The sequence below is a fragment of the Enterobacter cloacae complex sp. HYC074_NIDB genome (assembly GCF_056673345.1).
On sequence record NZ_CP114214.1, the window covers coordinates 1,148,543 to 1,203,355 of the forward strand.

Consider the following 54,813-nt stretch of genomic DNA (forward strand, 5'->3'; position numbering starts at 1 on the left):
GCGCATTGCTCAGGAAGACTGCCGCAATGGTTTCCTGCTGGACGGCTTCCCGCGCACCATTCCTCAGGCTGACGCCATGAAAGAAGCGGGCATCAACGTGGATTACGTGCTGGAGTTCGACGTACCGGACGAGCTGATCGTTGACCGTATCGTTGGCCGTCGCGTACACGCTGCTTCTGGCCGCGTTTACCACATTAAATTCAACCCACCTAAGGTTGAAGGCAAAGACGACGTGACCGGCGAAGAGCTGACCACCCGTAAAGACGATCAGGAAGAAACCGTGCGTAAACGCCTGGTGGAATACCATCAGATGACCGCACCGCTGATCGGCTACTACACCAAAGAAGCGCAGGCGGGTAACACCAAATACGCGAAAGTGGACGGCACCAAAGCCGTGGCTGACGTACGTGCAGAGCTGGAAAAAATTCTCGGCTAAGCGCACCTCTCTCACCCGGAGCCCCGGGTGAGAAAAATTCTCATCTTACCTATTGCAGCAATGGGTTTCGTTTAAACGCATTTCCGCTACAATTGACAGCCTATCAAATGGTTAAGAGGCGTGAATGAGTCAGGCGAAAACCGGCATCCTGCTTGCCAATCTGGGCACCCCAGAAGCACCTACTCCAGCGGCGGTAAAACGCTACCTGCGACAATTTTTAAGCGACACGCGCGTCGTGGATACCCCAAGACTGCTGTGGTGGCCACTGCTGCGTGGCGTCATTCTGCCGATTCGTTCCCCGCGTGTGGCAAAGCTCTATCAGTCCGTGTGGATGGAAGAGGGCTCGCCGCTGATGGTGTACAGCCGTCGTCAGGAGAAGGCGCTGGCCGCCCGCCTGCCGGACATGCCCGTTGCGCTCGGCATGAGCTACGGTAAGCCGTCCCTGGAAAGCGCCGTTGACTCTCTGCTGGCGCAGGGCGTTGAACACATTGTGGTGCTGGCTCTATATCCGCAGTATTCGTGCTCCACGGTAGCTGCCGTCTGGGACGAACTGGGGCGCATTCTGGCGACCCGCCGCCGTATACCGGGTATCACCTTTATCCGCGACTACGCCGATAACGAGCTGTACATTCAGGCGCTTGCCAGCAGCGTGCGCGCGTCGTTTGAAAAACACGGCGAGCCGGATCTGCTGCTGCTCTCCTATCACGGTATTCCGCAGCGTTTCGCGAACGAAGGGGACGATTACCCCCAGCGTTGCCGCGATACCACCCGCGAGCTGGTCTCCGCCCTCGGCCTGCCGCCTGAGAAGGTGATGATGACCTTCCAGTCGCGCTTCGGCCGTGAACCTTGGCTGACCCCGTATACTGATGAAACGCTAAAAATGCTGGGCGAGAAGGGCGTGAAGCACATTCAGGTGATGTCGCCGGGCTTCTCGGCGGACTGTCTGGAAACGCTGGAAGAAATTGCCGTCCAGAACAAAGAGTTCTTTATGGAGGCGGGCGGAACGAAATACGAATATATTCCTGCGCTTAACGACTCCCCTGAACACATCGACATGATGGTGTCACTGGTCACCACCCGCCGCTGATCGCGTTACGGGCCGGGTTTGTGCTACCATTCCCGGCCCGTATTCTTTGCACAGTTCAGACCATGAAATTTCCCGGTAAACGTAAGTCCAAACACTATTTCCCCGTCGATGCCCGCGATCCGCTGTTACAGCAAATTCAGCAGGAAAGCGAAACCAGCGCTGCCTGGGTGGTCGGTATCGATCAGACGCTGGTGGACATTGAAGCCAAAGTGGATGATGCGTTTGTCGCACGTTACGGTCTGAGCGCCGGGCACTCGCTGGTGATTGAGGATGACGTTGCTGAAGCGCTGTATCAGGAGCTGGTGCGCGAAAATCTTATCACCCACCAGTTTGCCGGCGGCACTATCGGCAACACCATGCACAACTACTCCGTACTGGCAGACGACCGCTCGGTGCTGCTTGGCGTGATGTGCAGCAATATCGAAATCGGTGGCTACGCCTACCGCTACCTGTGCAATACCTCCAGCCGCACCGATCTGAACTATTTACAGGGCGTTGACGGGCCGATTGGCCGCTGCTTTACGCTGATAAGCGATTCCGGCGAGCGTACCTTTGCCATCAGCCCCGGCCATATGAATAAGCTGCGCGCTGAAAGTATCCCGGAAGAGGTGATCGCGGGCGCGTCTGCGCTGGTACTGACCTCCTATCTGGTGCGCTGCAAGCCGGGCGAACCAATGCCGGACGCAACCATGAAGGCAATTGAGTACGCGAAGAAATACAACGTGCCTGTGGTTCTGACGCTGGGCACCAAATTCGTCATTGCCGACAACCCGGAGTGGTGGCAGGCCTTCCTGAAAGAACACGTCTCGATTCTGGCGATGAATGAAGAAGAAGCCGAAGCGCTGACCGGTGAAAGCGATCCGCTGCTGGCGTCTGATAAGGCGCTGGACTGGGTGGACCTGGTGCTCTGCACCGCCGGGCCGGTCGGGCTGTACATGGCGGGCTTCACGGAAGAAGAGAGCAAGCGTAAAACCCAGCACCCGCTGCTGCCGGGCTCAATCGCCGAATTTAACCAGTACGAGTTCAGCCGCGCTATGCGTCATAAAGACTGCATCAACCCGCTGCGTATCTTCTCTCACATCGCACCGTATATGGGTGGCCCTGAGAAGATCATGAACACCAACGGCGCGGGCGACGGCGCGCTGGCCGCGCTGCTGCACGACATTACCGCCAACGCCTACCACAAAACCAACGTGCCGAATTCCAGCAAACATACCTTCGACTGGCTGACCTATTCCTCGCTGGCGCAGGTGTGTAAGTACGCGAACCGCGTGAGTTATCAGGTGCTGAACCAGCATTCTCCGCGCTTAACGCGGGGGCTGCCGGAACGGGAAGACAGCCTCGAAGAGGCGTACTGGGACAGGTAAAAGTAAAACGGCAACCTGTGGTTGCCGTTTTTAGTGTTTGTTCCCTCTCCCTGCGAGAGAGGGTCAGGGTGAGGGCATCAGGCAGCACAAAACTTACCCCGTTACTGCCTCTTCAACCGGCGGTTTCGTCAGCATTGTCAGCATCGTATTCGCAATCTCACGCTCACCCATCACCACCTGATTCGCGCCGCGCTCGGTGATGTACTCCACTTCGTCATCATAATGGGCGCGGGCAATGATTTCGATATGCGGGCATTTTTCACGGGCTGTGGCGACAATTTCACCAGCCTCGTAACCGTTCGGGATAGTGAGCAGCAGCCAGCGAGCGCAGTCCAGATGCGCCAGATTCATAATCTCTTCGTTAGCCGCGTTGCCCAGCACCGCGCGGATGCCACGCTCGCGAAGTTCGTCGACGCGGGTGCGTGACGTTTCAATCACTACAAGTGGAATGCCCTGAGCCATCAGTTTTTCACCCAGCAGGCTGCCGACGCGGCCAAAACCGACCAGCAGCGCGTGGTTGCAGATATCCACCGGGATCTGTTTCTCTTCTTCTGTCGCCTCTTCCAGCGTCAGCTCTTCGAGGGTTTCGGTCTTCTCGAGATATTTCTCCAGCAGGGCAAACAATACCGGGTTCAACATGATGGAGAGGATCGCCCCCGCCAGCACCAGATTTTGCCCAGCCTGTGGCAGCAGGTTCAGGGCCATCCCCAGACCGGCAAGAATAAAGGCGAACTCGCCAATCTGCGCCAGGCTGGCGGCGATGGTCAGCGCCGTGCGCGGCGAGTGACCGAACATCCGCACCAGGAAGAAGGCGGCAACGGACTTACCAAAGATGATGATTGCCAGCGTACCCAGCACGGCCAGCGGCTGCTGAATGAGGATCAGCGGGTCGAACAGCATCCCGACGGAGACGAAGAACAGCACCGCGAATGCATCACGTAGCGGCAGGGTATCGTGCGCGGCGCGATGGCTCAGCTCGGACTCGTTCAGCACCATCCCGGCAAAGAACGCGCCCAGCGCAAAGGAGACGTCAAACAGCTCGACGGCGCCAAAGGCAATGCCCAGCGCCAGCGCAAGGACTGAAAGCGTGAACAGTTCACGCGAGCCCGTGGCGGCGCTGCGGGACATGATCCACGGCACCAGACGTCGGCCCACCAGCATCATGATGGCGATAAACGCCACAACCTTACCGATGGTAATGCTCATATCCAGTGCCAGCGAGGCGAAGCCGATATTCTCTTTTTCCATCATCCCGGCGACGGCAGGCAGCAGTACCAGCGTCAACACCATTACCAGATCTTCAACAATCAGCCAGCCTATCGCGATTTGCCCGCGCTGGCTGTCTATCAGCTGCCTCTCTTCAAGCGCGCGCAGCAGCACCACGGTACTGGCGGTTGAAAGACACAGCCCAAATACGATACCGGTCATGATTGACCAGCCCAGCACCGCCGAAAGCGCCATGCCCAGCAGCGTCGCCACCCCTATCTGGGCGATCGCTCCCGGTATGGCGATCGACTTTACCGCCATCAGATCCTTCAGGGAAAAATGCAGCCCGACGCCAAACATCAGCAGGATCACGCCTAATTCCGCCAGCTCAGGCGCCAGTTTGGTATCTGCGACAAAACCCGGCGTAAAGGGCCCTGCCAGCACGCCCGCCAGCAAATAGCCTACCAGGGGCGAAATACGCAGTTTATTGGCAATCATGCCGAGAATAAAAGCGAGCACAAGTCCACCAACAATGGTGGTGATAAGCGGTGTGGCGTGGTGCATTCCGTCTCCTTTTGCGATGGGTGATCCATTTTTGGTGCAAATACCAAAAAGCCGATTAATAGTTTATGACAATTTTTACGCTTATGTTTATGAATAATTGTTGAAAACACAATAAAAAGGCAATAAGCATGAAAAAAGGCAGATTTTGATAAATTTGCTGAGGGGAGGGAGAGGAAAGCCTTATGGCAACAGGTTATCCGGCTGCCAAAGTTTAACTTTGGCAGCCGTGAAGTTACGCTTTATGACGGTTTTCAGGCAGGAATATGGTCAACATCCCCAGAAGTGGCAGGAAAGCGCAGATTTTATAGACCAGGAAGATGCTGGTGTGGTCGGCAACCATCCCTAACACGGCGGCGCCAAGGCCGCCCATGCCAAAGGCAAAACCGAAAAAGAGGCCGGAAACCATACCGATACGTCCCGGCAGCAGTTCCTGCGCATAGACCAGAATGGCTGAAAACGCCGACGCGAGAATAAAACCAATAATCACCGTCAATATTCCGGTCCATTCCAGCGTTGCGTACGGTAAAACAAGCGTAAACGGCGCAACGCCGAGGATAGAGCCCCAAATCACATATTTACGTCCGATTTTATCCCCCACAGGGCCGCCAATCACCGTGCCTGCCGCCACCGCAAACAGGAAGGCAAAGAGGTGGAACTGGGCGTTTTGTACCGATAATCCGAATTTTTGCATCAGATAGAAGGTGTAATAGCTGCTTATGCTCGCCATATAAAAATATTTCGAGAAAATCAGCACCAGCAGCACGCTGACGGCAAGGATCACCTTATTGCGCGGAAGGGGGTTGGTTATCTTCGCGGCAGGTTTTCCCTTATTTACGCGATGCTGCGCGGCATACCAGCGGCTGATTTGCGCCAGGACGACAATCGCCAGCAGCGCGGCCAGCACAAACCACGCCACGTTGCCTTTACCGTAGGGCGCGATAATCACCGCCGCCAGCAGAGGACCGAGGGAGCTACCAAAGTTCCCCCCCACCTGGAACAGAGATTGCGCCAGCCCGTGGCGTCCGCCGGAGGCCATACGCGCCACGCGGGACGATTCCGGATGGAACACCGATGAACCGGTTCCCACCAGCGCCGCGGCAACCAGTACCGCCTCAAAGCTGCCCGCCATGGCCAGCAGCACTAGCCCGCTCAGGGTGAAGCACATCCCAATGGGCAGCGACCATGGCATCGGGTATTTGTCCGTCCAGTAGCCCACCACCGGCTGTAGCAGCGAAGAGGCCAGCTGGAAGGTCAGGGTGATCATCCCGATCTGCACGAAGGTTAATGAGAACTCAGACTGCAACAGCGGGTAGATCGCCAGAATCAGCGACTGGATCATGTCGTTGAGCAGATGAGAGAGACTGATTGCGCCTAATACTTTAAAGGAAGTGCGCGATTTCGGCGGCGACGCCGGAGCGCCCTGGACGGGCTGGGTTGATTCACTGATTGCCATAAATACCACGTCGATTTGTTATTAGAAATGCAGGGAGTAATTATTATCCGACTAACATACCCGTCCGTGACATTTGAAGAAAGTCGCAATTCTGAAAACTTATTTGTCTATTCTTGTGAGTCACTGTAATTTTTGCGTTTGTCTATGGGTCAGGGAGAGAGAAGATGAAGTTAATGAAGCGTGGCGTCGCGCTGGCGCTCATCGCCGCATGGGGGCTAACAAGCCTGCCCGCGCAGGCGTATGAAAAAGATAAAACCTATAAAATTACCATTCTGCATACTAACGATCATCACGGCCATTTCTGGCGCAGCGAATACGGTGAATATGGCCTGGCGGCGCAAAAAACGCTGGTGGACGGCATTCGTAAAGAGGTCGCGGCCCAGGGCGGCAGCGTGCTGTTGCTGTCGGGCGGGGATATTAATACCGGCGTACCGGAATCTGATTTGCAGGATGCCGAGCCTGATTTCCGCGGCATGAATTTAATTGGTTACGACGCGATGGCGGTCGGAAACCACGAGTTCGATAATCCGCTGAGCGTGTTGCGCCAGCAGGAGAAGTGGTCCAAATTCCCGTTCCTTTCCGCCAATATTTATCAGAAAAGCACCGGCGAGCGCTTGTTTAAACCGTGGGCGCTGTTCAAGCGTCAGGAACTGAAGATCGCGGTCATCGGCTTAACCACCGACGATACGGCCAAAATTGGCAACCCTGAATTTTTCACCGACATCGAATTCCGTAAACCGGCGGACGAAGCGAAGCTGGTGATCCAGGAGTTGCAGCAGAATGAAAAACCGGATGTGATTATCGCGACCACCCACATGGGGCATTACGACAACGGTCAGCACGGCTCTAACGCGCCGGGCGACGTGGAGATGGCGCGCAGCCTTCCTGCGGGCTCGCTGGCGATGATTGTGGGCGGTCACTCACAGGATCCGGTCTGCATGGCTTCTGAGAATAAAAAGCAGGCAGATTATGTGCCCGGCACGCCGTGCGCGCCTGATCGTCAGAACGGGATCTAAATTGTACAGGCCCACGAGTGGGGTAAATACGTTGGCCGCGCGGATTTCGAATTCCGTAACGGCGAGATGAAGCTGGTGCACTATCAGCTCATCCCGGTCAACCTGAAGAAGAAAGTGACCTACCCGGACGGCAAAAGCGAGCGGGTACTCTACACGCCAGAGATCGCTGAAAACCAGCAGATGCTCTCTCTGCTGACGCCGTTCCAGAGCAAAGGGAAAGCGCAGCTGGACGTGAAGATTGGCACGCTTAACGGACGACTGGAAGGGGACCGCAGCAAAGTCCGCTTTGTACAGACCAACATGGGGCGTCTGGTGCTGGCCGCGCAGATGGCGCGCACGAATGCGGATTTCGCCGTGATGAGCGGCGGCGGTATTCGTGACTCCATCGAAGGCGGAGACATCACCTATAAAGACGTGCTCAAAGTGCAGCCGTTTGGCAACGTGGTGGTCTATGCGGACATGAGCGGGAAGGAGGTGATTGACTACCTGACCGCCGTGGCGCAGATGAAGCCAGATTCCGGGGCGTATCCGCAGTTTGCTAACGTCAGCTTCGTCGCGAAGGACGGTAAGCTCAACGATCTCAAAATCAAAGGCGAACCGGTTGATACGGCGAAAACCTACCGCCTGGCAACGTTAAGCTTTAACGCCACCGGCGGCGACGGCTATCCGCATATCGATAACAAACCGGGCTATGTAAATACCGGGTTTATTGATGCGGAAGTGTTGAAGCAGTTTATCCAGCAAAATTCACCGATTGACGTGAACGCGTATGAGCCGAAAGGTGAGGTGAGCTGGCAGTAGTGTTGTGCGGCCTGATGCCCTCACCCCAACCCTCTCCCACCGGGAGAGGGCGCGAACACAAAAAACGGTAACGCCTGTTACCGTTTTGCTTTTACCTCGCAGCGCCACCGGGCAATTTTCTCAATCCCGGCGCGCAATATCCGCAAATTTCGCGTCCAGCATTTTCGCCAGATCGCCTGCGGACAGTTCGATATCCAGCCCGCGTTTGCCGCCAGAAATATAGATCGTTTCAAATTCTTGCGAAGGCGCATCGATCAGCGTGGGCAGACGCTTTTTCTGGCCGAGCGGGCTGATCCCGCCGACCAGATAACCCGTTGTGCGTTGCGCAACCATCGGGTCTGCCATATCGACCTTTTTCGCTCCCAGCGCTTTGGCCACTTTCTTCAGATCAAGCTGTCCGGCGACGGGCGTTACTGCTACGGCGAGGTGCTTCATATCGCCGTTCACCGCGACCAGCAGCGTTTTGTAGACCTGGTCCGCGTTCAGCCCCAGCTTGCGCACCACTTCATCACCAAAGTTGGTTTCGTTCGGATCGTGATCGTAGGTGTGGATCCGGAAAGAAATTTTGTTTTTTTCGAGTAATTTAACGGCGGGAGTCATGGCTATCCTTCTTACGACAGACGATTCATGCCAGCAGCATACGCCTGACGTTTGTCTAAAAAATAGCACCATCTTGCGCAATAGTATTGGCAGTGATGGTCACTTTGAGCGACAATCGGCGTAGCCGAAGGTCACTTCGGTATAATAAAAACGATGAAATTCCTCTTTGACGGGCCAATAGAAATATTGGCCATTTTTTTATTTCAGCAGCGACGGCAAATTCCCTTCTCCGTACAAATGCAACGCGCCAACCGCGACAACATAACGACCGGCAGGCAGGGCATATAGCGTCTCCCGCCACGCCTGGTTGCGCGCGTTCATCAGCACATCATACAACGATTCACTGAACGTCGACGGTAACGCCAGTTTACCGTCCGCGGGCGGCGCATCCAGCCACCAGCCAATCATCGTTTGCAGCAGACGCGCGTTGGTGTGCCAGTGGGTCAGGGTATCATCCAGCAGTATCAGGCCGTCATCGGGAAGCTGGCGAAGGAGCGCAATCTGGCTGTCCGTGCCTTCCAGTTCAATGATGGACAGGTTGCGCGCCCTTGCCGCATTCAGCAGTTGATAATCGATACCGTAATCGCCGCGCAGCCCCAGGCGCTGCGCCTGGGTTGCCTGTAGCACCATGGCAATTTGCCACAGGGGCAGGGTGTCTAGCATAGAGAGCGAAACGCCGGTCTCATCCGCAAGACGGGTAAGCTCAGCCAGCTGCGTCTCGTTAAGACGTTCCGCCAGGGGGCGGTCGCTTTCCAGCCCGGCAAACGGCGATTCATGGCCGGAGATGTCGGCTTCGACGATCAGCGCGTCGGCGCGCTTCAGCAGTTTAATCAGGCCGGAGGGCAGGGGGGACATATCCTGCGTGCCCATATGAATGCTTCCCACCAGGTGCAGATGCTGCCCGCCCGGAAGCGAAATATCCATACCGGGCCAGGCATAACGGCGGGGAAAAAGGGCGCGAAACGATGTTTTTATACGATTAAACAGACCCATACGCGCTCCATAAACGGAAAGGCTCATGCTAGCGCGTACGGGTACAAGGTTCAATCCTTCGGTTTAAACCGCAGCAGACGGTTAGCGTTGCTCACCACGGTAATTGACGAGAGCGCCATCGCCGCACCCGCAACAACCGGGTTCAGCAGGGTACCGGTCAGCGGCCACAAAATCCCGGCGGCAATCGGAATGCCGAGCGAGTTATAGACGAACGCCCCCAGCAGGTTCTGCTTCATGTTGCGCAACGTGGCTTTCGAAATCGCCAGCGCGTCCGCCACGCCCATCAGGCTGTGGCGCATCAGGGTGATCGCCGCGGTTTCAATGGCGACATCGCTCCCGCCGCCCATCGCAATTCCTACGTCAGCCTGCGCCAGCGCCGGGGCGTCGTTGATGCCGTCGCCCACCATCGCCACCTGGCGACCCTGACTTTGCAGGTTCTTGATGGCGTCCGCTTTGCCGTCCGGCAGCACGCCCGCGATCACCTCATCAATACCGGCTTCTTTGGCGATGGCGTTGGCGGTGGTCGGGTTGTCCCCGGTCAGCATCACCAGACGATAGCCCGCGCGGTGCAGGCGCTGAAAGGCATCTACGCTGTCCTGGCGTAACGGATCGCGCACGGCCAGTAGCGCCGCCACCTGACCATCCCTCGCCAGCAGAACCGGCGTCGCGCCCTGAGAGGCCTGCGCGTTCAGCTCTGCGTCCAGCGCGGACGTATCAACGCCGTGTTCAGTCAGCAGTGCCTGGTTTCCCAGCAGCAGCGTATGGCCTTCGGCTTCACCGCTGACCCCTAAACCGCGCAGGGTGCGGAAGTTACTTACCTGCGGCAGACGGGCATCACCGGCTTTCTCCAGGATGGCGCGCGCCAGCGGGTGGCTGGAGCCTTGTTCCAGCGCGGCGGCCAGGCGCAGGGCATCCGTCTCCGTACAGCCAACGGTACTGACGGCTACCACCTGCGGTTTGCCCTCGGTGAGCGTGCCGGTTTTATCAAAAACAAGGGTGTCCAGCGTGCTTGCCCGTTGCAGGGCGTCAGCATCACGGACCAGTACGCCAAATTCGGCGGCGCGTCCGACGCCAGAGATAATAGACATCGGCGTGGCCAGGCCAAGGGCACAAGGGCAGGCGATGATCAGCACCGTGGTGGCGATCACCAGGGTGTAGACAATCTGCGGCGCCGGGCCGAAGAAATACCAGATTGCCGCGCTCAGCAGGGCAATACCGACGACTACCGGCACAAAAATGGCGGAGATTTTATCGGCAAGCTGACCAATCTCCGGCTTACTGCTCTGCGCCTGGCGGACCATGCGAATGATGCGTGACAGCGTGGTATGGCTCCCGACCGCGCTGGCGCGGAACAGCACGCTGCCGTCCTGCACGACCGTACCGGCATGCACGGCGTCGCCCTGAGATTTCTGCTGAGGAATCGGCTCGCCGGTCAGCATCGCTTCATCCAGCCAGGCATCGCCCTGGGTGATTTCACCGTCGACGGGCACGCGGTCGCCGGTGGTCAGGCGCAGCGTCATTCCCGGCTGTACCTCTGAGAGCGGAACGCTTTTTTCCCCGTCGTCCGTGACCACGCGGGCCGTCGGCGGGGTTAAATCAAGCAATCTTTCCAGCGCTTTCGAGGAACGCTGACGGGCGCGGGCTTCCAGCATATGGCCTAAGTTGATCAGACCGATAATCATCGCACTCGCTTCATAATAGAGATGGCGCGCCTCCATCGGGAACCACTGCGGCCAGACGTTAACGCTCATCGAATACAGCCACGCCGCGCCGGTACCGAGCGCGACCAGCGTGTCCATCGTCGCGGTGCGGTTTTTCAGGCTCTTCCAGGCGCTGGTATAGAAATGCCCGCCTGCAAACACCATCACCGCAAGGGTAATCAGACCAATCACCAGCCACGGGGTGCGGTTGTCAGCGGTGACCATCATGTTGTCACCCATCATGCCCCACAACATCACCGGAATACCGACCAGCAGGGCGACAATCGCCTGCCAGCGGAAGCGCTTCATGGTGGCGACAGCCGTTTCCTGCTGGCGCTCGCGGCGCTCGGCATCATCTTCGATGGCCTCCGCCCCGTAGCCCGCTTTCTCCACGGCCTGCACTAACTCTGCGGCGGAGGCGCTGCCCATCACCAGCGCAGTACGCTCCGCCAGGTTTACCCGTGCCTGTGCTACACCCGGTACCGCCTGTAAGGCGTTTTGTACCCGGGAAACGCAGCTGGCGCAGCTCATGCCGTTGATCAGCAGCTGTTGGCTGTCATCAATGTCATCAGCTGCCGGAAGCTCAGGAGTGGCCGCTGTCAGTGCTTCCGACGGGGATGATGACTCTGCCAGCGGTTTAGCCTTTGGGTGGCTTAACTCCGCCCCGTAACCGGCCTGTTTAATGGTATCAATCAGCGCGTCGGCGCTGGCGCTGCCGGTCACGGCGGCATGATCGATAGTCACCTCAGCGCTTTCCACGTCAGGACGCTGCTCCAGGCTTTCTTTAACGCGTTTGACACAGTGGCCGCAGGAGAGGCCGTCCAGCGTCAGGTCGATAGTGTGAGACATAACAAAACTCCCGTATAATGTTCTTGTCAATTGTTGACCTTCACTCTGCTTTTCGCTAACTGTTATGAAGGTTAAACCTTCCATCAAGGGGAAGGTCAAGGGGGAAATGTGAATATCAGCGATGTTGCGAAAAAAACCGGCTTAACCAGCAAAGCGATTCGCTTTTATGAGGAAAAAGGGCTGGTGACGCCACCGTTGCGCAGTGAGAACGGCTACCGCAGCTATACGCAGCTGCATCTTGATGAACTGACGTTACTGCGCCAGGCAAGACAGGTAGGATTTAACCTTGAGGAGTGCGGCGAGCTGGTTAACCTGTTTAACGATCCGAAACGCCACAGTGCCGACGTGAAAAAACGTACGCTGGAAAAAGTGGCGGAGATCGAACGCCATATCATCGAATTACAGGCGATGCGTGAGCAACTGTTACAGCTGGCAGAATCCTGCCCGGGAGATGACAGCGCCGAGTGCCCGATTATCGACAATCTTTCCGGCTGCTGCCACCGTAAAACCCACGCCTAACAGGCTTTAACCCGCAGGGTAATACCTTCCACCGCGATGACCTCAACCCGCGTGCCGGCGCTGAGGTCATCATCGGCCACCACCGGCCACGAACTGTCCCCCACGCGCATATGACCGCGTCCGTTTATTAGCGTGTTATCAAGCGTAAAGCGTTTACCCACGATCTGCTGCCCACGCTGGTTGAGATGCGCGTCGACCGGCTTCTGCGCCTTCACCCGTTTGTTCAGCCAGCGCCACCACAGCCAGGCGGCCAGCAGCGTCAGCACGGCAAACAGCGCGCCCTGCCACTCCCAGCCGACAGGCAGCAGCCAGACGACCAGCCCGGTAATCACCGCGGCAACCCCGCTCCACAGCAGATAACCGTTGCCGCCAAGCATCTCGGCGGCCAGCAGCAGTCCGCCAAGGCTTAGCCAGAACGCATGAGGATGTGCAACGATGAGCTCAATCATTTTTTACGCTCGTTTCCGCCGTCTTTGATCAGTTCGGCAATTCCGGCGATAGACCCCATCAGGCTGCTGGCATCCAGCGGCATCATCACCACTTTGCTGTTGTTCGCGGAGCCGATCTCCTTCAGCGCATCGGTATATTTTTGTGCGACGAAGTAGTTCACGGCCTGGATATCCCCGGCGGCAATCGCCTCGGAGACCATTTGCGTCGCGCGGGCTTCCGCTTCTGCCGAACGTTCACGCGCTTCCGCCTGGAGGAAGGCAGACTGACGGTCGCCCTCGGCTTTCAGGATCTGCGACTGTTTTTCCCCTTCCGCTTTCAGGATTTCAGCCTGACGCACCCCTTCGGCTTCAAGAATATAGGCACGCTTGGTACGCTCGGCCTTCATCTGCGCGTTCATGGAAGCAATCAGCTCTGCCGGTGGGCGCACGTCGCGGATCTCAATGCGTGTCACTTTGATCCCCCACGGATTGGTGGCTTCATCCACAATGTGCAGCAGGCGGGTATTAATGCTGTCGCGCTGGGAGAGCATTTCATCCAGCTCCATCGAGCCAAGCACGGTACGGATGTTGGTCATGGTCAGGTTGACGATCGCCAGCTCCAGGTTGCTCACCTCATAGGCCGCTTTTGGCGCATCAATCACCTGAATAAAGCACACCGCATCGATGGTGACGTTGGCGTTATCCTTGGAGATGACTTCCTGAGAAGGGATATCCAGCACCTGCTCCATCATGTTGATCTTGCGCCCAATTCTGTCCATGAACGGGACGATCAGGCTTAAACCCGGCTGAAGGGTATTGGTGTAGCGACCGAAGCGTTCGACGGTCCACTGGTAACCCTGCGGGACAATTTTGACGCCTGCGCCCACGATAACCAGCGCAACGAAAATAAGGACGGGAACAACGATGAGCATAAAAACCTCCTGTTTTGCATGCCGTAACGAGAAAAACTGCGTATTTGTTGAACGTAAGTATATCGGCTAACGAACAGGATTTCGCCCCTGTAAAGAGGTGGGAACCGGACTGGCAGAAATAAAACGCCCCGTTCGGGATGCGGGGCGCAAAGCGTTACTTTTCAGACAAGGTATAGCTGAAGTCAGTGATAAACCCATCCCCGGCGTCAGCGATGGCTTTTGATAATCCCTGATAGTATTTTTCCAGGCCGATGGCCTCTATCTGCTGGATCTGCTCGCGAACGGGAGCGCAGAACAGCACCGCATTGCCCGCTCCGACACGTTTGTTGTTCGGCGGCAGATCGCCAGTAATCGCTTTAAACCAGGTTCTGATCCCTTGCTTTAAGTTGTGCGGCGCTTTTGTAAGATCCTCCTGGCCGGTCAGCACCTGTAGGGTAGGGAATTCATTAGCATTGACGGCGGTTTTCATACGCGCAAAGAACGCGGTAAAAAGCTCAAAAGAGCCGAGATCCGTAACGCGAGGCTTGGTAGTTTTTCCGTTTTTATTGCCCATTTTTCCGGCAGGGGCTGTAGGTGCCGGAACCACATTGACCTTATGCAGATCCAGACCAAACAGCAGATTGCAGTGCGCCCGGCGCTCTTTAAGCGGGTAGGACATCAGCACGTCAATAAACGCCGTCGCCTTCACATCGGCCAGGTCATGGTTAATCAGCCATTGCGAGCGGGCAAATTCCGCAGGGGAAACGAACCAGTCAGGCACCTCAGTAAAGCGTCTGGATTTACCCTTGCCGTCAAACTCGAGAAAGTAAGCCCCATCATCAAAAGCAAAATAGCAGTTTTTAAAGCTACCGATTGTGGTGTTAACGATGAGCGCCTTCTTAACAAAATCGACCACCTCTGCACCCATGACAAAACGCGTGAGTTCAGAAGAATTGATGACTTCCATTAATGTTTCCACATCAGGAACACCAGGCTTCAGGGAGGAGAACTCATAAAAGATATGTGTCATGTTGCTGACTTCCTGTAGTTATAGAGGTGACAATAAACAGGCAAAAAGTTTAACACTTGCTATAGGTTAAGGCTATTCGCGCTGCGTAGCGGAAAGGATTATGCTAAAGGCTCTTCTTATCACAGCGGTTAATGGAATCGGAATGAATAATAAAAAAAATCTTCTGGATATCAGGGATGTTGGCTTTCGTGTGGGTGATAACACCATCCTTCAGCACGTCGATTTTTGTCTCTCTCCGGGCGAATTTAAACTGATAACCGGTCCCTCCGGCTGCGGCAAAAGCACCCTCCTGAAAATCGTGGCTTCGCTACTGAGCCCAACGGAGGGAACCATCCTGTTTGCAGGAAAAGATATCGCCACGCTTTCACCGGAAAGCTATCGCCAGCAGGTGTCATACTGCGTGCAAACGCCGTCCCTGTTTGGCGACACGGTGTACGACAATCTGGTTTTCCCCTGGCACATCCGCAACCAAACGCCTGATCCGAAAAAGTTTACCGACGATCTGACCCGGTTCGGGCTTTCGCCGGAGACGCTGACCAAATCGATCGCCGAACTGTCGGGAGGGGAAAAGCAGCGCGTCTCGCTGATCCGTAACCTGCAATTCTTGCCGAAGGCGCTGTTGCTGGACGAAATCACCAGCGCGCTGGATGACGCTAACAAGCGCAACGTCAATGACATTATCCATCGCTACGCCCGGGAGCAGAATATTGCCGTGCTGTGGGTGACGCATGATTCAAATGAAATTACCCATGCGGATGATGTCATCACGCTCAGGCCGCAGGGCGGGAAAATGGAGGAGGCTCACCGTGGGTGAACATAACATAACTAACGAATCGCTGGCGCTGTCGATGGTCCTGGTGCTGGTGGCGATTGTGGTCAGCTACCGGGAAAAGCTGGGGCTGGAAAAAGATATTCTTTGGAGTATCGCCCGCGCGGTCATTCAGCTCATCATCGTCGGCTATGTGCTGAAATACATCTTCAACGTCAATCATGCCGTGCTGACCCTGTTGATGGTGCTGTTTATCTGCTTTAACGCGGCATGGAACGCGCAGAAACGCAGTAAATACATCGATAAAGCGTTCATTTCGTCGTTGATCGCCATCACTACCGGGACCGCGTTAACGCTGGCTGTGCTGGTGCTTTCCGGCTCGATAGAATTTACGCCGATGCAGGTGATCCCCATTTCCGGGATGATTGCGGGCAATGCGATGGTGGCGGTCGGGTTGTGCTACAACAATCTGGGGCAACGGTTCAGCAGTGAACAGCAGCAGCTTCAGGAGAAGCTAAGCCTTGGCGCGACGCCGAAGGTGGCCTCGGCGAGGTTGATCCGCGACAGCATTCGCTCTTCGCTAATCCCAACGGTGGATTCCGCCAAAACGGTGGGTCTGGTGAGCCTGCCGGGCATGATGTCGGGGCTGATTTTTGCCGGTATCGATCCGGTAAAAGCCATTAAATACCAGATTATGGTGACGTTTATGCTGCTCTCTACGGCGAGCCTGTCCACCATCATTGCCTGCTACCTGACCTATCGGAAGTTTTACAACGCTCGCCACCAGCTGGTGGTGACGCAGTTGAAAAAGACGGGGTAATATCTGCTTTTGTAGGCCCGGTAAGCGTTAGCGCCACCGGGCATTTTTTTGCTAGTAGAGCAACGCGTACAGCTGACGACGATATTTCGACGCCAGCGCGTCACCGGTACCCAGCGCGGCCAGGATCTCCTGGAACATCTTCCGAGCCTGTCCGTCTGCGGCGCCCAGGTCCTTCTGAAGATGGCTAAACAGCAGCTCCAGCGCCTCTTCGTTACGCCCCACCTGATGAAGCTGAAGCGCCAGCTGGCTTGCCAGCGCGGCATCCTGCGGGTTGTCCGCAACCTGCTGCTGAAGCTGTTGAATTTCAGGGGTATCCGCCGCCTGTTTCAGCAGGTCAATCTGCGCCACCAGACCCTGATAACGGGTATCCTGATCCTGCATCGGCACCGTTTTCAGCACGGCTTCCGCGTCTTCAGGGCGGTGCAGTGCAATCTGGGTCTCTGCCAGCAGCAGACCAATCTGGCTATTCTGGTTCGACAGCTGCCAGGCGTCTTTTAACAGCGGCAGCGCCTCGTCGTACTTGCCTTCCTGCATTAGCGCCATGGCTTCCTGCGCTTTCAGCTCTTCTTCGCGCGGCAGGACTTTATCCAGCAGGGCGCGGATCGCCTCTTCGGGCTGCGGCCCCTGGAAGCCATCCACCGGCTGACCGTTCTGGAACAGGTAGACGGTTGGGATCGCACGCAGGCCAAACTGGGAAGCCACCATCGGTTCGGCGTCACAATCCAGCTTCGCCAGAATGAACTGACCATTGTACTGCGCGGCAAGGCTTTCCAGGACCGGCGTCAGTTGCAGGCAGTGTTGGCTGCGTTCAGACCAGAAGTAGAACAGCACCGGTTTAGTCATTGACTGTTCGAGCGTCTGTTGCAGGTTAGCTTCAGTTATGTTGACGATATTCTGTACGGACATGCGGCATTCTCTTTTATCGGTTTACTCTTTACATGGGGGTAAGCGTGGTCGCTTCAACTCAACCCTGCAAAATTTTGTCCATCATCCGCCCCGGCAGCAGGCGTTTCAACCAGCCGACGGCATGGGTCACCAGCGTGACCGGATAGCGCATTTTAGGGGTATCGCTCTCAAACGCGTGGCGCACTTTGGCAACGACGGCTTCTGGCCCAAGCGTAAAACGCGCCGCGATGCCGGGATTTTCGACCGGTTTGTCCGCCTGCGTCTGGTTAACGTTTTCCGTAAAGCGGGTGCGGATCGGGCCGGGTTCAATCAGGCTGACCTTAATACCGCTGTGGCGCAGCTCCATGCGCAACGCATCGGACCAGGCTTCAAGCGCATATTTACTGGCAGCGTAAGCCCCGCGGCCCGGCGTGGAGATCAGGCCCATCACCGAGGAGGTCATGACAATCCGCCCTTCGCCGTGCGGCAGCATGGCCGGGAGAAGGCGCATGGTAAGCTGATGCGCCCCGAAAAAGTTTGCGGAGAACTGCTGCTCCAGCTGTTCCCGTGAGAGAGTCTGTAGCGGGCCGTACACGCCGTAGCCCGCATTGTTGAACAGACCGTAAAGACGGTTGTTGGTCAGGGCGATAACCTCATCGGCGGCCTGCTCTACGCTCTCTGGCGAATCGAGATCCAGCAGAATGCCGGTAAATCCCAGCCCTAGCATGCGTTCGACATCCTCGGGTTTGCGGCAGGCTGCCAGCACCCAAAACCCCTGACGTTTCAGTTCAAGGGCGCTTTCAAGGCCAATTCCGCTGGAACATCCTGTTATTAAGACCGATTTTTGCATAACTTTACCTGTCAGGTTCTCAGCTGTTTGACGAGTCATGTTTTACTAAAGGAGCCAGCCGGGTTGCCATCCAGTCGGCAATAAACGGCTGGGCATCGCGATTGGGGTGAATGCCATCATCCTGCATCCACTGGGGTTTCAGATAGACCTCTTCCATGAAAAATGGCAGCAGCGGAATATCAAACTCTTTGGCAAGCTTAGGATAGATCGCGCTAAACGCCTCATTATACCGACGGCCGTAGTTAGCGGGCAGGCGAATTTGCATCAGCAGCGGCTGGGCATTGGCGGCCTTAATGGTCTGCAAAATGGTCCGCAGCGTTTGCTCCGTTTGCTGAGGCTGGAAGCCGCGCAAACCATCATTACCGCCCAGTTCGACCAGCACCCAACGCGGTTGATGCTGCTTAAGCAGGGCAGGCAGGCGCGATAAGCCTTGCTGCGACGTATCGCCGCTGATGCTGCCGTTCACGACAGAGGCCCGGGACTGCCATTTATCATTGAGCAGGGCGGGCCAGGCCGCACTGGCGGCCATACGATAGCCCGCGCTCAGGCTGTCGCCCAGAATCAATAACGTGTCCGCAGCCGCCGCGCGGAAGGTCATCAGCATCAAAAACAGGAAGGGCAAATGCCAGCGGAAAACATTGTTGAAGTTCATCGTCTTAAGAAGTCCGTCGGTCAGGGGGAACACGAGCTTTCCATCCTCACCGGAGTTGAACTCGTTGTCAAACGTGCCGAAACCATCGCCCTGATTGGTGAATCCGGTTCCGGTAAGTCCACGCTGCTGGCCATTCTCGCCGGTCTGGACGATGGCAGCAGTGGGGAAGTGAACCTGGTCGGCCAGCCCCTCCACGCGCTTGATGAAGAGGCCCGCGCCGCGCTGCGAGCCCGGCATATCGGGTTTGTCTTTCAGTCATTCATGCTGATCCCGACGCTGAACGCGCTGGAAAACGTTGAGCTACCTGGCCTGCTGCGCGGTGAAAATACCCGTGAAAGCCGCGATCACGCGAAGGCGTTGCTGGAACAGCTGGGGCTGGGAAAACGTCTCGACCACCTTCCGGCACAGCTTTCCGGCGGTGAGCAGCAGCGCGTGGCGCTGGCCAGGGCGTTTAACGGGCGCCCGGAAGTGCTGTTTGCCGATGAGCCAACGGGGAATCTCGACCGTAAAACCGGGGACAAAATTGCCGATCTGCTGTTTTCCCTCAACCGCGAGCACGGCACCACGCTGATTCTGGTTACCCACGACCCGCAGCTGGCCGCCCGCTGCGACCGCCGCCTGCGGCTGGTGAACGGTATTCTTCAGGAGGAAGCATGATTGCCCGCTGGTTCTGGCGCGAGTGGCGCTCGCCCTCGCTGCTGATTGTCTGGCTGGCGTTGAGCCTGGCGGTGGCCTGCGTGCTGGCGCTCGGTAGCGTCAGCGATCGTATGGAGAAAGGGCTTAGCCAGCAGAGTCGGGAATTTATGGCCGGGGACCGGGCTCTGCAAAGTTCTCGCCCCGTGCCGCCGGGCTGGATTGAGGAAGCGCGCACAGAGGGGCTGAAAGTAGGGGAGCAGATCACCTTTCAGACCATGACCTTTGCGGGCGACACGCCGCAGCTTGCCAGCGTAAAAGCCGTGGATGACATCTACCCGATGTACGGTGACTTACAAACCAGCCCGCCGGGGCTAAAACCGACGGCCGGTACGGTCCTGCTGGCATCGCGACTGATGGCGCTGTTGAACCTGAAACCCGGCGACAGTATCGATGTCGGCGACGCGACACTCAAAATTGCCGGGGAAGTGGTGCAGGAGCCCGACTCCGGATTTAATCCGTTACAGCTTGCGCCGCGCCTGCTGATGAACACCGCGGATGTGGCGAAAACCCACGCCGTCCAGCCGGGAAGCCGTGTCACCTGGCGGTATAAGTTTGGCGGAACGCCAGCTCAGCTGGAGGCGTACGAAAAATGGCTCCTGCCGCAGCTCAAGCCGGAACACCGCTGGTACGGACTGGAGCAGGATGACGGGGCGCTCGGCAAATCTCTTGAGCGTTCTCAGCAGTTCCTGCTGCTGTCGGCGCTGTTAACCCTGCTGCTTGCCATTGCGGCGGTTGCCGTGGCGATGGGGCACTACTGCCGCAGCCGTTACGATCTGGTGGCGATCCTCAAAACCCTAGGCGCGGGCCGCGCGCAACTGCGCAAGCTGATTGTCGGCCAGTGGCTGATGGTGCTGGCGCTGTCGGCTCTGACCGGCGGGGCGATAGGGCTGCTGTTTGAAAAGCTTCTGATGGTGCTGCTCAAACCGGTACTGCCCGCCGCATTACCGCCTGCCAGCCTCTGGCCGTGGCTGTGGGCAATCGGCGCGATGACGACGATCTCCCTGCTGGTGGGGTTACGCCCGTACCGGCTGCTACTCGCCACCCAGCCGCTGCGCGTGCTGCGCCGCGATGTGGTGGCCAGCGTTTGGCCGCTGAAGTTCTACCTGCCGGTGATTATTGCGGTGGCGGTCGGGCTGCTGGCCTGGCTGATGGGCGGCAGTACGCTGCTGTGGGCGGTGCTGGCGGGCGCGGTGGTGCTGGCGCTGCTGTGCGGCGTAGTGGGCTGGATACTGCTTAATGTGCTGAGAAAGCTGACAGTTAAATCACTTTCCATACGGTTAGCGGTTAACCGACTGCTGCACCAGCCGTGGTCTACCCTCAGCCAGCTCTCGGCATTTTCGCTGTCGTTTATGCTGCTGGCGCTTCTGCTGGTGCTGCGCGGGGATCTGCTGGATCGCTGGCAGCAGCAGCTTCCGCCAGAAAGCCCGAACTATTTCCTGATCAACATCGCGCCCGAGCAGGTGACGCAGCTGAAGGGCTTCCTGTCCGAGCATCACATTATTCCCGAGTCGTTCTATCCGATCGTGCGCGCCCGACTGACGCAGATCAACGGCCAGTCGACGGAGGGAAATAAGGATGAATCGCTCAACCGCGAACTCAACCTGACCTGGCAGGCGAAACGTCCGGACCATAACCCGATCGTTGCTGGCACCTGGCCGCCGAAAGCGGGGGAAGTGTCGATGGAGGAGGGGCTGGCGACACGCCTGAACGTGAACCTCGGCGACAGCGTGACCTTCACCGGTGATACCCAGGATTTCACCGCCAAAGTTACCAGCCTGCGTAAAGTGGACTGGGAAAGCCTGCGGCCAAACTTCTTCTTCATCTTCCCGCCGGGTGCGCTGGACGGACAGCCCCAGAGCTGGCTCACCAGCTTCCGCTGGGAAAACGGCAACGGCATGCTGACGCAGCTTAACCGGGAATTTCCGACGGTGAGCCTGCTGGATATCGGCGCGATCCTTAAACAGGTCGGGCAGGTGCTGGAGCAGGTAAGCCGCGCGCTGGAGGTGATGGTGGTGCTGGTGACGATCTGTGGCATATTGCTGCTGCTGGCGCAGGTGCAGGTCGGCATGCGTCAGCGTCATCAGGAGCTGGTTGTCTACCGCACGCTGGGGGCCAGTAAACGGCTGCTGCGCGCCACGCTGTGGAGCGAATTTGCCCTGCTCGGGCTGGTGGCGGGCCTGGTGGCGGCCATCGGGGCGGAAACGGCGCTGGCGGTACTCCAGAGCAAAGTCTTCGACTTCCCGTGGGAGCCCGACTGGCGGCTGTGGCTCACGCTGCCCGTCTGCGGCGCCGTGCTGCTGTCCCTGTGCGGCGGCTGGCTCGGATCCCGGCTGTTGAAAGGTAAAGCGCTATTCCGCCAGTTTGTCAGCTAGTTTACTGACGTGATGATGACGCACCGGCATTTCTGCTGGTGCGTCATTGCTTAACGGCACAAATCGTTAATGTCCCTGCATTTAGTAGCACAAAACATTAAAAACCCGCCCACACAGCCCGAATTTTTCCGGTTAATATTCACCAGCTAAATATTTAGTAGCGTGTCTATCAAGGAAAAAGAATGACTATAAGAAAAACAGCGCTGGCGACAACGATCGGCGCAGCAGTGGCATTGGCTTCTTTCGCATCCCAGGCGGAAATCACTCTTCTGAAACAGGATCCGCAGGCGGGTAACCCGCTGAGCCGCCTGAACTTCACCGTTGGCGGTAGTATTCGTCCTCAGTTCCAGAACATGACCGGCGATGACGGCAAAAACGGCTACAAGCGCAACGGCTTTGACGGCGGTACCCGCTTCCGTTTCGCGGCAGACTACTACCTGTTCGATGACATCAGCTGGATCACTTACTACGAGCTGGGTGTGAACATTCCGGCGCAGTTTAACTGGGATAACCACTACGCCGACGGCGCGCACGATACTTCACGCCGTATGCTCTACACCGGTCTGAAGAGCGACACCTGGGGTACGCTGACCTTCGGCCAGCAGAACAGCGTGTACTATGACGTGGTGGGCGCAAAAACCGATATCTGGGACTACGACATGATTGGTCAGGCGCCAGGTAACGGGATTAATGGCGACTACGACGGCTCTTACCGTTCACGCCAGATGCTGAAGTACAAGAAAACCGTGGGCGATGCTGACATCTACGCCTCTTACCTGTTTGAAGACAGCGAATACCTGCCGGGCAACGGCCTGCGCTACAAGCGTAAAGGCGGCGGTTCACTGGGTATCGATTATCACCTGACCACCGATCTGACCTGGGGCGCAGCGTGGAACTACACCCGCGCGGACATGCGTAACCCGGACAACGGCGACAGCAAATCCTACGACCAGAACATCCTTGGTACCGCCCTGAGCTGGACGCCGGATAACTGGACCTTCTCCGCAGGCGGCGGCTGGTATCAAAACTTCCTGACCACCAAAAAAGTGTCCGTTAACGACTACTTCGCCGGTGATGCATGGGGTATTGAATACTTTGCGGGTTACAAGTTCCCTGTTGGTCAGTATGCGGTGAAATCCATCCAGCCGTACTTCATGGGCGACCGTATCGAGTACGTGAATGGCCGTAACTACCAGCGCATCGACAACGGTGTGGGTATCAGCTTCCAGCTGGATTACGGTTTCCGCGTGGATTACGAACACGTGTTCACCTCCAGCACCGACAACCTGGGCGACATGAACCTGGTGCGTCTGCGTTACGACTTCTAAGTTGTCATGTAGGGTGCGGCCTGATGCCCTCACCCTGACCCTCTCCCACGGGGAGAGGGAAAAAACATTAAAAACGGCAACCCAGGTTGCCGTTTTGCTTTTACCTCGCCACCCGGCTTTATTTTTCAGCGATCGAGCCACTCAGCAATTTCTTCGTACGTCCCGCGATACACAATCTTCTCCGCCTTTTTCTCCAGCTGATAGCCGTACATCGGGTCGTAATAATCCTTCAGCAGCGGCACAAGCCAGCTGAAGTGCGCGTCAGTGCTGCCAGTACGCTGTTGCTCGACAAGCGCGGCATCCAGCAGGGCGGTAAATTCCGCGAAGCGTTGCAGCCCCAGACGGCGACGAATGGCGTACAGGCCGTGATGCAGATATTCGCTATACGCTTTCCAGCCCGCTTTCTCGCCGTAGGCAGCAGAAAAATCGGCCCACATATGGTCGAAATACTCTTCGCGCAGGCGCTCCAGGCGGACTTCAAAGGGGTCTTCGACGACAACGACAGGGGCGTCAACCATGCGGTCGCGCAGGCATTCCGGCAGGTGGTTAGAGCCAATCATCCGGCCTTCATCTTCCAGCACCCAGCGCGCGGCGTCTTTTTTTAGCAGTTCGACGGCAAGGTGATTTTCAAAACTGGCCTGGGAAAGCTGCGGGGTGAGCGTGCGACCAAATGATGAGCCGCGATGGTGCGCCAGCCCTTCCAGATCGATGCCCTGCGCATGCTGCTTAACCAGCAGCGTTTTACCGTTTCCGGTACAGCCGCCGATAAGCACCATCGGTTTTTGTGACTGCTCAATGGTCACCTGAATCGCCGTCTGACGCAGGGCCTTATAGCCGCCGCGGATCAGCGGATAATCGATTCCCGCCTCTTTCAGCCAGGCCTGGGAGATGTGTGAGCGCTGGCCACCGCGCGCGCAGCAAAGGTAGCCCTCAGGATGGGCCAGGCTGGCTTCCCGCCAGGCGTTGATGCGCGCCTCTCGCGTCTCGCCGTTGACCAGGCTATGGCCGAGCGCCAGCGCGGCGTCCGGACCCTGGCGTTTATAGCAGGTGCCGACGGCGGCACGCTCGTCGTCGTTCATTAAGGGCAGGTTGAGTGCGGCGGGCATCGCACCCTGGGCAAATTCGATCGGCGCGCGAACGTCGATTAAAGGGGTATCGGACGCGAGGATCGCGCGATAGTCCGTTCCATCGTTTATGGTGATTCCAGAAGAAAACTGAGCAGCAATGGGCGGGAATTGTACGCCGGGGAAGGGGAAGGTCAACTCCCCGGCGGGGGATACTTACTTCAGTTTTGACTGCGCCCAGACAATGCCGCTCGCGTATTCTGGCGGCAGCAGGGGAACAATCGCTTCCAGCGTAGCGCTCAGGCGGTCCGTGTCGATATCGTTCAGGTTCAGGTGGCCGACCTTACGCCCCGGACGTACCTCTTTGTCGTACCAGTGCAGGTGCACCAGCGGCAGCTTCAGCCAGTTGTAGTTCAGATCGGTGCCGATCAGGTTGATCATCACCGACGGGCTGGTCACCACCGGCTGCGGCAGCGGCAGGTCAGTGATGGCGCGCAGGTGCAGCTCGAACTGGCTGATGGAGGCGCCGTTTTGCGTCCAGTGACCGCTGTTGTGCACGCGCGGCGCAAGTTCGTTGATCAGCAGACCCGACGGCGTGACGAAACACTCCATCGCCATTACGCCCACATAGCCCAGCTCATGCATGATGGCAGAGAGCATTTCTTCCGCCTGCGCCTGCTGGTCAGCATTGGCCTGCGGGAAGGCGACGCTGGTGCGCAGAATTCCGTCCTGATGCAGGTTATGCGTTAGCGGGTAAAAAACGGTGTGCCCGTCATGCCCGCGCGCGCCCACCAGCGACACTTCACCGCTAAAGTTAATGCCCTGCTCAACGATGCACTCGCCGTAGCAGTCATCCGGCAGCTCGGCGGTGTCGTTCGCGCGCAGGCGCCACTGCCCGCGGCCGTCGTAGCCGCCGACGCGACGCTTCACAATCGCCAGGTCTCCCAGCATCGCAAAGACGTCATCCCATTCGCGCTTATCGGAAAGCAGCTGCCACGGCGCGGTCGCGAGGCCGAGCTTGTCGAAAAGCTGTTTTTGCGTCAGGCGGTCGGCAATGATCGGAAACACGTCGCGGTTTACAAAGGCGTTATGGCGCGCCAGCTCGCGGGTCAGGGCGGTTTCCGGCCAGCGTTCAATTTCGGCGGTGATCACGCTCTGGTGGAACGGCACGGCTTCCGGCTCGGCATCCAGCCCGACGGGCCAGACGGCAATACCCAGCGGCTCACCGGCCTGACGCAGCATCCGGCCAAGCTGACCATTACCAAGAACGCAAACCTGCTTCATGCTGCACCCCGCGGATCCGGGTTATCCAGCACCTCGTCGGTCTGGGCTTTACGCCACTCCGCCAGACGCTGATGTAACTCTTTATCATGCGTCGCCAGGATCTGCGCGGCCAGCAGGGCGGCATTTGCCGCACCCGCTTTACCAATCGCCAGCGTACCGACAGGAATACCGCGCGGCATCTGGACGATAGAGTAAAGGCTATCAACCCCGCTTAACGCGGCGCTTTGCACAGGAACACCCAGTACCGGCACCAGCGTTTTGGCGGCAATCATGCCCGGCAGATGTGCTGCGCCGCCCGCACCGGCAATGATCACCTCGTAACCGTTCTCTTCGGCGCTTTCGGCGAAGCTGAACAGTTTATCCGGCGTACGGTGCGCGGAAACCACTTCGACGTGGTGCGGAACATTCAGGATTTCAAAGATTTCGGCGGCGAACTGCATGGTAGCCCAGTCGCTTTTGGACCCCATCACGATGGCGACACGCGCCGGATTATTGCGGGAAGACATGCGTCTTAAAACTCCTGTGGTGCGGAACACACTGCTTTCGAGGGCACAGAGAATAGCATGTAATACCGGCAAGGAAAACGGTTGCGTGGTCGGGAAATGGGCGAAAAGACGGGGAGGGTTAAAACGGGAAGGCGATCAGTTCAACACCTTCCGGCGTGACTTTGACCATCGATCCTTCGCTGTGCCAGGCCCCTAAAACCACGCGATGGGCGGGCTCGCCGTTGGCGATAAGGGAATGCACATCGGGACGATGGGTATGGCCATGGATCAGCCACTGAACGCGATGCTTCTCCATCACCTTCACCACCGCATGCGGGTTGACGTCCATGATGGTCATCGATTTGCTGCTGTTGGCGGCCTTGCTGCCCGCGCGCATTCTGGCGGCGATGCGGTTGCGAATAAACAGCGGCAGGGCGAGGAACACTTTTTGGATCCACGGGGTGTGAACTTTGGCGCGAAACGCCAGGTAGCCAGTATCGTCAGTGCAGAGCGTGTCGCCGTGCATGATCAGAATATTGCGGCCATAGAGGTTTAGCACCTGCTCTTCCGGCAGCAGCGTCATGCCGCTCTCGCGGGCGTAGCGCTGGCCGATCAGGAAATCACGGTTGCCGTGAATGAAATAGCAGGGGACGCCGGAATCCACCAGCGTTTTAATGGCCGCAGCCATCTCACGGTGCAGCGGGTTCGGATCGTCGTCGCCAATCCAGGCCTCAAACAGGTCGCCCAGAATGTACAGCGCGTCGGCGTTTTTCGCTTCACCGCGTAAAAAACGCAGAAAACCGGCGGTTATCGCCGGTTCTTCTGTTTGCAGATGTAGATCCGCAATAAAGAGTGTAGCCACGAATTACTCGCTGACGGTCACGCTTGTAATCACAACGTCTTCTTTAGGAACGTCCTGGTGCATACCGCTGCGGCCAGTAGAAACGGCTTTGATCTTGTCGACCACGTCCATCCCTTCAACCACTTCTGCGAATACGCAGTAGCCCCAGCCTTGCAGACTTTCGCCAGAGAAGTTCAGGAAGTCGTTGTCCGCTACGTTGATGAAGAACTGTGCGGTTGCAGAATGTGGCGCCTGAGTACGGGCCATTGCCAGCGTACCACGGGTGTTTTTCAGGCCGTTGTTCGCTTCGTTTTTGATCGCTTCTTTCGTCTCTTTCTGGCGCATGCCAGGCTCGAAACCGCCGCCCTGGATCATAAAGCCGTTGATCACACGGTGGAAAATAGTGTTGTTGTAGAAACCTTCGCGGCAGTAGTCCAGGAAGTTTTTAACTGTTTCAGGCGCTTTGTCATCAAAGGTTTTGATTACGATATCGCCATGATTAGTGTGGAAAGTAACCATTTTTGCATCCTGTTCCGTTATTGTGGTGCGTCGACCCGTGCTCGGGTCACATATAGGGGCTTGTTATAGCATAACCACAGGACACGATCACCTTGCATTGTGTGCTGACCGTACTCCGAATTATGGGTATTATAAGGAACAAACAATCCACACACGTGTTTACATGGAATCTTCGATGTTAAAAATCTTTAATACAATGACGCGCCAAAAAGAGGAATTTAAACCTATCCATGCCGGGGAAGTCGGCATGTACGTGTGTGGTATTACGGTTTACGATCTCTGTCACATCGGCCATGGCCGTACCTTTGTCGCGTTCGACGTGGTGTCACGCTACCTGCGCTTCCTGGGCTACAACCTGAAGTATGTGCGCAATATCACCGACATCGACGACAAAATCATTAAACGTGCTAATGAAAATGGCGAAAGCTTTGTCGCGCTGGTGGATCGCATGATCGCCGAAATGCACAAGGATTTTGACGCCTTAAATATTCTGCGCCCGGACAGCGAGCCGCGTGCGACCCACCATATCCATGAAATCATTGATATCACCCAAAAGCTGATCGAGCGCGGTCACGCCTATGTGGCGGACAACGGCGACGTGATGTTCTCGGTGCCGACGGACCCAACCTACGGTGCGCTTTCCCGCCAGGATCTGGACCAGCTCCAGGCCGGTGCGCGCGTGGACGTGGTTGACGTGAAGCGTAATCCGATGGACTTCGTGCTGTGGAAGATGTCCAAAGCGGGCGAACCGAGCTGGCCATCCCCGTGGGGCGAAGGGCGTCCGGGCTGGCACATTGAATGTTCCGCGATGAACTGCAAGCAGCTGGGAAACCATTTCGACATCCACGGCGGCGGTTCGGATCTGATGTTCCCGCACCACGAAAACGAAATCGCGCAGTCCACCTGTGCTCACGGCGGCGAGTACGTGAACTACTGGATGCACTCCGGGATGGTGATGGTTGACCGCGAGAAGATGTCGAAATCGCTGGGCAACTTCTTTACCGTGCGCGACGTGCTGAAGTATTACGACGCGGAAACCGTGCGCTACTTCCTGATGTCTGGCCACTATCGCAGCCAGCTGAACTACAGCGAAGAGAACCTGAAGCAGGCGCGCGCTGCGCTGGAGCGTCTGTATACCGCACTGCGCGGCACCGACAAGTCTGTTCCAGCCGCAGGCGGCGAGGCGTTCGAAGCCCGCTTCGTTGAGGTCATGAACGACGACTTCAACACCCCTGAAGCCTATTCCGTGCTGTTCGACATGGCGCGTGAGGTGAATCGCCTTAAGTCAGAAGATATGGCGGCGGCCAATGCGCTGGCGTCTCATCTGCGTAAGCTCTCTTCCGTGCTCGGCCTGCTGGAGCAGGAGCCGGATGTGTTCCTGCAAAGCGGCGCGCAGGCGGACGACGGCGAAGTGGCGGAAATTGAAGCACTGATTAAAGCGCGTCTGGAAGCGCGTCAGGCGAAAGACTGGGCGGCGGCGGATGCGGCGCGTAACCGTCTGACCGAGATGGGCATTATTCTGGAAGATGGCCCGCAGGGAACCACCTGGCGTCGTAAGTAATTTTCTCCTCACTCTAACCCTCTCCCACAGGGCTGAGGGTTCCCCAGAAAAATGAAAAGCACGATGAAGTGTGATCTACTGGTTGCGCTAACAAATCAGAAGAGACCTCATCGTGCCTTTACAGACAGTCTGCCAGAAATTTTTCTCCGCGTCTTTACCGGACATTCACAGCTTTCGGGTTAATGTCCTTGTTTCCATGGCTGTTGCCCTCACCCACGGCGCCAGACTGACCCTGACCAGCCTGGGACGAACCCTGCCCGGCAGGGCGCACGTCAAAAATAAAATTAAACGGGTTGACCGTGCCCTGGGCAATACCGCTCTCCAGCGTGATATTCCCCGTATTCAGCACCACCTCACACATGCCATCACCTCCGTGATGCCCTTCTGTGTTATCGCTGTCGACTGGACAGGCTGGCATGACAGGAACTGGCATCTTCTGCGGGCAAGCCTGCTCTGTAATGGTCGTTCACTTCCTCTTATGAGTGAGGTGGTTCCCGCAGAGCTGGCGCAGAACAGCGATGTACAGTGTCGCTTCCTTGACCGCCTCCATGATGCCATCCCGAAAGATAAAGCCGTCACCGTCATTACGGATGCCGGCTTCAGAACAGACTGGTTCCGGCATGTCAGCCAGCTGGGCTGGAGCTTTACCGGCAGGGTCAGGGGCTGCATCAGCTTCCGGCTGGACGGAGAAAAAAAGTGGATGAAAATCAGCGAGCTTGAGGCCTCCGGGCAACCGGTCTGCGTGGGGCACGGTGTCCTGTCCCGTAAACCACGTACGCCCTGTTACGGACGGTTTTATCTGCACAGGCGCCCGGAAGCAGGGCGTCATGGAAAGGGCGGAATGCCAAAAACACAGCGGGAACACCGCAGCAGCGCACGGGAGCCGTGGCTGCTGTTCAGTAATGCAGAAAGTCTGGAGCCACACCAGATAATGGCGCTGTACAGCCGCAGAATGCAGATAGAACAAAACTTCCGGGACGACAAGAGTCCGCGCTTCGGGTTCGGTCTGAGGCTGAGCCGGAGCCAGGGAAAAGGACGACTGGAAGTACTGAATATGGTGGCGGCGATGGCAAGTCTGGTGATGTGGCTGGCAGGCTACAGGGCCGAAAGACAGTGCTTACACAGGCACTATCAGGCAAGCAGCGTCAGGCATAAACGGGTTCTGTCCTACCTGAGTCTGGCAGAAGAAGTGATCCGGCATGAGCCTGATAAAGTAAGGCGACTGAATATAGGTAACGAGATGAAAAAGCTGGGAAAAGAGTACAGTAATATGGTCATGGTGGCATGACCATATTACTGGGGATCCCTCAGCCCACAGGGAGAGGGAATTGTTAGGTTTTCTCCCTCTTTACGTGGGAGAGGGCCGGGGTGAGGGCATCAGCGCGCACGTTTTCTCCACCATAACATCCCCATCAGCACCATCCCCGGCAGCCACACCCACAGCAGTTCCGAGATAATGACCTCATGCCCGTATGGCGTGGTATAGCGCGACAGCGCAAACGGCGCGACTTTGATCACCTGCCACGGCGCAAAGAAGCGCTCATCTGACCAGGGCCACAGCCAGCCGACGCCTTTCCCGCCGGTGGTGATCGAATCCAGCAGGCTGTGCGACAGCAGCGACACGGTTAAAAACAGCCAGCAGCGCGTCAGGCTGGCCCTGAACCATCGTCGACCTGCCAGCACGCAGAGTATCGGCACCACCAGGGCAAACAGTAGCGAATGAGTGAAACCGCGATGGCCGAAAATATTCCCGTAGGCAACACCGAATTTAAACGCCAGTACGTCGGCATCGGGCAGCATGGCGAGGACGATCCCGGCAAACAGCAGGCGGGGTGGGATGACGTTGGTTCCGAGCCCTAAGCCCAGACACAGAGGTACGGCAGCGTGGGTGATAACGGTAGGCATTGCATTTATCCATGGCAAATCATGGAAATATAGCAGTCATCTCGCGCTAAAAGACCCATGCTAAATTCTGATTTTACGCCGATTCCCGCGCGATAAGCTGCCCGGAGAGGGTTATGCGCTGCGTTTGCAGGTCCGGCTCTTTCAGCCTGCGGATCATCAGCCCTGCCGCCTGGCGGCCGGTCTCTTCGCTGGCAGACGAAACGTAAGTTAATGACGGCGATGTGAGATTAACGTGGAGCATATCTTCAAAACCAATCAGCGCCACCTGCTGGGTTAAAAACACGTCTTTACCCACCGTGCGCCCCACCTGGTGAATACCTGAGATCGAACCGATCATCGCGTCCGGTGAATGGCAGAGCAGGGCGGTAATCGTATTGTTCTTCTCCAGCAGCTGGCGGGTCGCCATGGCCGCCGCCTGCGTGTCATCGGTACAGGCGGGAGAATATTCCTCACGCCAGATCAGACCGTTCTGCGTCATCGCGCTGCGAAAACCGAGCAGGCGCTGCTCGCGGATACGGCACCCGTCGCGCCCGCCAATATAGGCGATGGTGCGGTGCCCGCGTTCGATAAGATAACGCGCGGCCAGGTTCGCCGCCTGGCGGTTATCGCGCATCACCAGATTGCATTTCTCTTCCAGCAACGACTGCGAAACCGCCACAAGCGGCAGCGGGCAGTGGCGAATGTGTTCCGGGAGAGAGGCGGTGCGGGTGTCCGACGCCAGGTAGATGACGCCCGCCACGCCCTGCTGCTTAAACGAGAGCAGGGTACGCTCAAGATGTTCGCCGTCATTCAGCGGCTGACCGAGAAAAACCATATAACCCTGCTTCTCCAGCTCCTGAACGATGCTCGCCATCACCTTGATGGAAAAGCTGTCGCTGAAGTCGCGCAGGATCAGGCCGATTAAGTTGGAGGTGTTGGCGCGAAGATTGGCAGCGGCGACGTTATGAACATAGCCCAGCGTTGTGATGGCGGCATTGACCTTCCCGATCGTCGCCTCTGAGATCTTCCCTTTCTGGCGCAGCACCAGCGAAACGGTAGAAACCGACACGCCCGCATGCTTTGCGACATCAATGATGCTGACTTTCTTCAAAACCGCTCCCTGAAATTTACCGATTATCAGCCAGATAAGAAGCGACCCCCAGCGTACAGGAGACGCCTCCTTCAGGCATCTTATTATTTGCCAATCATCGTGGACATCGTCTGGGCGATAAACTGTGCTCTGGCCCCGAAAATCACCTGTATCCCGTTATCGCCCACGAACACCACGCCGCGCGCGCCAAGCCCGTTCAGCCCGTCCCGGTCCACCGCTTCGCTCTTCGCCACTTCCAGACGCAGACGCGTGATGCAGGAGCCGACGGAATCAATGTTCTGCGCACCGCCCAGCAGGCCGATGATTTCGGTGGCAAGTTCGGAATCGGACTTGTCATTCGCGCTGGCGGTCACTTCGGTGCGGCCCGGCGTTTTCACGTCGAAACGGCGGATCACGAAGCGGAAGGTGAAGTAGTAGATTAATGCCATCGGAATGCCGATGATAATGGCGCTCAGGAAGTTGGTCTGATAGCCGTTAAACGACGGCAGGATCCCGAACGACAGGTAGTCGATAAAGCCCGCCGAGAACGACTTGGCGATATGCGCATGCAGCAGGTACATGGTCATGTACGCCAGGCCTGCCATGATGGCGTTGAAGACGTAAAGGATCGGCGCCACGAAGATAAAGGTGAACTCTACCGGCTCGGTGATGCCCGTCAGGAAGCAGGTGAGGGCGGCGGAGAAGAGAATACCGGCCGCGATTTTCTTATTCTTCGTGTGCGCTTCGTGGTACATCGCCAGACACGCCGCGGGCAGTGCGAACAGCATCAGCGGGAACTCGCCCTGCATGAATTTCCCGGCGTTATGGTAGGTGTCGCTGCTGAAGGATTTCACTCCCTCTTCCAGCATCTTGAACCAGATGGTCTGGTCGCCGTGGATCACCTGACCCGCCTGGGTAGTGTAATCCCCGAACGAATACCAGAAGGAGGGATACCAGATGTGGTGCAGGCCGAGCGGGATCAGCGCGCGCTCCACTAGCCCGAAGATAAAGGTCGAGGCCGCCTGGTTATCGCCGTTCACCACCACGGACAGGGCGTCGATGCCGGACTGAATATGCTGCCAGACGTACGGCAGCAGCAGGCCGAGCAGGAACGACAGAAACGCCGTCGCAATCGCCACAAAGCGCTTGCCGGAGAAGAAGCCGAGGAATTCCGGCAGCTGCATGGTGTGGAAGCGGTTGTAACACCAGGCCGCAAGAATACCGCAGATCAGGCCGCCAAAGACGCCCATCTGTAACGTCGGAATGCCGACGACCATGGCGTATTTCCCGCCCTGGGAGGCCATTTCCGGCGTAATGCTCAGCACGGTGCTGATGGTGATATTAGTGACAAACACGGAGACCGCCGCAGAGAGAGCGGCAATGCCGGATTCCGAAGCCAGTCCGACGGCAGAGCCGATGGCGAAGAGCATTGGCAGGTTATCAAAGATAACCCCGCCTGCGTTCATCATCAGCGGCAAGTGGAACTTATCGCCGAAGGCCAGCAACAGGCCCGCAGCGGGAAGCAGTGAAATTGGCAGCATTAAGGCGCGACCAATCATCGATAACTTAGACAGCGATTTAACAAACCCTGATATCAGGCTCATGCTGATTTCCCCCGAGTAGCGCTTTTTTTGCGCTGTTATTGTAAGTAGAACGTTTTAGTAGAACGTTCTACTTATCGTGGGGAAAGTCTGAAAATCGCGCAACTTAAATTTCACATTTCGCCAGAGGGAATAGTGATTATTTGAAGTTGATCGATAATTAACCGTGATGGGTGTGAGGGGATGTTTATCCCCTCTCCCTGTGGGAGAGGGTTAGGGTGAGGGCATCAGACAGCTCAGGCCGTCACGGTCACGCTCTGACCTGCGAAGCTCACAGTCTGACCCGCGACAATTTTGCAGCGCTTGCGGGTTTCCACCGCGCCGTCTACTGTTACCTGCCCGTCGGCGATGACGATTTTCGCCTGCGCGCCGCTTTCGCTCCAGCCTTCCAGCTTCAGCAGATCGCACAGCTCAACGTGCGGGTGTTTACCTAAAGAAAAAATTGCCATGATTACGCGTCCTCTACGTCGTGATACTCCTCGCACGCCTGCAAGGTATTCTGAATCAGTGTTGCTACCGTCATCGGGCCAACGCCGCCCGGGACCGGAGTAATATAGGATGCGCGCGCTGCGGCATCTTCATACACCACGTCGCCGACCACTTTGCCGTTTTCCAGACGATTAATACCCACGTCCACGACGATTGCGCCCTCTTTGATCCACTCGCCCGGAATAAAGCCCGGCTTGCCGACCGCAACGATCAGCAGATCGGCGTTTTCGACGTGGTGACGCAGGTTTTTAGTGAAGCGGTGGGTGACGGTGGTGGTGCAGCCCGCCAGCAGCAGCTCCATGCTCATCGGACGGCCCACGATGTTGGAGGCGCCAATCACCACGGCGTTCAGGCCATAGGTATCGATGTTATAACGCTCCAGCAGCGTCACGATGCCGCGCGGGGTGCATGGACGCAGGCGCGGCGCGCGCTGGCACAGGCGGCCTACGTTATACGGATGGAAACCGTCAACGTCTTTGTCCGGCGCGATACGCTCCAGCACCTTCACGTTGTCGATGCCCGCAGGCAGCGGCAGCTGAACCAGGATACCGTCGATCTCTTTATCGGCATTCAGGGTGTCGATCAATTCCAGCAGTTCCGCTTCGCTGGTGGTTTCCGGCAGATCGTAAGAGCGGGAGACGAACCCCACCTCTTCACACGCTTTGCGTTTGCTGCCGACATAAATTTGCGAAGCCGGGTTGCTGCCAACCAGCACAACGGCCAGCCCGGGGGCGCGAAATCCGGCGGCTTTACGCGCCTTCACTTTTTCCGCAACCTCAGAGCGCACCTGCTGCGCAATCGTTTTACCGTCAATAATCTTTGCTGCCATCAGAGAGAAGATTCCGTCTGTAACGTTAGAAAGGGGGGATTGCCTGTATTTTGTCAGAAGCGAGCGCCGCTGTCAGTCACCCTTTACGAGATTTCATCGATGTCCCGCAAAATCCCTTCTCAGGGCATGGTCAATTTCTTAGAGGTGATTAGGATGTGACCTGGCTAAATGGCAGCGTTTTGACATATTACAAAATAGATTCCTGAGCTACTTTGTCCTCTCCGAAATAAGCCTTCAATTTTTTAATTGAACGTATTTCTTATTCCCGAATATGCGCGGGAAGGGTTATTTACATTTTAAAGGAATAGACATGAAACTCAGCAACATTGCTTCTACTGTTATTGCAACTCTGGCCCTGGTCGCGGGTGCCGCTCACGCAGAAGATCCGGTAGCGCCTGTATCTGTAAACGGTGGTACGGTGCATTTTAAAGGTGAATTAGTGAATGCCGCGTGTTCAGTGAATACTGACTCTTCAGAGCAGACGGTTAATCTTGGCCAGTACCGTACCGCGAAATTCACTAAAGTGGGTGACACCACCTCCAATATTCCGTTCACCATCGAACTGAACGACTGCGATCCTGCGGTAGCGAAAACCGCTGCTGTCGCGTTTACCGGCCAGATCGACGCCACCGACAAAACGCTGCTGGCGGTAAGCTCCGGTAACAACGACAACTCCGCGAAGGGCGTAGGTATTGAGATCCTCGACAGCAAATCCTCCACGCTGACCCCGGACGGCGCAACCTTCTCTGCGGCGCAGAACCTGATTGAAGGGACTAACACCCTGAACTTCACCGCGCGCTACAAAGCCACGGCGGCGACCACCGAGCCAGGCCAGGCAAACGCGGACGCAACATTCGTAATGAAATACGAGTAATGCCTGAGTACAGGGATGTGGCTGGCCTCAGGGAAGAGGTCTTTTGATCGCCTATACCGGGAGCGAAGGATGACAAGGACTGGGATACTGCTGTGCGCCCTTGCGATTGCCCCAGCGGTAAACGCACATACCGTGGTTATTGACGGCGGCAAAGTACACCTCAGGGGAGAGCTGGTTAACGGCGGCTGCGCCGTGGCTCCGGACAGCCAGAATATGCGCGTGGATATGGGGCAATACCGCACAAACGCCTTTTCCGGCGTCGGCAGCTTTTCCACGGTTAATGTGCCTTTCACCGTACGTCTGCTGGATTGCAGCGTGGACGTCTCCCGCACCGTGGGGATCCAGTTCCAGGGAGTGACACCGGCAGAAGACCCGCAGGTTTTCCTGGCGACATCGCGGCCGGGGGAAAATGCGGTCAGCAGTGGTGTCGGGCTGGCGCTTTTTGACGAACAGCAACGTCAGATCATCCCGAACGCGACGGCGGTGAGCTGGTTACCCATTAACACCCGCGAGCTGGTATTTCATTTCAGCGCCCGCTACCGGGCAATTTCCGAACACCTTGTACCAGGCACTATTCAGTCGAATGTCTGGTTTACGTTGATTTATCCCTGACGCCTGCGAACTAATTATTAAAGGTACGGTTGTGATGAACACCCTGATTAAACCTGGACTGTTTTTATCTTTTATTTTGATGATGGTTTCTGCCAGCGCGAATGCGTCCGGCGGAATTGCGTTGGGCGCGACGCGCGTTATTTATCCGGCCGATGCCAAACAAACGTCGCTGGCGATCACCAACAGCAATAAACAAGAGCGCTATTTAATTAACGCGTGGATAGAAAATGCCAACGGGCAAAAGGAAAAAACCTTTGCCGTCACGCCGCCGCTGTTTGTCAGCGAGCCGGCCAGCGAAAACACCCTGCGCATTATCTACGCAGGCCCGGCGCTGCCTGCCGATCGCGAATCGCTCTTTTACATGAACGTCAAAGCGATTCCCTCCGTCAGCAAAAAACATCAGGACGGCAACAACGTCCTGCAACTGGCTATTCTGTCACGTATCAAGCTGTTTGTTCGCCCGGCTAACCTGGCGATGCCGCCGGAAGAGGCGCTCTCACAGCTGCGCTTTGAGCGCGTCGGCAACCATCTTAAGGTGAGCAATGCCTCACCGTATTACGTCACGCTGGTCAATCTGAAGCTCGGCGGACAGACGCTGGATAACCTGATGGTTGCTCCTAAAAGCTCGGCGCAGCAGGTGCTGCCTGCCGCTACGAGCGGCACGCTCTCCTGGCAGAGTGTGAATGACTATGGCGCCATTACGCCGGCGAGTAGCGTCAGCCTGTGAGCAGAGACAGGGCGATGAACACTCAATGGCGTTACTGCCCGGTTGCGCTGGCACTGATGGCAACGCTCTGGCCACTCGCTGGCTGGGGCGAAAGCTACTTTAACCCTGCGTTTCTCTCCGATGACACGGCGAACGTCGCGGATTTGTCGCGTTTTGAAAAAGGCCACCAGCAGGCACCGGGCGTCTATCGCGTCGATATCTGGCGTAACGATGAGTTTATCGGCACGCAGGACGTGCGGTTTGAGCAAGCTGACAACACGCCGCCGGTCGCAGGCGGTTTGTCGCCGTGCATTACGCGCGCGATGCTCGATCGCTTTGGCGTCAATATCGCCGCCTTCCCGGAACTGAGCAACGTGCAGGGCGATACCTGCGTTCCGCTCACCACGGCTATTCCGGGCAGCGAAGCGGCGTTCAACTTCGCCTCGTTGCGCCTGAACGTCAGCCTGCCTCAGGTGGCGATGCAAAACAGCGCCCGCGGATATATTCCGCCTGAACAGTGGGATGAAGGCATCCCTGCCGCGCTGCTGAACTACAGCTTTACCGGCAACCGGGGCAGCGACGACGACAGCTACTATCTGAACCTACAAAGCGGGTTGAACTATGGCGCCTGGCGATTACGCAATAACGGCGCGTGGCGTTATACCGAAAGCAACGGCCAGCGGCACAGCAGCTGGCAAAATATTGGTACCTGGGCGCAGCGTACGATCATCCCGCTGAAAAGCGAGCTGGTGCTTGGCGACAGCAACACCGGAAACGATGTCTTCGACAGCGTCGGTTTTCGCGGTGGTCGCCTCTATTCGTCCGACAGTATGTACCCGGACAGTCTGCAAGGTTACGCGCCTACCGTGCGCGGAATCGCCCGCACCCCTGCCAAAGTGGTGATCCGCCAGAACGGATACGTGATTTACCAGAGCTATGTGCAGCCGGGGGCTTTTGCGATAACTGATCTTAACCCGACCTCCTCAAGCGGTGACCTGGAGGTGACGGTGGAAGAGAAGGACGGCAGCCAGCAGCGCTACACCGTCCCGTATTCCACCGTTCCGCTGCTCCAGCGTGAAGGACGCTGGAAATACGATCTGGTGGCAGGGGACTATCGCAGCGGCAACAGCGAGCAGGACACGCCGTTCTTTACTCAGGGTACGATGATTGCGGGTCTTGCCGACGGCTACACGCTGTACGGCGGAACGCAGCTGGCCTCGCGCTATACCGCCATCGCCATTGGCGCGGGTAAAAACCTCGGTGACTGGGGGGCGGTTTCACTTGATCTCACCCATGCCCGCAGCCAGCTTGCCGATGACAGCCGCCATGAAGGGCAGTCCCTGCGGTTCCTGTACGCAAAATCCCTTAACGGATTCGGCACCAACTTCCAGCTGCTGGGCTATCGCTACTCGACCAAAGGCTTCTACACCCTCGACGATGTGGCCTGGCGCACAATGGAAGGCTACCAGTATGGCGACGATCAGGACGATGACGGCGTGCCGGACGTGCAGAGCTATCACAACCTGACGCTGAATAAAAAAGGGCGTTTCCAGCTCAATATCTCCCAGTCTCTTGGCGATTACGGCTCGGTGTACGTGTCGGGCAGCCAGCAAAGTTACTGGGGCACCAGCGAATCCAACGTCTGGTATCAGCTTGGCTACGCGGGCGGGGTGAAAGGGGTCAGCTACGCCTTATCCTGGTCGTGGAACAAGGCCGTCGGCATTGAAGGAACCGACCGGATCGCCTCGTTCAACGTCTCCGTCCCGTTCAGCCTGTTCACCCGTCACGGCTACCGTCGCGATAACGCGATCGACCGGGCCTATGCCACTGCCTCTGCCAGCCGTAACAGCGACGGTGATACCAGCTGGCAGACCGGGATCAGCGGAACGCTGCTAAAAGATCGTAACCTGAACTACAGCGTTACGCAGGGCCACACCAGCAATAACGGTGCCAGCGGCAGCGCCAGCGCTAACTGGCAGGCAACGTACGGTACGCTGGGCGTGGGCTACAACTACACGCGGGATCAGCACGACCTCAACTGGCAGCTTTCCGGCGGCGTGGTAGGGCATTCAGACGGCATCACATTCAGTCAGCCGCTGGGCGATACCAACGTCTTGATCAAAGCGCCGGGCGCGTCAGGCGTGAGCGTCGAAAACCAGACCGGCGTCAAAACAGACTGGCGTGGCTATGCGGTGATGCCGTACGCCACGGTGTACCGTTACAACCGCGTGGCGCTCGACACTAACACCATGAGCAACAACACCGACATTGAAAATAACGTTTCCAGCGTCGTGCCGACGAACGGTGCGCTGGTGCGCGCCAGTTTTGACACCCGCATCGGCGTGCGCGCGTTGCTCACCGTTAAGCGTGATAACCAGCCTGTGCCGTTTGGGGCGGTGGTGCGTGAGACGCAGAGCGGCGTAACCAGCATGGTGGGAGATGACGGTCAGATTTACCTGAGCGGGCTGCCACTGAGCGGGGAGCTGCTGATTCAGTGGGGAGACGGGAAGCAGTCCCAGTGTCGTGCGCCCTACAGCCTGCCAGAACAGAGCCTGCAACAGGCGATCACACTTAAGGGGATCCGCTGTGAATAAAATCCATTATCTGGGGCTATCCCTGCTGGCATTTTTGCCGCTATCTCAGGCGTTCGCCACCGTCTGCGTCAATGAAAATGGCGTGCCGACGGAGGTGTATTACGACCTGACGGATAAATTCAACAGCTCCAATAACCAGGTGGGGCAGATTGTCACACTCAGCGAGAAGTCTCAGTGGGTGGGTGTTAACGCCGTCTGTCCTAAGGGAACGTCCGGGAACACCACCAAGCGCAGCTATGTTACCGATTTCCCGGTCACGGGCACCAGCGATGGTTACCAGTATCTGAAGCTTAACGACTATCTGGACGGAGCGATGAAAATCACCGACAGCTACGCTGGCACCTTCTATCCACCCAGAAAGTACATTCAGATGGGGAGCCATCCGAACGTGTCTAAAAACAAACCGTTTGGTGTACAGGATTCCAGCCTCGTCTTCCGGCTTAAGGTGACCCGACGCTTTATTAATATGGTGGTGATCCCCCGGGCGACCATGTTCCGGGTTTACGTCACCACGACCTCCTCGGATCCGCTCACCACGCCGGTTTATACCATCAGCTACAGCGGGACCATTCAGGTGCCTCAGAGCTGTGAAATTAATGCCGGGAATGTGGTGGAGTTCGATTTCGGAGACATCGGCGCCTCCCTGTTCAGTAAAGCGGGCATCGGGAATAAGCCGGAGGGGATCTCAGCGCAAAGCAAAACCATCGGCATAAAATGCACCAACGTCGAGGCGAACGCCATGCTCACGATGCGTGTTGAAGCGGAGAAGGTTTCAGGCAGTACGCTGGTTTCCGATAACGCGGATGTGGGTTTTGTGATTGCCAACAGTAATGGCGTGCCGCTGACGCCCAACAACCTGACCAGCAAAATCCCGTTCCGTCTGGACGACAGCGCTCAGGCACAGGTGGGGATCCGCGCGTGGCCCGTCAGCGTGACCGGTAAAAAACCTGCCGAGGGGCGTTTTACCTCTCGCGGCTATTTACGCGTCGACTACGACTAAGGAGCAGATATGCGAAACGGAATACGGTATTTAGCCGTCGCGCTCTTTGCGCTTTGCTCCCCTGCACACGCAGAGACGGCGCTTGGGGAAATTAACATTCAGCTCTACGGCAATATCGTGGATTTTACCTGCGTGGCGGAGGGGGACGACAGCAATAAAACCGTCACGCTCGGCACCTGGCCCACGAAACAGCTCCGCACAACGGGGAGCCGGACGCAGCCTGTGCCGTTCACCCTGAAGCTGACCGGATGCCCGCCGGGGGCAGCTTCGGTCACATTTACGGGGAAGATGGACGGGCATGATAACAGCCTGCTGGCGCTGAATGATGCCAGCGCGGCCAGCAACGTGGCCGTGGAGATCCTTGACCGGGATAAAACGCGCCTCGCGTTGCAGCAGGCCAGCCAGACGGTGGCGGTGGATGCGCAGGGAAATGCAGAACTGTCGTTTTATGCCAATTATATCGCCACGGCGGATAATCCGCAGCCGGGCCGGGCTGACGCCGATGCAACGTTCATGATCAATTATAATTAATCGTATCCACTCTCCCTGTGACGATTATATGTTGCAGGGAGAGAGAGGGATTACAGTAATTCGTGCGCTTTCGCGTAATCAATTAATTCAACGATACTTTGCACGCCCAGCTTGGAAAAGATATTAGACTTATGGGCACTAATTGTTTTGTTGCTAAGTAATAATTGATCCGCAATCTCCTTATTAGATAATCCGTTCGCCAGATATCGCAGAACCGTCACTTCACGATTCGATAATGGCATATCCACAGCGGCGCCCGTCCGCGACCCCAGATGGTTTATAAAACTTAATGTTTCTGAAGGGAAGAAAGAATAGCCCGTCAGTATCATTTCCACCGCGTTATAAATTTCCCCCAGATCTTTTCGCTTACTGACAAAACCATTTGCCCCGGCGCGGATGGCGCGTCCTGCGTAGAAGGCTTCAGATTTTGAAGAGAGGAAAAGAACCTTAATGTCTTTATTTAAGTTCCTGATTCTTTTCAGTAATGCGAACCCATCCGTGCCCGTCATTTCAATATCGAGAATGACCAGGTCAATGGGGTGGTTGCGTATACAGTCAAGCACTTCGTGGCTGTCGCCTGACTTCAGTTTGACCTGGATGTTTTTATTTTTCTGTAGCAGGACTTCTATCGACATTCTGACGATAGGGTGTTCGTCCATAATGATAACGGATGCCGGTTTCATTTTTTATGCCTCAGATTGTTAAAAGCGTTATGCTGAGTTTTGTTAAAACTCTCGAAAAGCCGGAAGGATAATTGCGCAGATCCTTGTACGGTAAATGTCCCTGGGAAGAGCGAAAGCATCCTTGTTTACGTAGTGGTGATATCAATGCCTCAGCGCAGTTATCTCATAAGGCTGGTTATGGCAAAATGATTTTTCTTATTCGCGTGTCAAACACGTCTTATTATACCGTTTAAGTATTGTCCGAAAAGCCTGTAAATTAATATCCATATATTGCTGATTATTATGTTCTGGATCTGAATCACTAACTTTTTAAAATTAGCAAAAATGTCCTGATATTGCATTTACCACACACTTTCATCTTTATGTAATAACAAAAAATAAACGATTTTACTGTATGTTAAATGAATGTTAACAGTGAGTGGGCTGTGACAACCAGCATCCCGCCTGCCCGCCATCCCTGAAATCCGCCATTTCGTGCGTCATCTCTCCGTTTCAAACGTCTCCTGGCAAATTGCCGTTCCCAACAACAGAACAGCACTATCTGCTGTTTTCTTCACCTCTCATCGCATTCTTTTACAGGTAAATCGCTTGTTTTTACACCATTATCATCCTGTTAACGGAAGCGCCAGAACCTTAACGCATGGATAAAATCACTCTCGTTGAGCGTACCAGCAGCATTTCGCATGGTTTAAGGTCAAGAATTAGGAATAGTTATAAAATCGAAAGTTTTGTTAAAAAACACAAAAATTTAACATGTTTCCTAAGTAATTTCCTAAAGGTCTTTAGGAATTAAGAAGTTACTGAATACGTTAATACGTGAAATCTGAGAGGTTGTTGAGAAGATGTAGCAACTCATGACGATGATTCAGTCCAAGTTTCGCCAGGATGCAGCTGAGACGGTAAATAATGCGGCTATATGGGCGGTTCTGTAACTGCGCGATCTGACGCAAGGAGCTACCCTGCGACAGCGCCTGTAAGATCGGCCATTCATCCCGTGAAAACCACTCTTTGCGGTTGCCGGCGGGTGCCGGTGCTTCCAGCAAGGTTTGTTGCATACCCAATGCCGTAAGCTGGCGTTCAAGCACATGAAAAGGGCCAGCCGCTTTACAAAACAGGCGAGCATCATAATCATCGGCGCGGACGAGCAGGTAGGGTGTCAGGTAGGGGGCGAACAGGCTGTGGCGGCGTAATCGGTCCAGCAGGTCAATGAGCGGCGAGGCGCGGCTTTCAATGTCAACTACCAGACGCGATGAAGGCCAGTGATTTAAATCACTGAGAGCGGCATCCAGCGTGGAATAGTCGCAGCAATTGCTCAGGGGCGACTGCCCGCTCAGAAAACCGGAACGGAAATAATTATCCTGTGTGACCAGAATGATAAAGGGAGCATCGGTTTTGCGGGTCTGGTTGATTGACTGGCTCAAATATTCGAGACGATCAAAAAATGGGAGAGCAAAAGGCGAGTGCGTAGAACCCAGTGAATCACTTCCTGTCCGACGACGCCGGTAACGGCGTACTGTCATTCGCATAGCTTCCCTCTTGGCGATGACCGTTCAGTCCTCCTGCCATCTCCAGGATGGCCAATAATATCCCTGACCGAAGCGCGCGCCAGCATGAAGCGCGCATGTACGATCCCGTTCTGTTTCAATGCCTTCAATAAGCACATTCGCAGCAATTTTTGAACAAAGGGTGACCAGCTGTGTCAGCGCCGGCGTTTCACGTAAACGCCAGAAAGCGATCTTATCGATTTTTATTCCGCTTAACGGCAGGCGACAGGATAAAAATGCTTGCCCTGACGCTTCATCAATATCATCCAGCCAGATCCGGTGTCCCCGCGCGGTCAACTGCTGAAGCGCACAACTCACCCTCTGACGTACCGGGTCTGAGAGTGAAAAGAACGAGGCAGGTTCCACGAGTTCAATGTTCAGCGGTGGGCTGTTAAGTTGCAGTAAACGCTGGAACATTTCCGGTATGGTCAGAACGGTTATCGGCAAATTTATGAAAAGGTTGTCACAGGGGAAGGGGTTTTTTAACGCGGCGATCTGTGCTTCCAGCAACATAAGCGCCCGGGTGGCTGACCAGTCCTGGAAAAAGCTTTCGCTTTGCTGATGCGGCGACAGCACGCTGAGCACTTCGGCCCCCACCGCGCGTGAAGAGGAGAGGGCGACAATAGGTTCAAGCTTAATGCCTGTAATGTCGTGTGAGATGTGCTGCACGCACGCGGGAAAACCTGTCTGCTCTGGTGCTGTCACTCCGTCGTCCTGTTCACTTCCAGCCTCCAGGCGGCCGGGATACCGCAGGACAGTGTGAAGGTGAAGTAAACAGGAAAACAGCAGGCGTTACTTAAAAGCGGCTAAGCCTTTTCGCAGCCCGTAAAAGAGGGATAAATGTTGAAAAAACAGCCGTATTTACAATCAGCTAGTCATTATCGCCAGAGAAGGCGGAAAAGGCATTGACTCACTACGCATTGACCGTATAATTCCAGGCGTTTCACCACCGCGAAGTACACTCTTCTCCGTGCGCCCTTAGCTCAGTTGGATAGAGCAACGGCCTTCTAAGCCGTAGGTCGTAGGTTCGAATCCTACAGGGCGTGCCATTTAAAAACAGGCGCTTACGCCAGTTTCAAGCCAGCCTGATTTTCTCCTTGTGTCGTATTTGTGTCATGGTTGCCAAAAATGGCATCAATTTTACGTGCGTGTTCGCTTAAGTGGTTCGGTGCCAGGTGAGCGTATCGACGGACCATTTCGATGGACTCCCAGCCGCCCATTTCTTGCAGAACAGACAACGGAACGCCAGACTGAATTAACCAGCTCGCCCAGGTATGCCGGAGGTCGTGAAAACGGAAGTCCTCTATACCCGCTCTTTCCAGTCCAATGCGCCAGGCGACATTGTCATCCACTCGCATTTTTCGGACAGCCGGAGTGACGGTTTTATCCGGTCGCGTTGATGGCTTCGTGTGAACGAATACCCACCTGGAACTTTTCCCGATCTGATCCCTTAACACCCTGCATGCGGTATCATTCAGAGCTACGCCGATAGCCTTGCCCGCCTTCGCGTTCTCCGGATTTACCCATGCAACCTTTCTCTGCATATCGACCTGCTGCCACTCCAGATCAATGATGTTGGAGCGGCGCAGGCCGGTTGCCAGTGCAAATATCACCACCGGCTTTATCGACTCCGGCATGCAGGCAATTAACCGTTCTGCCTCGCCCCTGGTCAGCCATCGGATGCGTTTGCTGATCGGCTTTTTCGTTTTTATAACCGGGGCCGTTTTAATCCAGCCCCAGTCATTAGCCGCAGCCTTGAACAGAGATCGCATGAACGAAAGGTGCTGACTCTTTGTGGCCTGGCTTACCGGTTTCTCTACATACGGAGGCGGTTCCTTCCCACGCCGTATAGCCGCGTCCCGGCGCGACTCCCAGACCTGAATATGCTTACGGTTGACCATCTTCGAAACAGCTTCATGAACCTGCTCAGCCGTGATGGTTGAAATATCCCGGCCGGAGAAATGCCGCAGGAAGTATTCGATTTTGGTCTTATCGTCATCGAGTGACCGCTTATGCTCCTTCTCACGGATCCACCTGATGCAACATTCCTCAAACGTCCTCGTCGGCAGTTCCCCGATTTTATCAACCCGCCACGCTTCTGCCTTCAGCTTGTCGTGCAGCTCCTGCGCTTGTTTCTTGTCCCCCGTACCAAGAGATCGTCTAATTCTTTTCCCTGACGGCGTAACGAAATGACAGTGCCAGACGCCGCCTCTGAGGGTGATTGACATAAAATTTCTCCTTTATGTTCACCCGCGCTCGCGGAAACAGGATCGCGCGGGTCATGTAAATACGCAATACAGGCGACGTCGGTCGTTCGGTATTTGTTCCCGATTTTCTTCCCGGCCAGCTGCCCCGAGTCGATAAGACGGTAGACAGTTCTCGGTGAGACTTTCAGGAGTTTCGCTGCCTTTTGCGCAGTGAGTGGCTCTGCTGTAACCATCTCCCCTCCTATGACATTGTTTTATAAAACTGCGGGCTGTCGGGTGTGGTCGCGCGTAATTCGTTTTCCGCGTGCACTGAATAATTGCCGTCATCCCATCGCACCCAGGCTTTCGGGTGATCGCCTTCCGGCTCCAGTTGGCTATCCACCACGCCATGTATACCGCCGGTCTTCTTCTGGACTAATGCGCCCACATTAAAAGCAGCCATTGCACACCTTCCGGTTCGTGAAGAAATGAGATGAGAGCGCCCAGCGCCATAAGTGCTGCGATGAGCCAGGTCATGGGGTTTGATTGCATAGGGCGCTCCTACTGTTAAGCGGTTAGCGGATATCGATATCAGGGATGATTACTGAAGGTTTGAAGGTGACGCGATAATGGTTCACGCTGGCGTTCGTGCCGCTCAGATCTTCCATGAACCAGGTCACGTTATCCGACAGGCCGAGCATGTGCTTTTTGTAGACGCCTGGTCCGGTCTTGCAGATGACGCCCAGGGTACGATCGGTGCTGGTGTTGTCTTTGGAGCAAAGGCCGGTGATCTCCAGCATGAATTCGCCGGTGATACCGTTATAAAAAACAAAGCGACGCTGAGCTTCGAAATTGTCCGCGGCTTTGCTGACGTTACGGCTGGGCACATCCGCATCATTCACATCACACGCAGACAACGCCAGAACAGCCAGTAGCAGTAAACCTTTTTTCATTTTGTCACCTGTAAAAAGAACCCGGCGCGTGGCCGGGCAAAAGGGATCACGAGGCGGTGCTTTCGCACCCAATAGCCAGCTCATAACTGGCTATCAGTTGCGTCAGTCTTCTTCATCTTCGTCCCAGTCCTCGTCGTAATATGGCGAGGCGAGAAGTGGGTTGGTTGCTGAGAGAATCTCTCCGGCGGCGCCCTGCCGCTGAAGTCGACGAAGCGCTTCGTATAGCTCAAAGGCCTCGGTTCGCTCGTCACCTATATCGAGGGCGCATGCAACCTTGTGCGCCTCGGTGACTAGGGTTGATAGCTGGTTTCGGATGTCCTGAATGGTGCTCATAGTTCTCCTTAGGCCGCCCGCATTGCGCGCAGCTTCTTCAGGTGTTCTGCTGTTTCGATTTCTTCAGCGATCCGGTCGGCCTCTGCTTTGGTCAGCGGCTCGAAATCCTGATTAAAGCGGCCCATGCTGGCAATGCAGGTGCGGCCGTTGCGGATGTAGTGGATGACTTCGTGGGTAGCGCGGAGGATTTTGCATGGCGCGCCGTGCGGATCGGCATACCAGGTATTAGGCTGGATTATCCTGAACATTGGGACCACCTTTGACGAAGATCACCCAGTGGGTTTTGTCTGACTTGCCGGTGCGCTGCCAGATGATCGGCTTCTCGTCGGTAAGCGCCAGGATATTGCTTACCGGGATCTGCGTTTCGTTCCATTTGAAGATGAGCACACCGTGTGGCCACAACACCCTGAACGCTTCGGCGAAGCCTGCACGCAAATCGTCGCGCCATGTTTCTTTGTTGAGCCGGCCGTACTTTTTCCCCATCCATGCATTATCACCGACACGCTCAAGGTGCGGCGGATCGAACACGACGACAGGGAAAGTGTTATCGCCAAAAGGGAGGGCGCGGAAATCGGCAATAAGGTCCGGGCTAATAACCAACTGGCGTCCGTCGCAAAGTTCATGCTGCTCGGCGCGGATATCACTGAACACGGCGCGCTCGTCCTGCTTGTCGAGCCAGAACATGCGCGAACCGCAGCACATGTCTAAAATTGCCTTCTGCATTACTGTCCCCTCTGCTTATTCTTCAACTCGATGACGGATTGGCACTCCGCACAGGTCTGGCAGCCGGGAACGGCAGCGCGCCGCGGCTCGGGAATCGGTTCGTCGCATTCTTCACAACGTTCAGCTGATACCGCGTTACGGTCGATGCGGTGAGCGGAAAGGGCAGCGTTACGCTGAAGCTCTTCAATCTCTGCTGCGGTATCGATGATGTCTGCCATGGTCAATGCTCCCGGAACTGGCCGTTAATGCGGTTGAGGGTGAAGGCCAGCAATAAAAAAGGCCGCTTTAGCGACCTGGCGATTATTGATGTCATGGCTGAATCCACCCCTTGCCTTTGACGTGCTGAATAACGCCAAGCTTCCTGAGTGACTGTAGCCGGCGGTCAAGGATGCGGAAGACGTCCATCGGGTGCTTTCCTTCTGCTTCAGCAATGACGAGGCACTCCTGTCTGACGGAAGGGCTAAATAGTTCAGAAAACGAGGTAGGCTGAGCGCCGATAGCGCTTAACACTTCGCTATCCAGTTTCGCGTATTTGGTCACGATTCAACTCCGAAGCGGCGATTAAGCCGCCCTGTGTATACGACGAACTCCAGGAGGCTAACTCCAAGAGCTTCAATTTTCTTGTGATGCTTGTTGATGATGGGAGGCACCGTTTCGTTCCAGTTAGGCTTTGGCTTCTTGCGCATGGCCTGCTGGATTTCTTCGGTGCAGCGGCGGCAGGCGGCGCGGATGGCGTTTTCATTTGCTGGCGTCATGCGGCCTCCCGTTTGTTTTTGAGATGAGGGGCATTCGAAAGAAAAACTGCTTTCGCAAAGCCCAGAGGAGTTGCGCTTCGAATGTTGGCACGCTCGTCACTGGGAGGGCATTCGTGAATGCGGTTGTCCGGATACCAGTCAGTCACCAATCCGGCGAAAGATGTTCCTGAGATGACCTCGATTGCCTTCTTCTTCGGCACCATCCGGCCGCAGGCCAGCTTCACGGCGTCGATAGCCGCTTCCACCATCGGGTGCATATTCTCTGCCGGCGCCTTGAAGCCGTTACCTGTCCAGAGGCAGGTCTGTTTCGTGTAGTTGTCATCCTCGCACAGCCCAGTGAACTGGTACGGATGGAACGTGTAATCTGCCGAACCGAAGATGCTACTGAACACGCTAACTGGGTTTTCGAATGCCCACGGGCATCCGGCCGCCAAGCCTGTCATCCTGCATTGCTCGGCAACGAGCGCAGCTTTAGCCTGAAAATGTTGGTCTTTGGCTCGTTTTGATTCGAACCAACGGGATCCTGATACTGCAACGTCAGTGCAAGGAGGAAAGCCGATAACCATGACCACGTTCTCGGTACGAATGATCTGGGACAGCCGCGGCATAGCCTCAATTATGGTTGCCGATATGCGTTCAATCGGACCGTTAATCGAAGTATCTGGATGCTGCGGGTCAACCAACACCGCACGGTAGCCTGCTTCAACCCATGGCACAGACATGACGCCAGTGATATCGCACAGGCAGATAATGGTACCTTTGCTCATGCAGCCTCCCGCTCCGGATCGTTTACATCCCAGCCATTGCGCTCAATATTGGTTTGCAGCCGCTTATCTCCGACCTCTTCAATGCTGCGGCCGGTAATCTCTGCGACTTCAGCGTTTGAGTGCCGCCACAGCAGCGCAAGCTCTTCGAGTGACCACGCTTTCATAGCACTGACTCCATTTCGTCGATGTAGAGGCCCTGAGCAATCAGGCGGCTACGGCGGGCGGCACGTTGAATGCACTCCTGCCGCCTACCTTCCTGCGATTGCTCTATAGCGCGCCGGGTGAACAGGCGCGATTTGCCCTGCGGCGTTACAACCTTCGGCTTCGTGACGAGGTCGAAAGTGCGGTCGCAGATGCCGTCCTCGTTGAGCCATTTTTCCGACTCAACGATCTGCGCAATCTGTCCGGAGCCGCGGGTAATGCCGTTGGCAACCCGGTTAAACTCGATGAGCGTTACGCCGAACTTCTCGGCGATTTCACTACCGGTTACCGGGCGGCCGCGCGTCTGAATCATCCAGATAACGCGTTCACGGAGGCCGGAGAATTGCCCGGTTCGCCCGGGCCTGCGGTAGAAGGGTGTGCGTTTCATGCTGCACGCTCTGTGATTTTCTGAATTTCCGATTCCAGATCTGCAAGAAAGCTCTTAACCTCAGACTCGATTTCGCGCGCCAGCCCTTCATCGAAATGAATGCGCTTCTTGAAATAGGCGAGGTCGGGCGGCAGGCGATCATCGAAACTAACGAAATCACACCATTTCCGCCCGGTGCACATCATCTGCGCATGCATTTGCAGCATGTACTGGCGCTTTGGCTCGCCAGTTTTCAGCGTTTCAAGATGGGTCCAGGTGTTGGGGCATTTGATTTCGATAAGCCCGTCGTCGTTAACAAGTCCGTCCGGGCTGGCTGCGAATCCGGGTATGGATGGGTGATCGATGAGTCCAACTTCAGTGATTTCCGCATCGAACTCATTCAGGGCGTACATTTCGCGAGCCACTGGCTCAAGTTCAGTGCCGCGCATCATCGCGGCATTTGAAAACCCTTCCTCCAGCTTCCCGGTCAGCCGTTGGCAAATCAGCTCGGCCATGTAGTTCTGGCGGCTGGTGGAGTAGCCCGACTTAGTCCGGGCCATGACATCAGCCAGGCGACTGGCAGTGACTTTGCCGCAGCGCGCAGCAAACCATTCAGGGGTGCGTTGCTCCATCATTCAGCCTCCGTCTCTACGACATTGACAGGTTCGGCGTTGTCGACAGCAAGACTCATGTCATACATGCGTCGCTTCTCAACTGCGCCGATCACCTGCTTCTCTTCAGCGCTCAGCGCTACCCAGAATTCCTGATACTTAACGGTTCCAAGGCGTGCGGCAGACTCGCCTTTTGCGATCAGATCCGGACGACGGCTATCTGATTCATGGCCCGCATGAACCTCTGCCGTTGTTCCTTCAATCACTCGCTCTGCCTCGTCCTGGTCGAAGATGCCAGCGAAACCAAATGCCAGGCGCGCGCACTGGATAAGCGTCTTGTGGCGAAGCATGCGGGTAGGGTGGGATTGCCATGGCTGAGTGTTGCGTTTGCACTCTCCCATGTACTCGGTGACGATAGTCGGGTGCTTACGGTCTTTGCGGTAAATCTTGCAGGTGCACGCGCCTTCCTCTTTGTCGTAAGAGAATTCCATGCCATCGAACTGAGGATGTTCGTTGATAATGCGAGCCCATCCATCAACACCAACGACCGGGACAATCCCGCCTTTATCTGGGAATGCGTAAATCTCTTTGGTCCATGGGTTCAGGCCGTACTGGTTGGCGACGATCAGCAGGGCTGTAAACTGCTCGTCCGTGACGTTGCCACCTTTGAACGCTGTATTCTTCAGTGTATTCATCAGGTCTGTGCCGGCATCCATGCCGAGTCGTGCGGCCAGTTTCCCGGCCATGGTGGAAAGTGCAGTGCTCATTGTTAATCCCCTCAAAAATTAAAACGGGCAGCCGGTACGGTGTTCCCAGTCGTATTCCGCCTGGACGTAAGCAACTGCCGAAATGAAATCGTTGTAGGCTTCGCCAGCTTTATCGCTGCGAAGTCCTTCGTATGGGCTGGAGTCAATCGGGACTGAGAAGTGGAAGAGGCCGGACGGTTCTTTCGGCATCATGTCGATAATTTGCTGCGCCCGGTCGTCGATCCACTTCTCTTTCTCGTCTGTGAGCTGCTTCTCAACCCAGCGCCGATCTTCAATGCGGTCGTAAGTGAGGTATGCGTTCATGGTTGCCTCAGTAATGAATTTTCGCGCAGGGGATCAGGTCATCCTTCAGAGCGGTGAGCACTTCGATAGCCTGTTCGCGGGTTAAGCTGGTATTGCTTGTGAGCGCGTTAACGATGTTGGTGCCGACCGCTTTGCGGTGCTTCACGTCAGCTTCACGTTTTGCCTGCTCATCGGCGATGCGCTTCTGCTCAGCCAGGCGTTTCTCTTCTGCCTGTCTTGCCTTCAGGCGCTCAGCTTCCACTGCTGCGGCTTTTTCCCGTTCCGCCCGTGCTTCCGATTCTTGCTTTTCACGCGCCGCCCGCTGTTCCGCTTCGATGCGCTGGCGTTCCGCCAGCTCAGCGCGAGCTTTCTCTTCAGCTTCACGGCGCGCTGCGGCTTCAATCTCAGCTTTGTGTTTCGCTTCGGCATCGCGTCGGGCTTGTTCTGCCGCTTCCTGTTTAATGCGCTCTTCGTGTTCACGCTGAGCCTGTTCCGCCTGGCGGCGCTGCTCTTCGCGTTCACGGTCGAAATCCTTGTTCATCAGCAGAGCCATTTCGTGGTCTGCTTCGAACTGAATCGCGCGCTGCAAATCGATGTTCTCGTTCATCACCAGCGCTTCGGCGTGCATAGCGTTCATGGCTTGTTCAGCCTTGATGCGTTCTTGCTCGGCTTCCCATTCGGTTAGAGGACGGCGCACTTCATCCTTAAGCGCTTCCAGCCGCTCACGCACAATGCGGCGGCTTTCGTCGATCTGCTTCGGCAGGGCTTTAAGCTCAGCAACCAGATCCTTGCCGGCGTTGTCGATGTAGGTTTTGGAACGGGCAACCTTGTGCGCCATGGATGCGATAGCATCGCGGCCTTTACGGGTCGACACATCCGGTACGAGGCTGCGAGCTTCTTTCTCGATCGCCTCAATAATCGGGTCGAGCTGCTCTTTGGTGGTGAATACCGCCATTGCGTTCTGTTTTTCAATGACGACTAAGTCCGTTACTTCGCTCATGGTTTCTCCTGAAATTTGGATGTGCAGATCCCGCCCGCGTAATGCCAGGCCGATCGGTTGAATAGGATGGTTAGTGCTGGATAGGGTTGCCGTGACCGTCCAGAAGGACGTCAATCACGCAGTCACTGAGGCGGATGATTTCTGCGTCGGTGTGCAGGTAAACCCATTTTCGCTCCTGGATGACTGCTGAGACGCGATAGGTTCGGCCTTCATGCATTGCCATCATGCCGGGCGTGACGCACTGGCGTATGAGCGGGGTGGTGCCGTAGTGGTTGATCATACCTTCACCTCAACCTGTTCCAGGAGGCCAGCGATATGCATCTGCCAGCGGTTCAGCGTCAGCTTGTCGCGCGGTGCCGATACCGACGTCAGCTGCCACTCGTTATCGTTGAGCTTTTTGGCGGTGTACTGCTTTCCGTTGTGGGTGACTGTCATGACGCCTCCCGGGCGCGGAGCATTGCGTCTGCGACTTGGTAAGCATCCAACGCTGCACGCTCATCACTGGCTATCCATTGCGGGTTGGATAATCTGGCCTGCATAGCCTTAGCCGCGAAGTAATCGCGTAGCGTCATGCCGCCAGAGCTGACTTCGAAACCATGTAAGTGACCAACTTCGTCGCGCTCCACGATGGAATCGCACGGGAAAGGGCGCCCTCCAGTTTTGTTGCTCATAAATCCTCTTGGCCTTATCGCGGCGAACGGAACGGTTAAACAAGACTTCTGCGCATTTCATCACTGTTTCAATGGGCGGTGGATGGCCGCCGGTTGTCATAACTAAGCCGCCTCGGTGAAGCGACTGAGGTATGAGGCAATAAAAGACCCGCCGGAGCGGGTCTATTTAAAATTGCTGGCTCGCATTGCTCTGAAGTCGTCATAGGTGAGGGCTTCTATATCCATTACTTGATTCTTCAGATGCATGAGAGCCTCTTCCTTTGCTCTATTGAAAGCAGTCTCTTGCTTTCCAAGAGATGACTCCTCAGGTCTTGGGAGGTAGTAGCCATCTATCTTTATTGCTGCATTAGCTTTTTTGAACCTGTCCATCGCCTTACCCTCTGTAGTTACCCGCTGATGCGGGAGAAATGCTTTGGTCGGTGTGGTGGATTCGTGGACCGGATTGATCCGCGAGCATCACGAATCAGCTGCCCACCACACCCCAAAACATTCCAGTTACGCACCATTGCCGCTCTCCCTGAGCCCGCCGGGCGTCCGACGCATGGTTTACTGTCGCGCCGTTCGACTGACCGAATCTCCACTTCGCCGCTGGCTAACTTCGCTCAGCTGTCGATGTTTCGTTTCGATGGGTGGATAATCACATATTGTGTTTTATTGATCAACACGAATTGTGATTAATGATGACAACAAAGCGTGTTGTTGCTGATTTGAAAGGGAATTTATTTTTTTAAATACCAGTGCTACGCTTAAAAAAACAGCAGGAGGGATGTGCATGGTTCTGGATGAAGAGCGTATAAGCATGAAAATTCAGGCGATGGGGCGGGCGGTCATGGAGTTGTCACTGGCTGATTTACCCATGACCCAGCAAAACATCATCGACAAGCTGGAGCAGTACCGGAAGGAAACAGGAAACGTGATAGGGAAGGGTGTGAACAGGGATGCAGCTGAGATAGTGCGGAAAGGGCAATAAAAAAGCCCGCACGGGCGGGCAGGTAGTGTTGCGATAGTTATTGTTATCAGCTTCAGGCTGAATAGTTATCGGCAGAATGGCGGATAGCTTTATGGGTGGGCAATAAAAAACCCGGCGCGGTGGCCGGGTTATTCTCATGGGGCAGATATTGACGAGGCATTACCTTGTTCAATCACGCCAGCTCTAACTTTATAGCTGCCTAAAATCTTCACGGTCTTATTGTCTTTCATTGCATCAAAAAGCAAGGCTATCTCGTCTTTATCGTCGATAAAGGAAGTGTCAACAGAGACAGGAAATGTGGACTCCCCTGTAGGCTCGCGGCAGCTAATTGTAATTTTATCGGCTGAACGTTTAATTCCATCGATTACTAACTCAAGGTTGTGTTCTTCGGTTTTTGCTTTTTCGATAGGATTCTTGATTAGCTCGTGGATTTCTTTGTTAGACAGTTCAACGGTGCTTGCGCCTGATATGACAATTTTGTCAGCATCAGATGCGCCTTTTAATATCCCTGTATACGCTTTTGCAGTATGCTCCTGAATCCCTTCGGCGCGCTCTACGGCATCCACGCCTGCTTTAGCTCTAATCGCCTCAAGCATTCCGTCCCTCAGGATAGTCATTCGCTCGTTTTCTGATTTAATCTTGACTTCTTCAAGCTTGGTTTCTTCTTGCTTCACTTCTACTTCGGCTTTTTTCTCTAAGTATGA

General features: G+C 56.0%; 64 protein-coding genes, 1 tRNA gene and 1 pseudogene (2 of these 66 only partly in view). 20 read left to right on the forward strand and 46 right to left on the reverse strand.

The features are described 5' to 3' along the window. The 3 genes from adk to O1724_RS05530 all read left to right on the forward strand — a co-directional run. On the forward strand, positions 1-436 hold the 3' portion of the coding sequence (adk, locus tag O1724_RS05520) for an adenylate kinase (RefSeq protein ID WP_006809841.1). The gene continues 209 nt to the left of window position 1, outside the view; only the last 436 of its 645 coding nucleotides appear in the window; the start codon falls outside the window, past its left edge; it ends in the stop codon at positions 434-436. A 124-nt stretch (positions 437-560) separates the two neighbouring features. After that, a complete protein-coding gene (gene hemH, locus O1724_RS05525; protein WP_003858963.1) occupies positions 561-1,523 on the forward strand; it encodes a ferrochelatase in 963 nt (320 codons plus the stop codon). Positions 1,524-1,585: 62 nt separating this feature from the next. Further along, entirely contained in the window at positions 1,586-2,890 is a 1,305-nt protein-coding gene (locus tag O1724_RS05530) for an inosine/guanosine kinase (RefSeq protein ID WP_126297066.1), read from the forward strand. A gap of 93 nt (positions 2,891-2,983) precedes the next feature. On the opposite strand, the gene ybaL is transcribed toward O1724_RS05530, so the two are convergent. Both ybaL and O1724_RS05540 read right to left on the reverse strand, forming a co-directional pair. Continuing rightward, positions 2,984-4,660 (reverse strand): YbaL family putative K(+) efflux transporter, encoded by a 1,677-nt coding sequence (gene ybaL, locus O1724_RS05535; protein WP_022650507.1) that lies wholly within the window; start codon positions 4,658-4,660, stop codon positions 2,984-2,986. A 232-nt stretch (positions 4,661-4,892) separates the two neighbouring features. Beyond that, a complete protein-coding gene (locus O1724_RS05540) occupies positions 4,893-6,113 on the reverse strand; it encodes an MFS transporter (protein WP_126297065.1) in 1,221 nt (406 codons plus the stop codon). Between the two features lie 164 nt (positions 6,114-6,277). Here O1724_RS05540 and ushA point away from each other — a divergent pair. Beyond that, positions 6,278-7,930: pseudogene (ushA, locus tag O1724_RS05545) on the forward strand (bifunctional UDP-sugar hydrolase/5'-nucleotidase UshA). 120 nt (positions 7,931-8,050) lie between these two features. Here ushA and ybaK read toward each other — a convergent pair. From ybaK to copA, 3 genes are all read right to left on the reverse strand, one after another. After that, complete coding sequence (gene ybaK, locus O1724_RS05550; protein ID WP_003858950.1) at positions 8,051-8,530, reverse strand: Cys-tRNA(Pro)/Cys-tRNA(Cys) deacylase YbaK; 480 nt, start codon at positions 8,528-8,530, stop codon at positions 8,051-8,053. Between the two features lie 198 nt (positions 8,531-8,728). Continuing rightward, a complete protein-coding gene (locus tag O1724_RS05555; protein WP_045330198.1) occupies positions 8,729-9,523 on the reverse strand; it encodes a TraB/GumN family protein in 795 nt (264 codons plus the stop codon). 50 nt (positions 9,524-9,573) lie between these two features. Beyond that, positions 9,574-12,072 (reverse strand): copper-exporting P-type ATPase CopA, encoded by a 2,499-nt coding sequence (copA, locus tag O1724_RS05560; RefSeq protein WP_414539475.1) that lies wholly within the window; start codon positions 12,070-12,072, stop codon positions 9,574-9,576. Between the two features lie 108 nt (positions 12,073-12,180). Between copA and cueR the strand changes: the two genes are divergently transcribed. Further along, positions 12,181-12,591 carry a Cu(I)-responsive transcriptional regulator gene (gene cueR, locus O1724_RS05565; RefSeq protein ID WP_017383222.1) on the forward strand — a complete coding sequence of 137 codons (411 nt, stop codon included), beginning with the start codon at positions 12,181-12,183 and terminating at the stop codon, positions 12,589-12,591. On the opposite strand, the gene O1724_RS05570 is transcribed toward cueR, so the two are convergent. The 3 genes from O1724_RS05570 to O1724_RS05580 form a co-directional block, all read right to left on the reverse strand. Next, positions 12,588-13,040, reverse strand: coding sequence for an NfeD family protein (locus O1724_RS05570; protein WP_022650512.1), 453 nt, complete (start codon positions 13,038-13,040; stop codon positions 12,588-12,590). The two genes, cueR and O1724_RS05570, sit on opposite strands and share 4 nt — an antisense overlap. After that, positions 13,037-13,951 (reverse strand): SPFH domain-containing protein, encoded by a 915-nt coding sequence (locus O1724_RS05575; RefSeq protein ID WP_003858941.1) that lies wholly within the window; start codon positions 13,949-13,951, stop codon positions 13,037-13,039. Before O1724_RS05575 ends, O1724_RS05570 begins: the two co-directional genes overlap by 4 nt. 154 nt (positions 13,952-14,105) lie before the next feature. Beyond that, positions 14,106-14,960, reverse strand: coding sequence for a hypothetical protein (locus tag O1724_RS05580; protein ID WP_045330194.1), 855 nt, complete (start codon positions 14,958-14,960; stop codon positions 14,106-14,108). 142 nt (positions 14,961-15,102) lie between these two features. Here O1724_RS05580 and fetA point away from each other — a divergent pair, with 142 nt between their 5' ends. Further along, complete coding sequence (gene fetA, locus O1724_RS05585; protein WP_015571235.1) at positions 15,103-15,774, forward strand: iron efflux ABC transporter ATP-binding subunit FetA; 672 nt, start codon at positions 15,103-15,105, stop codon at positions 15,772-15,774. Next, a complete protein-coding gene (gene fetB, locus O1724_RS05590; protein WP_017383223.1) occupies positions 15,767-16,549 on the forward strand; it encodes an iron efflux ABC transporter permease subunit FetB in 783 nt (260 codons plus the stop codon). Before fetA ends, fetB begins: the two co-directional genes overlap by 8 nt. 51 nt (positions 16,550-16,600) lie before the next feature. Here fetB and O1724_RS05595 read toward each other — a convergent pair whose 3' ends face one another. The 3 genes from O1724_RS05595 to tesA are packed head-to-tail and all read right to left on the reverse strand — an operon-like array spanning position 16,601 to position 18,936. Beyond that, positions 16,601-17,455, reverse strand: coding sequence for a co-chaperone YbbN (locus O1724_RS05595; protein ID WP_003858935.1), 855 nt, complete (start codon positions 17,453-17,455; stop codon positions 16,601-16,603). 58 nt (positions 17,456-17,513) lie between these two features. Beyond that, a complete protein-coding gene (locus O1724_RS05600; protein WP_126297063.1) occupies positions 17,514-18,323 on the reverse strand; it encodes an SDR family oxidoreductase in 810 nt (269 codons plus the stop codon). Next, positions 18,304-18,936 carry a multifunctional acyl-CoA thioesterase I/protease I/lysophospholipase L1 gene (gene tesA / locus O1724_RS05605; protein WP_003858933.1) on the reverse strand — a complete coding sequence of 211 codons (633 nt, stop codon included), beginning with the start codon at positions 18,934-18,936 and terminating at the stop codon, positions 18,304-18,306. Before tesA ends, O1724_RS05600 begins: the two co-directional genes overlap by 20 nt. Here tesA and ybbA point away from each other — a divergent pair. The 3 genes from ybbA to O1724_RS05620 all read left to right on the forward strand — a co-directional run bounded on the left by ybbA (position 18,907) and on the right by O1724_RS05620 (position 23,332). Beyond that, positions 18,907-19,593 carry a putative ABC transporter ATP-binding protein YbbA gene (gene ybbA, locus O1724_RS05610; protein WP_023315548.1) on the forward strand — a complete coding sequence of 229 codons (687 nt, stop codon included), beginning with the start codon at positions 18,907-18,909 and terminating at the stop codon, positions 19,591-19,593. The two genes, tesA and ybbA, sit on opposite strands and share 30 nt — an antisense overlap. Beyond that, a complete protein-coding gene (gene ybbP, locus O1724_RS05615) occupies positions 19,590-22,004 on the forward strand; it encodes a putative ABC transporter permease subunit YbbP (RefSeq protein WP_414539473.1) in 2,415 nt (804 codons plus the stop codon). The genes ybbA and ybbP overlap by 4 nt, the downstream gene beginning before the upstream one ends. Before the next feature lie 182 nt (positions 22,005-22,186). After that, the gene (locus O1724_RS05620; RefSeq protein WP_022650515.1) at positions 22,187-23,332 is read left to right on the forward strand and encodes a porin; all 1,146 of its coding nucleotides are present in this window, start codon (positions 22,187-22,189) and stop codon (positions 23,330-23,332) included. Positions 23,333-23,457: 125 nt separating this feature from the next. Here the strand turns inward: O1724_RS05620 and mnmH are convergent, their stop codons facing one another. From mnmH to ppiB, 5 genes are all read right to left on the reverse strand, one after another. Continuing rightward, on the reverse strand, positions 23,458-24,528 hold the full coding sequence (gene mnmH / locus O1724_RS05625) for a tRNA 2-selenouridine(34) synthase MnmH (protein ID WP_022650516.1): 1,071 nt from the start codon (positions 24,526-24,528) through the stop codon (positions 23,458-23,460). An 84-nt stretch (positions 24,529-24,612) separates the two neighbouring features. Then, complete coding sequence (gene purK / locus O1724_RS05630; protein WP_126297061.1) at positions 24,613-25,680, reverse strand: 5-(carboxyamino)imidazole ribonucleotide synthase; 1,068 nt, start codon at positions 25,678-25,680, stop codon at positions 24,613-24,615. Further along, positions 25,677-26,186 carry a 5-(carboxyamino)imidazole ribonucleotide mutase gene (gene purE, locus O1724_RS05635; RefSeq protein ID WP_003858921.1) on the reverse strand — a complete coding sequence of 170 codons (510 nt, stop codon included), beginning with the start codon at positions 26,184-26,186 and terminating at the stop codon, positions 25,677-25,679. Before purE ends, purK begins: the two co-directional genes overlap by 4 nt. Positions 26,187-26,304: 118 nt before the next feature. Beyond that, entirely contained in the window at positions 26,305-27,027 is a 723-nt protein-coding gene (gene lpxH / locus O1724_RS05640) for a UDP-2,3-diacylglucosamine diphosphatase (RefSeq protein WP_045896245.1), read from the reverse strand. Between the two features lie 3 nt (positions 27,028-27,030). Next, positions 27,031-27,525 (reverse strand): peptidylprolyl isomerase B, encoded by a 495-nt coding sequence (gene ppiB / locus O1724_RS05645; RefSeq protein WP_000256009.1) that lies wholly within the window; start codon positions 27,523-27,525, stop codon positions 27,031-27,033. Positions 27,526-27,700: 175 nt separating this feature from the next. On the opposite strand from ppiB, the gene cysS reads away from it, so the two are divergent. Continuing rightward, on the forward strand, positions 27,701-29,086 hold the full coding sequence (cysS, locus tag O1724_RS05650; protein WP_022650518.1) for a cysteine--tRNA ligase: 1,386 nt from the start codon (positions 27,701-27,703) through the stop codon (positions 29,084-29,086). Positions 29,087-29,282: 196 nt separating this feature from the next. After that, the gene (locus O1724_RS05655; protein ID WP_411320431.1) at positions 29,283-30,374 is read left to right on the forward strand and encodes an IS4 family transposase; all 1,092 of its coding nucleotides are present in this window, start codon (positions 29,283-29,285) and stop codon (positions 30,372-30,374) included. A gap of 89 nt (positions 30,375-30,463) precedes the next feature. Here the strand turns inward: O1724_RS05655 and O1724_RS05660 are convergent, their stop codons facing one another. From O1724_RS05660 to folD, 5 genes are all read right to left on the reverse strand, one after another. Further along, a complete protein-coding gene (locus O1724_RS05660) occupies positions 30,464-30,991 on the reverse strand; it encodes a metal-dependent hydrolase (protein ID WP_022650519.1) in 528 nt (175 codons plus the stop codon). A gap of 73 nt (positions 30,992-31,064) precedes the next feature. After that, entirely contained in the window at positions 31,065-32,081 is a 1,017-nt protein-coding gene (gene malI / locus O1724_RS05665; RefSeq protein WP_022650520.1) for a Mal regulon transcriptional regulator MalI, read from the reverse strand. A gap of 83 nt (positions 32,082-32,164) precedes the next feature. Further along, positions 32,165-33,664 (reverse strand): PTS transporter subunit EIIC, encoded by a 1,500-nt coding sequence (locus O1724_RS05670; protein ID WP_023315552.1) that lies wholly within the window; start codon positions 33,662-33,664, stop codon positions 32,165-32,167. 233 nt (positions 33,665-33,897) lie between these two features. Further along, positions 33,898-34,110 carry a ribosome-associated protein YbcJ gene (gene ybcJ, locus O1724_RS05675; protein ID WP_023315553.1) on the reverse strand — a complete coding sequence of 71 codons (213 nt, stop codon included), beginning with the start codon at positions 34,108-34,110 and terminating at the stop codon, positions 33,898-33,900. Positions 34,111-34,112: 2 nt separating this feature from the next. Continuing rightward, positions 34,113-34,979 (reverse strand): bifunctional methylenetetrahydrofolate dehydrogenase/methenyltetrahydrofolate cyclohydrolase FolD, encoded by an 867-nt coding sequence (gene folD, locus O1724_RS05680; protein WP_006809817.1) that lies wholly within the window; start codon positions 34,977-34,979, stop codon positions 34,113-34,115. Positions 34,980-35,289: 310 nt separating this feature from the next. On the opposite strand from folD, the gene fimA reads away from it, so the two are divergent. The 6 genes from fimA (at position 35,290) to sfmF (ending at position 41,296) form a co-directional block, all read left to right on the forward strand. After that, a complete protein-coding gene (fimA, locus tag O1724_RS05685) occupies positions 35,290-35,853 on the forward strand; it encodes a type 1 fimbrial major subunit FimA (protein ID WP_003858911.1) in 564 nt (187 codons plus the stop codon). 69 nt (positions 35,854-35,922) lie between these two features. Next, a complete protein-coding gene (gene fimI, locus O1724_RS05690; RefSeq protein ID WP_003858910.1) occupies positions 35,923-36,465 on the forward strand; it encodes a type 1 fimbrial protein subunit FimI in 543 nt (180 codons plus the stop codon). A 34-nt stretch (positions 36,466-36,499) separates the two neighbouring features. Then, a complete protein-coding gene (gene fimC / locus O1724_RS05695) occupies positions 36,500-37,192 on the forward strand; it encodes a type 1 fimbria chaperone FimC (RefSeq protein ID WP_126297472.1) in 693 nt (230 codons plus the stop codon). 14 nt (positions 37,193-37,206) lie between these two features. Further along, positions 37,207-39,765 (forward strand): fimbrial biogenesis usher protein, encoded by a 2,559-nt coding sequence (locus tag O1724_RS05700; RefSeq protein ID WP_032608682.1) that lies wholly within the window; start codon positions 37,207-37,209, stop codon positions 39,763-39,765. Beyond that, the gene (gene fimH, locus O1724_RS05705) at positions 39,758-40,765 is read left to right on the forward strand and encodes a type 1 fimbria D-mannose specific adhesin FimH (protein ID WP_003858903.1); all 1,008 of its coding nucleotides are present in this window, start codon (positions 39,758-39,760) and stop codon (positions 40,763-40,765) included. Before O1724_RS05700 ends, fimH begins: the two co-directional genes overlap by 8 nt. Positions 40,766-40,774: 9 nt before the next feature. After that, complete coding sequence (gene sfmF / locus O1724_RS05710) at positions 40,775-41,296, forward strand: fimbria assembly protein (protein ID WP_023315556.1); 522 nt, start codon at positions 40,775-40,777, stop codon at positions 41,294-41,296. Positions 41,297-41,346: 50 nt separating this feature from the next. Here the strand turns inward: sfmF and fimZ are convergent, their stop codons facing one another. From fimZ to O1724_RS05725, 3 genes are all read right to left on the reverse strand, one after another. Next, positions 41,347-41,979, reverse strand: coding sequence for a fimbria biosynthesis transcriptional regulator FimZ (gene fimZ, locus O1724_RS05715; protein ID WP_126297473.1), 633 nt, complete (start codon positions 41,977-41,979; stop codon positions 41,347-41,349). 809 nt (positions 41,980-42,788) lie between these two features. Beyond that, positions 42,789-43,505 (reverse strand): helix-turn-helix transcriptional regulator, encoded by a 717-nt coding sequence (locus O1724_RS05720; RefSeq protein ID WP_045330167.1) that lies wholly within the window; start codon positions 43,503-43,505, stop codon positions 42,789-42,791. 24 nt (positions 43,506-43,529) lie between these two features. After that, positions 43,530-44,192, reverse strand: a complete 663-nt coding sequence (locus O1724_RS05725) for an EAL domain-containing protein (protein WP_032628360.1) — start codon at positions 44,190-44,192, stop codon at positions 43,530-43,532. Positions 44,193-44,495: 303 nt separating this feature from the next. On the opposite strand from O1724_RS05725, the gene O1724_RS05730 reads away from it, so the two are divergent. Beyond that, positions 44,496-44,572, forward strand: a tRNA-Arg gene (locus O1724_RS05730). 15 nt (positions 44,573-44,587) lie between these two features. Here O1724_RS05730 and O1724_RS05735 read toward each other — a convergent pair. The 21 genes from O1724_RS05735 to O1724_RS05835 all read right to left on the reverse strand — a co-directional run bounded on the left by O1724_RS05735 (position 44,588) and on the right by O1724_RS05835 (position 53,508). Next, positions 44,588-45,745: a tyrosine-type recombinase/integrase gene (locus tag O1724_RS05735; RefSeq protein WP_479983975.1), complete on the reverse strand. Its 1,158-nt coding sequence runs from the start codon at positions 45,743-45,745 to the stop codon at positions 44,588-44,590. After that, positions 45,628-45,963: a helix-turn-helix domain-containing protein gene (locus O1724_RS05740; RefSeq protein ID WP_071888795.1), complete on the reverse strand. Its 336-nt coding sequence runs from the start codon at positions 45,961-45,963 to the stop codon at positions 45,628-45,630. Before O1724_RS05740 ends, O1724_RS05735 begins: the two co-directional genes overlap by 118 nt. A gap of 8 nt (positions 45,964-45,971) precedes the next feature. Next, positions 45,972-46,172: a hypothetical protein gene (locus tag O1724_RS05745; RefSeq protein ID WP_479983925.1), complete on the reverse strand. Its 201-nt coding sequence runs from the start codon at positions 46,170-46,172 to the stop codon at positions 45,972-45,974. Between the two features lie 112 nt (positions 46,173-46,284). Next, positions 46,285-46,662 carry a beta-sandwich lipoprotein gene (locus O1724_RS05750; protein ID WP_479983926.1) on the reverse strand — a complete coding sequence of 126 codons (378 nt, stop codon included), beginning with the start codon at positions 46,660-46,662 and terminating at the stop codon, positions 46,285-46,287. A 102-nt stretch (positions 46,663-46,764) separates the two neighbouring features. Next, positions 46,765-46,995, reverse strand: a complete 231-nt coding sequence (locus O1724_RS05755; RefSeq protein WP_047721779.1) for a hypothetical protein — start codon at positions 46,993-46,995, stop codon at positions 46,765-46,767. 8 nt (positions 46,996-47,003) lie between these two features. After that, positions 47,004-47,243 (reverse strand): DUF4222 domain-containing protein, encoded by a 240-nt coding sequence (locus tag O1724_RS05760; protein ID WP_479983927.1) that lies wholly within the window; start codon positions 47,241-47,243, stop codon positions 47,004-47,006. Further along, positions 47,221-47,718 carry a class I SAM-dependent methyltransferase gene (locus tag O1724_RS05765; RefSeq protein WP_049134092.1) on the reverse strand — a complete coding sequence of 166 codons (498 nt, stop codon included), beginning with the start codon at positions 47,716-47,718 and terminating at the stop codon, positions 47,221-47,223. The genes O1724_RS05760 and O1724_RS05765 overlap by 23 nt, the downstream gene beginning before the upstream one ends. Next, positions 47,718-47,936, reverse strand: coding sequence for a TraR/DksA family transcriptional regulator (locus tag O1724_RS05770; RefSeq protein WP_479983928.1), 219 nt, complete (start codon positions 47,934-47,936; stop codon positions 47,718-47,720). The genes O1724_RS05765 and O1724_RS05770 overlap by 1 nt, the downstream gene beginning before the upstream one ends. A gap of 91 nt (positions 47,937-48,027) precedes the next feature. Next, on the reverse strand, positions 48,028-48,258 hold the full coding sequence (locus tag O1724_RS05775) for a hypothetical protein (protein ID WP_006176201.1): 231 nt from the start codon (positions 48,256-48,258) through the stop codon (positions 48,028-48,030). After that, the gene (locus tag O1724_RS05780) at positions 48,255-48,473 is read right to left on the reverse strand and encodes a hypothetical protein (protein ID WP_032621601.1); all 219 of its coding nucleotides are present in this window, start codon (positions 48,471-48,473) and stop codon (positions 48,255-48,257) included. The genes O1724_RS05775 and O1724_RS05780 overlap by 4 nt, the downstream gene beginning before the upstream one ends. After that, positions 48,470-49,240, reverse strand: coding sequence for a dcm methylase (locus O1724_RS05785; RefSeq protein WP_333024574.1), 771 nt, complete (start codon positions 49,238-49,240; stop codon positions 48,470-48,472). The genes O1724_RS05780 and O1724_RS05785 overlap by 4 nt, the downstream gene beginning before the upstream one ends. Then, complete coding sequence (locus O1724_RS05790; protein ID WP_333024571.1) at positions 49,237-49,404, reverse strand: hypothetical protein; 168 nt, start codon at positions 49,402-49,404, stop codon at positions 49,237-49,239. Before O1724_RS05790 ends, O1724_RS05785 begins: the two co-directional genes overlap by 4 nt. Further along, entirely contained in the window at positions 49,401-49,829 is a 429-nt protein-coding gene (locus O1724_RS05795; RefSeq protein WP_414191587.1) for a regulator, read from the reverse strand. Before O1724_RS05795 ends, O1724_RS05790 begins: the two co-directional genes overlap by 4 nt. Next, complete coding sequence (locus O1724_RS05800) at positions 49,826-50,443, reverse strand: lambda exonuclease family protein (protein WP_045616395.1); 618 nt, start codon at positions 50,441-50,443, stop codon at positions 49,826-49,828. The genes O1724_RS05795 and O1724_RS05800 overlap by 4 nt, the downstream gene beginning before the upstream one ends. Continuing rightward, entirely contained in the window at positions 50,440-51,186 is a 747-nt protein-coding gene (bet, locus tag O1724_RS05805) for a phage recombination protein Bet (RefSeq protein WP_063134417.1), read from the reverse strand. Before bet ends, O1724_RS05800 begins: the two co-directional genes overlap by 4 nt. A gap of 18 nt (positions 51,187-51,204) precedes the next feature. Then, entirely contained in the window at positions 51,205-51,489 is a 285-nt protein-coding gene (gene gamL / locus O1724_RS05810; protein WP_479983929.1) for a host nuclease inhibitor GamL, read from the reverse strand. 7 nt (positions 51,490-51,496) lie between these two features. Beyond that, entirely contained in the window at positions 51,497-52,468 is a 972-nt protein-coding gene (locus tag O1724_RS05815) for a hypothetical protein (RefSeq protein WP_479983930.1), read from the reverse strand. 70 nt (positions 52,469-52,538) lie between these two features. Beyond that, positions 52,539-52,748, reverse strand: coding sequence for a cell division protein FtsZ (locus O1724_RS05820; protein WP_006809788.1), 210 nt, complete (start codon positions 52,746-52,748; stop codon positions 52,539-52,541). Continuing rightward, positions 52,745-52,903, reverse strand: coding sequence for a hypothetical protein (locus tag O1724_RS05825; protein ID WP_023294196.1), 159 nt, complete (start codon positions 52,901-52,903; stop codon positions 52,745-52,747). The genes O1724_RS05820 and O1724_RS05825 overlap by 4 nt, the downstream gene beginning before the upstream one ends. Continuing rightward, on the reverse strand, positions 52,900-53,139 hold the full coding sequence (locus O1724_RS05830) for a hypothetical protein (RefSeq protein WP_479983931.1): 240 nt from the start codon (positions 53,137-53,139) through the stop codon (positions 52,900-52,902). The genes O1724_RS05825 and O1724_RS05830 overlap by 4 nt, the downstream gene beginning before the upstream one ends. Positions 53,140-53,301: 162 nt before the next feature. Beyond that, the gene (locus O1724_RS05835; RefSeq protein WP_032619407.1) at positions 53,302-53,508 is read right to left on the reverse strand and encodes a hypothetical protein; all 207 of its coding nucleotides are present in this window, start codon (positions 53,506-53,508) and stop codon (positions 53,302-53,304) included. A 403-nt stretch (positions 53,509-53,911) separates the two neighbouring features. Here O1724_RS05835 and O1724_RS05840 point away from each other — a divergent pair, with 403 nt between their 5' ends. Then, positions 53,912-54,109, forward strand: coding sequence for a hypothetical protein (locus tag O1724_RS05840; protein WP_063840716.1), 198 nt, complete (start codon positions 53,912-53,914; stop codon positions 54,107-54,109). A gap of 134 nt (positions 54,110-54,243) precedes the next feature. On the opposite strand, the gene O1724_RS05845 is transcribed toward O1724_RS05840, so the two are convergent. Further along, a protein-coding gene (locus tag O1724_RS05845) for a hypothetical protein (RefSeq protein WP_032668701.1) crosses the window boundary here: on the reverse strand, positions 54,244-54,813 show its 3' portion. Its footprint extends 465 nt past the window's final position; only the last 570 of its 1,035 coding nucleotides appear in the window; its start codon lies beyond the right edge, outside the window — the gene reads right to left on this strand; the stop codon is at positions 54,244-54,246.

What these genes read in the sequence shown, in the direction of transcription:
- fimI (WP_003858910.1), top strand. Translation starts at nt 35,923, where the DNA reads ATGACAAGGACTGGGATACTGCTGTGCGCCCTTGCGATTGCCCCAGCG.
- O1724_RS05840 (WP_063840716.1), top strand. Translation starts at nt 53,912, where the DNA reads ATGGTTCTGGATGAAGAGCGTATAAGCATGAAAATTCAGGCGATGGGG.
- ybcJ (WP_023315553.1), bottom strand. Translation starts at nt 34,110, where the DNA reads ATGGCAATTTTTTCTTTAGGTAAACACCCGCACGTTGAGCTGTGCGAT.
- O1724_RS05835 (WP_032619407.1), bottom strand. Translation starts at nt 53,508, where the DNA reads ATGGACAGGTTCAAAAAAGCTAATGCAGCAATAAAGATAGATGGCTAC.
- ybaK (WP_003858950.1), bottom strand. Translation starts at nt 8,530, where the DNA reads ATGACTCCCGCCGTTAAATTACTCGAAAAAAACAAAATTTCTTTCCGG.
- O1724_RS05750 (WP_479983926.1), bottom strand. Translation starts at nt 46,662, where the DNA reads ATGAAAAAAGGTTTACTGCTACTGGCTGTTCTGGCGTTGTCTGCGTGT.
- folD (WP_006809817.1), bottom strand. Translation starts at nt 34,979, where the DNA reads ATGGCAGCAAAGATTATTGACGGTAAAACGATTGCGCAGCAGGTGCGC.
- O1724_RS05770 (WP_479983928.1), bottom strand. Translation starts at nt 47,936, where the DNA reads ATGGCAGACATCATCGATACCGCAGCAGAGATTGAAGAGCTTCAGCGT.
- fimZ (WP_126297473.1), bottom strand. Translation starts at nt 41,979, where the DNA reads ATGAAACCGGCATCCGTTATCATTATGGACGAACACCCTATCGTCAGA.
- O1724_RS05780 (WP_032621601.1), bottom strand. Translation starts at nt 48,473, where the DNA reads ATGACGCCAGCAAATGAAAACGCCATCCGCGCCGCCTGCCGCCGCTGC.
- O1724_RS05540 (WP_126297065.1), bottom strand. Translation starts at nt 6,113, where the DNA reads ATGGCAATCAGTGAATCAACCCAGCCCGTCCAGGGCGCTCCGGCGTCG.
- O1724_RS05620 (WP_022650515.1), top strand. Translation starts at nt 22,187, where the DNA reads ATGACTATAAGAAAAACAGCGCTGGCGACAACGATCGGCGCAGCAGTG.
- O1724_RS05815 (WP_479983930.1), bottom strand. Translation starts at nt 52,468, where the DNA reads ATGAGCGAAGTAACGGACTTAGTCGTCATTGAAAAACAGAACGCAATG.
- hemH (WP_003858963.1), top strand. Translation starts at nt 561, where the DNA reads ATGAGTCAGGCGAAAACCGGCATCCTGCTTGCCAATCTGGGCACCCCA.
- O1724_RS05530 (WP_126297066.1), top strand. Translation starts at nt 1,586, where the DNA reads ATGAAATTTCCCGGTAAACGTAAGTCCAAACACTATTTCCCCGTCGAT.
- O1724_RS05830 (WP_479983931.1), bottom strand. Translation starts at nt 53,139, where the DNA reads ATGAGCAACAAAACTGGAGGGCGCCCTTTCCCGTGCGATTCCATCGTG.
- O1724_RS05655 (WP_411320431.1), top strand. Translation starts at nt 29,283, where the DNA reads ATGGCTGTTGCCCTCACCCACGGCGCCAGACTGACCCTGACCAGCCTG.
- O1724_RS05790 (WP_333024571.1), bottom strand. Translation starts at nt 49,404, where the DNA reads ATGAAAGCGTGGTCACTCGAAGAGCTTGCGCTGCTGTGGCGGCACTCA.
- O1724_RS05785 (WP_333024574.1), bottom strand. Translation starts at nt 49,240, where the DNA reads ATGAGCAAAGGTACCATTATCTGCCTGTGCGATATCACTGGCGTCATG.
- purK (WP_126297061.1), bottom strand. Translation starts at nt 25,680, where the DNA reads ATGAAGCAGGTTTGCGTTCTTGGTAATGGTCAGCTTGGCCGGATGCTG.
- O1724_RS05670 (WP_023315552.1), bottom strand. Translation starts at nt 33,664, where the DNA reads ATGAGCCTGATATCAGGGTTTGTTAAATCGCTGTCTAAGTTATCGATG.
- ybaL (WP_022650507.1), bottom strand. Translation starts at nt 4,660, where the DNA reads ATGCACCACGCCACACCGCTTATCACCACCATTGTTGGTGGACTTGTG.
- O1724_RS05700 (WP_032608682.1), top strand. Translation starts at nt 37,207, where the DNA reads ATGAACACTCAATGGCGTTACTGCCCGGTTGCGCTGGCACTGATGGCA.
- ppiB (WP_000256009.1), bottom strand. Translation starts at nt 27,525, where the DNA reads ATGGTTACTTTCCACACTAATCATGGCGATATCGTAATCAAAACCTTT.
- O1724_RS05740 (WP_071888795.1), bottom strand. Translation starts at nt 45,963, where the DNA reads ATGGTTACAGCAGAGCCACTCACTGCGCAAAAGGCAGCGAAACTCCTG.
- gamL (WP_479983929.1), bottom strand. Translation starts at nt 51,489, where the DNA reads ATGAACGCATACCTCACTTACGACCGCATTGAAGATCGGCGCTGGGTT.
- O1724_RS05600 (WP_126297063.1), bottom strand. Translation starts at nt 18,323, where the DNA reads ATGACTCGTCAAACAGCTGAGAACCTGACAGGTAAAGTTATGCAAAAA.
- O1724_RS05575 (WP_003858941.1), bottom strand. Translation starts at nt 13,951, where the DNA reads ATGCTCATCGTTGTTCCCGTCCTTATTTTCGTTGCGCTGGTTATCGTG.
- O1724_RS05825 (WP_023294196.1), bottom strand. Translation starts at nt 52,903, where the DNA reads ATGACAGTCACCCACAACGGAAAGCAGTACACCGCCAAAAAGCTCAAC.
- cysS (WP_022650518.1), top strand. Translation starts at nt 27,701, where the DNA reads ATGTTAAAAATCTTTAATACAATGACGCGCCAAAAAGAGGAATTTAAA.
- O1724_RS05720 (WP_045330167.1), bottom strand. Translation starts at nt 43,505, where the DNA reads ATGCGAATGACAGTACGCCGTTACCGGCGTCGTCGGACAGGAAGTGAT.
- O1724_RS05660 (WP_022650519.1), bottom strand. Translation starts at nt 30,991, where the DNA reads ATGCCTACCGTTATCACCCACGCTGCCGTACCTCTGTGTCTGGGCTTA.
- O1724_RS05765 (WP_049134092.1), bottom strand. Translation starts at nt 47,718, where the DNA reads ATGCAGAAGGCAATTTTAGACATGTGCTGCGGTTCGCGCATGTTCTGG.
- ybbA (WP_023315548.1), top strand. Translation starts at nt 18,907, where the DNA reads ATGCCAGCGGAAAACATTGTTGAAGTTCATCGTCTTAAGAAGTCCGTC.
- O1724_RS05595 (WP_003858935.1), bottom strand. Translation starts at nt 17,455, where the DNA reads ATGTCCGTACAGAATATCGTCAACATAACTGAAGCTAACCTGCAACAG.
- O1724_RS05745 (WP_479983925.1), bottom strand. Translation starts at nt 46,172, where the DNA reads ATGGCTGCTTTTAATGTGGGCGCATTAGTCCAGAAGAAGACCGGCGGT.
- copA (WP_414539475.1), bottom strand. Translation starts at nt 12,072, where the DNA reads ATGTCTCACACTATCGACCTGACGCTGGACGGCCTCTCCTGCGGCCAC.
- O1724_RS05755 (WP_047721779.1), bottom strand. Translation starts at nt 46,995, where the DNA reads ATGAGCACCATTCAGGACATCCGAAACCAGCTATCAACCCTAGTCACC.
- tesA (WP_003858933.1), bottom strand. Translation starts at nt 18,936, where the DNA reads ATGAACTTCAACAATGTTTTCCGCTGGCATTTGCCCTTCCTGTTTTTG.
- purE (WP_003858921.1), bottom strand. Translation starts at nt 26,186, where the DNA reads ATGTCTTCCCGCAATAATCCGGCGCGTGTCGCCATCGTGATGGGGTCC.
- fetA (WP_015571235.1), top strand. Translation starts at nt 15,103, where the DNA reads ATGAATAATAAAAAAAATCTTCTGGATATCAGGGATGTTGGCTTTCGT.
- sfmF (WP_023315556.1), top strand. Translation starts at nt 40,775, where the DNA reads ATGCGAAACGGAATACGGTATTTAGCCGTCGCGCTCTTTGCGCTTTGC.
- O1724_RS05555 (WP_045330198.1), bottom strand. Translation starts at nt 9,523, where the DNA reads ATGGGTCTGTTTAATCGTATAAAAACATCGTTTCGCGCCCTTTTTCCC.
- O1724_RS05760 (WP_479983927.1), bottom strand. Translation starts at nt 47,243, where the DNA reads ATGTTCAGGATAATCCAGCCTAATACCTGGTATGCCGATCCGCACGGC.
- bet (WP_063134417.1), bottom strand. Translation starts at nt 51,186, where the DNA reads ATGAGCACTGCACTTTCCACCATGGCCGGGAAACTGGCCGCACGACTC.
- fimC (WP_126297472.1), top strand. Translation starts at nt 36,500, where the DNA reads ATGAACACCCTGATTAAACCTGGACTGTTTTTATCTTTTATTTTGATG.
- O1724_RS05580 (WP_045330194.1), bottom strand. Translation starts at nt 14,960, where the DNA reads ATGACACATATCTTTTATGAGTTCTCCTCCCTGAAGCCTGGTGTTCCT.
- O1724_RS05800 (WP_045616395.1), bottom strand. Translation starts at nt 50,443, where the DNA reads ATGATGGAGCAACGCACCCCTGAATGGTTTGCTGCGCGCTGCGGCAAA.
- O1724_RS05570 (WP_022650512.1), bottom strand. Translation starts at nt 13,040, where the DNA reads ATGATTGAGCTCATCGTTGCACATCCTCATGCGTTCTGGCTAAGCCTT.
- ybbP (WP_414539473.1), top strand. Translation starts at nt 19,590, where the DNA reads ATGATTGCCCGCTGGTTCTGGCGCGAGTGGCGCTCGCCCTCGCTGCTG.
- O1724_RS05820 (WP_006809788.1), bottom strand. Translation starts at nt 52,748, where the DNA reads ATGATCAACCACTACGGCACCACCCCGCTCATACGCCAGTGCGTCACG.
- fimA (WP_003858911.1), top strand. Translation starts at nt 35,290, where the DNA reads ATGAAACTCAGCAACATTGCTTCTACTGTTATTGCAACTCTGGCCCTG.
- O1724_RS05795 (WP_414191587.1), bottom strand. Translation starts at nt 49,829, where the DNA reads ATGAAACGCACACCCTTCTACCGCAGGCCCGGGCGAACCGGGCAATTC.